The following is a 57,671-nucleotide window of genomic DNA, read 5'->3' as shown; positions in this document are numbered from 1 at the left end:
ACCTTATTCACTAAGGAACCGAGCATCGCGAGGAGTGTCGCATATAAAAGGAACCCTAACAGGAAGAATATGATTGCATAGACGACTGTAGAAATCGGAAGCTGGTCGATCTGGATGAAGGACGTGAAATCCGTCGGAGACTGTGTTGATTCCTCTCCATTGGAAGGTCCATATTTTATCGATAAGAATCCGACAAGAAAGATCAGGAAAAACTGTGTCATCCCTAAAAGCGCAATCCCGAATATCTTTCCAAACATCTGTTTGACAGGTGAAACGCTTGAAATCAGGATTTCCATCACCCTTGATGATTTTTCGGTCGCCACTTCTGTTGCGATCATGCTTCCATAGAAAATAACCGCAAAATAGATGACAAATAAAAGCACATAAACGATTGATCGCGCTTGATTCAGTTCTTCTTCGGTCTTGGCCCCTTCTTCCAGGGACGCTTTTTCAAATGAAACAGGTTCATATAAGCTGGTCAATTCAGCAGGATCCACACCTAACTGCTGTGTCGCAATCATCACTTTCGTCTGCTGAAGGTTAGTTTCGATATTGCTGATCCACCCGGCCTCAGGGACGCTTGCTGTCTTTAGCACCCCTTCTGGCAAACCTTCTTCGTTCTTTTCAAGGTATAAAAGTGCATTGTAATCCCCATCCAGGACACTTTCTTCTGCTTCTTTTTCACTCTGATTGGTTTTTGTCAATTCGATGTCATCAGATGTAGTGTCAACCTGTTGCTTCAATAACTCATAAAAGCTGCCTGACTCATCAAGTACAGCCACTTGCTTCTTGTCTTCGTCATCGCCATTGAACGTATTGACGATTGTCTGCATGTTCGTTAGTCCTAGAATAAGCAAAAGTGAAGCAACCGTTGTCAAAATAAACGCTTTCGATCGAATTCTCGTTTTATACGTATGTAACATCACGATCCAAAGCTTATTCATAAGAAGCACCTACTTTTTCGATAAAGATGTCATTCAACGATGGTTCCTCAAGTTCGAATTTACGGACAAATCCTTTACGATTGATGCTATCGAAGATCTTTTGTGATATATCTTCATTCTCGACTTGAAGATGTACGCCTTCAGGCACCTGCTTATAACGGACAACACCTGGAATGTCCTTAAGATAGCTTAGATCAAAATCAGCATAGACAGTCACATTCTTTTTGCCGAAAGATCGTTTCACTTCTTTCAATGATCCATGTACGACTGGACTCCCTTTATGAAGGATGCATAGATGTTCACAAAGCTCCTCCACATGCTCCATCCGATGGCTCGAAAACACAATCGTCGTCCCTTCCTTTTTCAACTCAAGGACAGCTTCCTTCAACATCTCGACATTCACCGGATCAAGTCCACTAAACGGTTCATCGAGGATCAGGATTTTCGGCTTGTGGAGCACAGCAGCTATGAACTGGATTTTTTGTTGATTACCCTTTGACAGCTCTTCAACTTTTTTATTTTCATATTCTGGCACCTTGAAACGTTCAAGCCACTTTTTCATTTGCGGCACAATCTCTGATTTCTTCATCCCTTTCAGACGGCCCAAATAGAGTAATTGATCGGAAACTTTCAGACTTGGATAAAGTCCGCGTTCTTCCGGCAGATAGCCGATCAGATGCGAATCCTTTTGGGACAATGGTTGATCATTCCATCTGATGTCCCCGGCTGTCGGTGTCAATAATCCGATCACCATTCTGAATGTTGTCGTTTTCCCTGCACCATTCGCCCCTAATAGGCCGAATATTTGATGTTCAGGTATATGGAATGAGACATTATCAACAGCAGTGAAGCCACCAAAATTTTTCGTCACGTTTTCAATATGTAAACTCACGGTTTCATTCCCCCTCACCTATATAACGGTTGCCCGGTAAAAAAGTTTCATCGTTTTTTCGGGTTAGCCAAATAATTAACAAGAAGGAGATTCGGAAAGTATCTAGAATATAAGCTGGAAAAGGAGGTTGAGAAATCCACATGAAAATGTACATCATAACCGTTTTTGATAATAAGGGTGAAAAGATTTACGAAGAATCCTTTGAAGCAGCTGACAACAATGAGGCTAAAAAGATCGGGCAAGATATACTGGCAGACAATGATTATGAGAATCACACAAGCCGAGTCACCTCCCCTTCTGGAGAACTCGTCTTATTCCATCGATGACACATACGAAGGCGGCATCTATTCATGGTGCCGTTTTTCTAATATTTAAAGAAAGTATAAATACTTTCTTCAATATAAGGGCAACTAAGGCTCAGCCTACGCTAGGGCTTGGCTGTGCCAAGTTTTCTTTATCCGATAAAAGAATTAAGGCTGGTTGACGGCCACATGAGCGTGGCGATTTTTGAAGAATAGGGTCGGTTGGCCGATAAACCGCTTGTTTTAACCGTAAGAAGCTGTTTCTTGGCCGTAAAGACGTCAATGTCTTTCGGCTGTATAAAAAGCCAAGTTTGGCCGTAAAAACTGCATAATCGGCCGTATCAGAGGGAGGCAGGATATGAATTTTCGAAAAGCATTGCTTGAACATCGAGATTCTACTGTATTTGAGACAAAATCAGGATCTCTTTTTATTGAAGAATCAGAAGCTGCTTCTGTTGCAGTTGTTGTCTTCCACGAAGGGAACCTTACCCTTGTGAGGCAATTCAGACACCAAATGGATCAACAGACCTTCGAGTTGCCCGGGGGTGGGCTCGAACATGGGGAGCAACCTGAAAATGGGGCAAAACGAGAATTGGATGAAGAAACAGGGATAACCGTCGATCAACTTACATATTTGGGAACCTACCATCCTCAACCGTACTTTACTAACCGGTTTTCACATCTGTTTTTCACAAGTTCAATCAAGAACTTTGGCAGCCAAAAGCTCGATGAAGATGAGGAAATCGAGGTCATCCAGATGCCGCTCAAGGATGTTTTAAAATCCATACGGGACGGAAAGATTCATGACGGTGAACTAGGATATGCGCTTTTTCTCTGTCAATTGAACGGATACATCTAGTACGGACTGATTTGCCAGCCAGCAAGCGAGTATTTTTCCCCAGTCCTTATTATAGGAATAACACCCTTTACCAAAAAACAATGACCTATGCAGGTTGGTTTCTCTCCTACAAGGTCATTGTGGATTTAAGTATGTGGTTATTTCATTGTCGCAAGCCAAGCTGCAACATTTTCAGCTTCTTCCCCTTCAATCAAACCTGCAGGCATTCCACCGCCGCCGTTTTTGATTTTTTGAAGAACTTGTTCCTGACTCATGTCTTTTCCAACTGTTTCAAGAGATGGAGCGTTTCCTCTACCTTCAAGGTTTTGTCCATGACAGGAAGCGCAATTTTGGTTAAACGTTTTCTCAGCAGCTGCAACATCAACAGAATCGCCTCCGCCATCTCCTTCATTCGCTCCGTTCTCATCTCCACCACCACCACAGGCAGCTAGTCCAGCTACAAGCAATAATGAAAAGGCAAGAATTGATAAGAATCGCAACATTTGAACACCCCACTATTATTTTGATGTTCTCATTTTCCCCTAAATCCTATATATAAAACATGATTTTTCCATTGAAGTGAATTTAGCTGACTTGAGGTGTTTTGAGCTCTGCTTGAGCAATTTCATTCCCAAAATTGAGCAAATTCATCCTCAGCTTGAGCAATTTCACCCTTACCTTGAGCAAGTTGTTACTTTAGACCTATAAAAAGAGCTGATAAAAAACGGACTGGTCAATAGACCAGCCCGTACCTTTATGGAGTTGCTTAGCTCATGCCAATCCATACACTCTTCACTTCAGTGTAGTTATCAAGTGCATAGGAGCCCATTTCACGGCCGATACCAGATTGCTTGTATCCTCCGAATGGTGATGCTGCATCAAACGCGTTATAGCAGTTCACCCAAACAGTTCCTGCTTTTAAGCGGTTTGCAACATAGTGTGCACTCTTGACATTTTCAGTCCACAATCCAGCAGCAAGGCCGTAATTAGAGTTATTGGCACGATCGATAACCTCATCCAAATCCTCAAATGGCATAGCAGCAACGACTGGACCGAAGATTTCTTCCTTCGCAATCGTCATCGTGTCATTTACGTCAGCAAAGATTGTCGGAGAAACGAAGTAACCTTGATCATAAGGCTTCGTACCACCAGTCAACAGTTCTGCACCTTCTGACTTACCTCTATCGATATAGCCTAATACACGATTATGTTGTTCTTCGGAAACAAGAGGTCCCATTTCTGTATCAGGATCGAGACCCATACCTTGTTTGATTTTTTCAGAATGAGAGACAAGGTCTGCTACAACATTATCAAATGACTTCTTCTGAATGAAGAGACGGGATCCTGCACAGCATACTTGTCCCTGATTGAACATGATACCGGACAATGCACCTGGAACCGCCTTCGACATGTCCGCATCTGGAAGGATGATGTTCGGTGATTTACCGCCAAGTTCAAGTGTTACGCGCTTAAGATCATTTGCTGCTGTACGCATGATATGCTTTCCGACTTCAGTAGAACCTGTAAAGGCGATCTTGTCGACCATCTCATGCTCAAGGATTGGCCCACCTGTCGTTTCACCGTAACCAGTGACGATGTTCACGACACCTTCAGGGAATCCAGCTTCTTGCATGAGTTCAGCTAAGTAGAGTGCTGAAAGCGGTGTTTGCTCAGCAGGCTTCAATACGATTGTACATCCACTTGCCAATGCTGCCCCCATTTTCCATGCTGCCATCAATAATGGGAAGTTCCAAGGGATGATCTGTCCAACTACCCCTAACGGCTCATGGCGTGTATAGTTGAAAAACTTTCCGGAAACCGGGATCGTCTGTCCGACAATTTTAGTAGCCCATCCAGCATAATAGCGGAAATGCTCAATTGCGAGCGGTACATCCGCATTTGTCGTTTCACGGATTGGTTTTCCGTTATCAAGCGTGTCTAGTTGTGCTAATTCTTCTTTATTTTCTTCCATCAAATCTGCTAGCTTATAAATCAGTCGGCTTCTTGATGCAGCACTCATCTTTGACCAAGGACCTTCGTCAAAAGCTTTCCGTGCAGCACGTACAGCTCGATCGACATCTTCTTTTTCCGCTTCACTTACGACAGCGAGAACTTCACCGTTGGAAGGATTTAATGTTTTGAAAGTTTTACCAGAGGCAGAAGGAACCCATTCCCCATTGATAAACAATTTTTTCGTTCCATTCAGAAATTCAGCGACTTTCGGCTTCAATTGAGCGTCTAATACTTTTTCCATCATAATCCTCCTTCAAAATTTAAGATGCACCTCACTATTTCTTGAAAAAGTGATGAAAACCCTTTCAATATATGATATTTTAACAATTTTAATGTCGAGATATATCGTCAAAATACGCAAAATCAATTTGTGCAAATTAGTTTATGAGATGAAAACCATTGCTATAGAAGGATTATAGACATTTGTTACAGTGTCGAAATATCAGAGAAATGAAGCCGAGAATAAGATCGAGACGAACAAGAATATCTGTTTCGTAATATTTGTAACATTATATTAACAATACTTGTCCAAAAAGGTGGTTTTTGTTCCTTGAAGAGTCCTTCCAGAACAAACTAAAGAAAACTTGGCAAAGCCAAGCCTTTGGCGTAGGCTGTTCCATTAGTTCCTCGAAAAAGCAATTGCTTTTCCTTCGTGCGGTGTATTGCTTCCGAAGCCGCCAGCTTGTTCACTTATACTGAAGAAAGTATTTTATACTTTCTTTAAGTGTAAAAAGAGGCTGATCCCTTCAGCCCCTTCATCACTTTATCAATTTTCGATCGGTTGTTCGATTTGCATCTTCATTTGTCTTCGGAAGACTTCTCGAACCAAATAGCCAACACCGTGCTGCTCATTCGTACGTGTCACCCAATCTGCTGCATTTTTCACGTCCACGGATGATTGCCCCATCGCCACCCCTAGTCCAGCCATCTGGATCATTTCTATATCATTCGTAAAGTCACCGACAGCGACCATTTCATCCATCGAAATCCCAAGATGCTTACCAAGGATCTGTAGACCTACAGCCTTGTTGATCGACTTAGGAATTACTTCAAAATCGCATCTTGTTGAAGCAGTGATCTGGACGCCCTCAATTTCTTCTTTCAATTCTTGATATGCCGCTTCCCTTTCTTCATCATTGAAAAATTGAACATCAATCTTTGGCACTGACATCGGTTTTTCCTCTAAATGATCACTTAATTTTTCAGTGAAGGTTACCGGATAGAATAACGGGTCCCCGATTCCCATCGTCATTTTAGCAACGATATGGGATTTCTGTTGTACTTGGTTCCCTAAAGAATACCGTTCATGAAGCAGGCGGATATGTGCGTCATACTTTTCTAAAATTTGCACGATTTTCCGTACATCATAGGCTGATATCCGTTCTTCATGGAGCGGTTCATCAATTGACGAAGCAATCAAAGCACCATTATGGGTAATGAGGATGCTATCAAGCTTCAATGCCTTGGCGATCTTTTGAGCGGACGGAAAATTCCGTCCTGTTGCCAGGGTGACATACACCCCTTTGTTTTTCACATAATCAATCGCTTCTTTAGTCGAACGATCGATCCTGAAATTACTCCTGAGCAGGGTACCGTCGATGTCTAAAGCAAGTAGTCGATAAACCAGGATAATCCCCTCCAATCTATACTTCTCCTCTTCTCATCTCTATGACAAAATGAAAATGAATAGAACTGATGATAAAGACAGGATTTGAAGGTTCCGTACCGAAATAGTGGGATGGCGAAAATTTTAGGGGGAACACGTCCATGGAACAGAAACAGATACAAATTACAGAACAACCAAGGACTAGACAGAGTCTGAAAAAAGATCTCCATACACTAGGGATAAAAGAAGGTATGACATTGATGGTACACACTTCATTAAAGTCTTTAGGGTGGGTTTGCGGTGGATCGCAAGCCGTCATTCAAGCTTTGATGGACGCGATTACTCCGAAAGGGACCTTGATCATGCAAGCCCATTCGGCAGATCTCTCGGATCCCGCGTACTGGGTAAATCCACCTGTTCCAAAGGATTGGTGGGAAACCATCAGGGAGACAATGCCTGCATTCGATCCAAGAATGACGAAAACAAGAGGGTTAGGGATCATTCCTGAACAATTCAGGACGTATCCAGATGTTTATCGAAGCTACCATCCGAATATGTCTGCTGCAGCATGGGGAAAACAGGCTGAAGTAATCACCAACAACCATACACTTGATAATGGATTGGGAGAGCAGTCGCCCATTGCAAAAGCTTACGAACTTGATGCATATGTGTTGTTTTTAGGAACTGACTTCGATACACATACTTCCTTTCACCTTGCTGAGCATCGATCCGGTGTTCGAAAGACCGTGTCAAGAGGTGCGCCGATCATCGAAAATGGTAAACGCCTATGGAAAAATTATCTGGAGATCGATTACGATGATGATCCATTTGGGGAAATCGGAAAAGCTTTCGAAAACGTAAATGAAAACATTCTGAAGGGCAAGGTCGGTTCTGCACATTGCAAATTATTTAAACAGAGAGAATCCGTTGATTTTGCGGTGAATTGGTTTGAAGAGCAGAGAACGGATCAGGATTGAGGAGAGTTTGGGGTGGGAGTGTAGTAACATCGTACCAAATCACGAAATTAATGATGGTATTTACAAAATTACTCGCACCATTTATAAAGAAAACTTGGCAAAGCCAAGCCTTAGCGCAGGTTGAGCCTTAGTTGCCCTTATATTGAAGAAAGTATCTATACTTTCTTTAAATGCAAAAATAAACGGCTGACACTCTTCGTCAGCCGCTTCATTCTATACTTTCTTCAGTATCAGTTCAACTAAGGATCAGCCTTCGCCATAAGCTTGACTTCACCTAGTTTCCTTTACTGTTCAGGTTGCTCTGGAGTTCCGTACAATTCTTCCAAAGGCTTTGTAACGATTTTATTGATGTCCTGGATAAGCATGCTTACGCGTTGCTCTGCGCTCATCAATTTAGAAATCACTTCGTTTTGCTGTACAAGCTCGAAAGTTTGTTGAGCTTTCTGTGCCTCTTCTTCAGTGATCTGCTGTCCTTGCATTTGCTTTTGTTGAAGCTCTACTTGCAAGTTACGAAAGTTTTCGAACATGTTCTTGACGCTTTCGTCTGCATTCACTTGATCATATAAGCTTTGAAGCTCCTTGAAGTCATCACTTTCACGTATTGCATTTTCTAAATTGTATGCCGCATCATGGACATTTTTACTCATAGTTAGCCTCCTAATAATTAATAAATGCCGTTACTATTAAGCACCGTTACCACTATAACAGGCTTCAGGTCATAAAGTAAACCAAAAGACCCTGTATAAAGCCGATAATCCCCCCAAGCAGTGCACCAAGGTAGGTAATCATCTTCAATTCCCTTCTAGAAATCGATAGCACCATCTCTTCCAAGCGTTGAACAGAAAACGTTTGAACCTGCTGACGGACCAATTCTGACAACTGTAGCTTTTCCATGATTTTTTCCATATTGTCACCTACCCAGCCTAATGAACGATCGACAAGCTCGGGAATGACTTTCTCTTCAATCGTAGGACGATATGGGTGAATCAATTCATGAAGGGGTCTTGAAAAAATCGTTTCCGTATCAATCTGCCCGATAGCCCAATCCACAGCCTTATCCTGAGAATCCCTCAGTTTCAAAAGCTCGATGAAATCAGATACAGGACGTTCCTTGAAAGCATTCCATTCTTTAGCTATAACACGCTCCATCATGTAGGCAACTGTTTCTTTCCTAAGGATTTTGATCAACTCTGTTTGTACTTTATCAATCAAGCTCTCGTTCCCAAGGAACATATTGATCATATTTCCCAGCATACCTCTTCCAGCTAGAAATTCATCAATCAATTGTTTCAGCTGACGTTTCCCTTCAACACTTGTGACAAAATCAATCAGCTTCGTTTGAATGAACCTTGTCGTTTCTGGTATGTAAGCTTCCATCCGTCGGTTCATCGATTCCGTTAGGAGAGATTTGATTGGTTTTTCTCCTAGACGATCGATCGTATCTTCAATTCGATCGTGCAGAAAAGTTTTCAGTTTATCGTCGAACCGTTCATTGAACTGGGCTTGGTTCAGAAATTCTGCTGCAAGCTCATTGATCGTTTTATCGGTTTCCAGCTGCTTTCCGACTTCGTTTTGACCCCAATGCACAAGTTCTTTTTTAAAATGGGATTGAGCTAACTTTTGTTGCAGTCCTTCTTTAGTAATCAAGTGGTTGACGACCATCTGACCTAGTTGGACCGCAAGCTCTTCTCGCCGTTTCGGTATCAGACCGGGAGTAAACGGGAGTTTGAAACGCCCGATGTAGATCGCTTGATAAGGGCGGAAAAGCATTTTGATCGCGAGTGAATTGGTAAAGCCCCCAATTGCTGCTCCAATGGCGACCATCATCAATATTATCCATATGAATTCCATCAAAAACCAACCTTCCGTACTTATGTCACCGTTTATCATTTCTTACCATAGTATACGATATCCACACCCGCCTATAAAGAAAACTTGGTGAAGTCGAGTGAAGCGAAGACTGAACCATAGTCGCACTTATGTCACGAGGTATAAAGAAAACTTAAAAGTCAAGCCGAAGGCGCAGATTGAGTTTTAGTTGCACTTATGCCATAAGGCGTAAAGAAAACTTGGTGAAACCGAACAAATGGTGTTAAAGAGTACTCAAATACATGATAATCCAATTTTGAGGTACTCTAGAAAACTTATGAAGTACTCTAAATCGCTAGCCAGGATAACAAAATGCAGGTTGATCTCTGCGATAACTACTAAATAAATGAGGGAGTACCATGGGCAGGAAAATCAAGATTTATTTTTCGTACACAGAAACAACTTCCTCAAACCCATATAAACTTTGGCTCAGCAACCATCTTTTCACTTATTTGGGCATCCAATTAAACGAAAGACTTTGGCTCCGCTTCGGCAGTGAACGAATATTAGTGACATGTATAACAAAATTGGATGATTCCTATTTTACACTATCCGTGCCGAAAGAAATCCAGAAAGATCATTATCTTCCCGTTCCTGATCAATACTATACACTGACCTACAATCCACTTTTAAAAGAATTACGAATTGGCCCGATCATAGCGGTGTTAGCTGAAAGAACAGGAGAAATAAACAACCCTTTTGGAAATATCACTGCTTTTTCAAAAGAAATCGCAACTCTATGTAAAGATCACCTCGCCACGTTCTACCTGTTTTCACTACAAGATGTCCACTCCAATTGGATACATGGCTTTACGATGAAAGAGGATACACTCACTCAAAACGTCTTTCCATATCCAGATATCATCTATAATCGAATATCCAGCCGTACAACTGAGGGTTCGGAGGCATGCATACGATTTTTCAGACATTGTCAGGATTTTGGAATTCCATATTTTAATGACCATTTCATCTCTAAGTGGGATGTTTTTCACATATTAGTAGAACGTGACGCTTTAGCTGCTAACCTACCTGAAACCCATAAAAAAATCGATGAGGAAACATTGATGAAATTAATGACAAAACACGTTTCATTGTTTTTAAAACCAGACCATGGCTCAGAAGGGAGAGGGATCATCCGAATCACAAAAGAACCTGAAGGAAAATTCAAACTAGAATCATCAAAAGAAATTGATCCTCCACTCCCCTCTTTATCCACAAAGGGTGTATTGAATTTCATCAATCAATTCGTACCAATGGAGAATTATATCATTCAGCAAGGGGTTCCCCTGATGACCCATTCGAATGGGAATGTCGATTTTCGAATCCTGTGTAACCGGAACGAAAAAGGCGATTGGTGCATCACCTCAAGTGTTGCAAGAGTGAGCGATTCGAATCCGATCGTGACGAATATGGCGTATGGTGCCAAATCTTATCCTTTAACTGAACTGTTGTCCGCATCCTTTGAAACAGCAAAAGCCAAGGCGATCAAAGCTCTCCTTTATGAACTGTCCTTGGAAGTAGCAGAAAGTCTTCATCTGTATGCGGATGGTATATTCGGTGAATTTGGCATCGATTTCGGGATTGATAAGAGCGGACACCCGTGGATCTTGGAAGTGAACTCAAAACCATCTAAGCACTATACGACTGCTCTAAAACAAGGAGAAATACGACCATCAGCCCTAGGTGTTTTCTTGTTTGCAAACTATCTATATACACATGACTTGAGTAACGAGTTTCGAAAGGAGTATGATCATGCTTAACCCTCAATCGATTTCCGTTGTCGAGGAAAAGGAAGATGTCATCTACACACCGTTCAGCCTCTTTCAACAATGGGTGATGAACCGGTCCTTCCCTTCAAAAGTCATGTATGGACAACGAGAAGTAACCGTTACCATCCAGCCACATCCAGATCGTAAGGAACAATATATGTTATCAACAACCCTCTGTAATAAATTGAAGCTCCTAAAAGACCAGCAACACCATATTTATGAATCGAATGGCACCTTGCACATTGGTCCAGTAGTCGGAATATTTACTGCTGGATTTACAGGTGGCACTTATAAGCCGATTGGAGAACGTTCCTCCATGTTTGCAAAACTCCTTTCTGAAGCTATGCAACTGGGTGTGACTGCGTATGTTTTCGGTACACATCATATCGATTGGAACGAAAAAAAGATCAATGGTTATATTTTTGACAAATCAGGGTGGAGTCAGCACCCGCTCCCATTTCCAACTCTCGTTTATGATCGTCTTCCAAACCGGCGGATTGAAAGGTTACCTGCCACCACAGAAACAAAAATGAAGTTCGAACAGGAAACGAACATGCTCTGGTTCAATCCTGGATTTTTTGATAAGTGGTCGGTCCATGAACTTCTGTACGATAACAAGCATGTCCGCAATTATTTGCCTGATACCTTGAACTCTCCTGAAGCGTCACAAATCGAAGAAATGCTTCACCGTTACAAAAATGTCTATGTAAAACCTACAAATGGAAGCCTTGGAATCGGCATTCAACAAATCATCAAAAGAAGAAAGGATCCCTTCTACTATTGTAAATTCCGGACCAATGGTCAAAATCGCTTGAGGCGTTACACATCCTTAAAAAGGTTACTGCGACAACAATTTTCGAAAGGACTTGAAGGGTATATGGCCCAACGCGGCATTCACCTGCTTAGTTGTAACGGAAAACCGATCGATTTCAGAGTCCATACGAACCGGAACCGGGATGGGGATTGGGAAGTCAGCGCAATCGCTGCAAAGCTCGCTGGAACAGGAAGTGTAACCACACATGTAACAAGCGGAGGAAAAATCCTTACCCTGCAAGATATTGTGAATGAAATGGGGAAATCCAAATCCATCACACAAGATATTAAAATAGCAGCGTTGAAACTTAGTGATTCACTATCTGAAAAAATGGAAGGAGTCATAGGAGAGATCGGTTTTGATTTGGGAATCGACCATGAAGGTGCAGTCTGGTTATTTGAAGCGAACGCCAAACCAGGACGCGGGATTTTCAGTCACCCGAATTTAAGTGCATCCGATAAAAGAACTTCCAGACTTCTTTTCGAATTCTCGATATATTTATATGAACAACTGATTAAAAGACAGGTTGCGGTGAAAAGATGATTTCGATCAGCTGGGACGTGGAGTCTGAAAAGTGGTGTCATCATGAAAAGGATGAAACACTCATATGGGGAGCGGCAGATGAGCCCCTCCCCTTTTCCGAGTATAGGAACAGCAGTCTCAACCTTACATTGAAAAAGAAAGAAGGTAACAAGACGGGACCTATAATTGGGATTCTTACATCCGCAAATGCCAGCCTCCCGTTTATCGGAAATATCGATACGTTCAACCGTTTGATCAGTTATGTCCATGAAAACGGCGGGCTTGCAGTGGTTTTTTCATCTAAGGACATCTCAACCACCCATATTCATGGCTATACTTATGACCCAATTACGCTGATGTGGAAACGCGTGAGGACCCCTCCTCCTGATTTCGTCTATAACAGGATTCCTTATAAAAAGGACGAGAACAATAACGAATTCCATCGTTTGCTATCCTGGCTGGACGATTTTTCTATCCCGTACTTCAATCTGTGCTTCTTTCCAAAGTGGGAAACCTACTTGATCCTGAATGATAACACGATTTTGCAATCGTTTTTACCTGAAACGAAATTGATACGCTCAAAAAAGCAGCTGAATGACTTTTTGAATGAGCATGGCCAGATCCTTATCAAACCAAGTGCAAGTTCAAAAGGAAAAGGGATCTTTACATTGCATCAAAAATGGAGCGAAAGCCTTCTCTATCGATCGAATAAAAGAAGAATGCGGACAGATGTCGATCAAATATGGAACATCCTACAGCATGAAAAGAGCTTCATCATGCAGCCATTCATCCAGCGAAAAACGTATCAAGGCAGACCATTCGACTATCGCATCCTTGTCCAAAAACTCGAAAACAAGTGGCATGTCACAGGGTATGGTTTACGTTGTGCAGGGGTTAACCGTCTGACGACCCACGTCCCCTCAGGCGGAGCCCTTTTACCTTCAGATTTCGCCCCTCTTCATTTGGACACTATTCGGAACATCGCATCTGAAACAGGTTCCACACTTGACCAATCCTTAGGCCCTGTCGGGGAGTTTTCAATCGATCTAGGTGTAGATACGGGGCAGCGGTATTGGATATTTGAAATCAATTCAAAACCGATGATTTTTGATGAAATTGAAATACAAAAAAAAGCCCTGAGAAACTGGTATCAGCAAATATTAGAAATGTCAGGATTTCCCCGTTCGGACATAAAAGACCCTCCCCTCACTCATACTAGTGAAAAAGGAGGATGAACGATGACCAATAAAGATGAAAAAGGATCCCAACATGAAGGACGAGACCGTTATTTCATGGATATCGATCGTATGATCAACGAAGGAATGGCTGGAGGAACGGTTTTCAGACCAGACGCTCAAGCACAAATCGATGAGAGCAGACCGCTTTATGAAGAAGAGCCGCCAGTTGAATATAAAAACGAAAACAACGATAAATAAAGAAAACGTGGCCTGGAGCGGAAATCTACGACTTTCAAGAGCAACAAAATTTGCGAAAACAGCCTTATGAAAAGAAGGCTCTGTTTTAGCGAAAAAATGACCCCAAAGGAATTATTCTTTTGAGGTCCTTTTTCCATGAATCATGTCACAGTTTCCCACTGTTATGAACGTTCTTGTTATAATAGAGGTATAACTATGCTGAAGGGGTTTTCGTTCATGTCTGAAATCAAGAAATTGCAGAAAATATTCGGCAGAAATGCATTTGTTCATGCAACTGATGCTAATGAAACAAAAAATTACACATGGTACCGCACCCCGGATGGTGAAGAAATCGGTGTGGATCTGGATGTGCTTTCTAGTGATTCAGAAAAATTACTTGGCGTTTTTCTAACTCCCTTATCCAACCGACCTATAAAGGAAGATGAAAACCAGCATGCCTGGTATGAGCTTCTATATAACAACCGGACCCCGGAATCCGCCCTCACATTTGAGCAAGGGCGTTTTTTGCATTTTAGTATCCATAGCCAGGATGTTGAGCATGAGTTATTCATAGAAGCGTTCCAAAACATGTTGTCTGAGGATGTCGTCCCTGTCTGGAAGGATCGTTATACAGGTGTTTTTGTTGAACCGCAAACAGAGCACCCAACTTCAATGGAGCAATTACTTGAATTACTCCATACGATTGAAAGTGATTTCTATATGAAAACATCACTTTTCATCGGTTCGACCTTCTCTTCCATTACTGAAGCAAAACATCAATTTGATAAGGAATCTTCTTTTTATAAAATCACAACGGAACATTTCCAAAGTAAACAACGGATACATACACTTTCTACCGTTCTACCTAAGGTTCTCCTCCATCACTCAAATAAAGAAGATACCCATTATATTTATGAGAAAGTCCTTAGTCATGTGGAACCTGATTTATTAAAAACGGTCAAAACATTACTCGACTGTAATTTGAACCATACACATGCCGCCAAAAAACTTTTCATTCATCGCAACAGTCTCCAATATCGGATAGAAAAGTTCACCGACCTTACTGGGCTTGACCCAAAAGAATTTGATGATGCCGTTACCATTCATTTGCTTCTCACCATAGAGGATTGAGAAGCATTTGTACAAATCGCCTAAAGCTCGCCAGAATTTTTGTGCATCCCTCCAATTTACGTTTGAAATGCTTAAGTCTACACTATAAATAACTAAAGTAAAGAAAACGTTTGCAAACGAGAGGAGATCCACAAAATGGCAGAAATCACAATGAAAAATATCGTAAAAGAATACGATAACAAAGTAACAGCGGTACAAGACTTCAATCTTGATATTAAAGATAAGGAATTTATCGTCTTCGTAGGTCCATCCGGTTGCGGTAAGTCAACAACATTACGTATGATCGCTGGACTTGAAGAAATTTCAGACGGTGACCTTCATATTGGTGAAAAACGCGTAAATGATGTAGCTCCTAAAGACCGCGATATTGCAATGGTGTTCCAGAACTACGCTCTTTATCCACATATGAATGTCTATGACAACATGGCTTTTGGACTTAAGCTCCGTAAGTTCGATAAAAGAGAAATGGACAAGCGTGTTAAAGATGCTGCCCGTATTTTAGGGCTTGAAGAATACCTGGATCGTAAACCGAAAGCACTATCGGGAGGTCAGCGCCAGCGTGTCGCATTAGGACGTGCCATCGTCCGTGACCCACAAGTCTTCTTAATGGACGAGCCGCTTTCGAACCTGGATGCAAAGCTCCGTGTACAAATGCGTGCTGAAATCACAAAGCTCCACCAGCGCTTGCAAACGACAACGATTTATGTAACACATGACCAAACTGAAGCAATGACAATGGCTACCCGGATTGTTGTTATGAAAGACGGTGTTATCCAACAGGTAGGTTCACCAAAAGAAGTGTATGATACACCTGAAAATGTATTTGTCGGTGGTTTCATTGGGTCACCAGCAATGAACTTCCTTCATGGGAAGCTACAGGACGATACGTTTGTAATGGACAACATCAAAATCAAAGTACCAGAAGGAAAGATGAAACTTCTTCGTGAAAATGGACATGCAGGTAAAGAAGTCATTCTTGGAATCCGTCCAGAGGACATCCATGATGAACCTGTGTTCACTGAAGCGTCAGAAGGATCGAAAATTACAGCAGCGATCGATGTTGCCGAACTGATGGGTGCTGAGACCTATCTCTATTCAACGGTTGCAGGTCAAAACTTCACTGCTCGTGTGGATTCACGAACAGATATCCAAAACGGACAGAAGCTTGATCTCGCTCTCGACATGAACAAATGTCATTTCTTTGATCCACAAACTGAAAACCGTATTCGTTAATTCGTTACAATACAACCTCACTGAACTAACCCAAAAGTGTCAGAGTCTCTCCGAACTTAACAACATACAAAATGTTGTGTTGGAGGTTTCTGACACTTTTCTTTTTTGGTTTCGTTAAATTTATGATGGATTTCTGACTATGTTTGATTTTACCGAAATTCACGACACTCCTGCGGGAAAAGCGAGTCAGGCAAGGCTACACACATTTTTAAAAGGCTCTTGGACTAACAACCCCAACGTCCTATGGTGAACGTCGAAGCCAACAGGTCCTGTGTAAGTGAGGAGGCTTGCGTATCGCCCGCGGAAAGCGAGTATATTTCCACGTCCATTACAAAAGGCTCTTTTCTAAAAGATTGTTGCTTTTTAGTTATTTTTAAAAACTCACCTTGTGCAAGTTGATTGGAGAGCAAGGTGCGAGACTCCTGCGGGATCAGCGGGACAGGTGAGACCATTCAATGTCGCAAGGCGACGAGTGGGCTCACCGCACGCCCCACGGAAAGCGAGCATCCTGGAGCGGAAATCAACGACTTTTAAAGAAAACTTGGCGAGACCAAGCCTTTTGTAGGTCGAGCCTTAGCTGCCCTTATACTGAAGAAAGTATTTTATACTTTCTTTAAGTGCAAGAGCAACAAAGTTTGCGAAAACAGCCTTACTAAAAGAGCTTACATTAAACTCTTTCCAAACATGCTTTTTTGAGAAGATGTACATACTACAATATAATTGACTTGATGAATAATTCTTATTAGAATATAATTTGTACTTATCCTATGAAAATAATCAGATTTAAATAACATAAAAGGGAGAAAAAACATGAAAAAGAAATACTTCTTACTTACACTGATTTCCGTACTTATGCTTAGTTTTATTTCAGCCTGTGGAATGAAAGATAATAAGGAAGGTGCCGGTGGAGATGAACGGGAAAAGCTGAAGATTGGAACAGAAGCCACTTATCCTCCATTCAGTTACCGTGACTCAGAATCCAATGAAGTAACTGGCTACGATGTAGATATTGCACGTGAAGTGGCAAAACGTATCGGAATGAAAGCTGAATTCATTCCAACAGAATGGAAAGGTATGTTCGGTTCACTAGACTCCAAACGTTTCGATATGGTAGCGAACCAGGTTACCATAACAGATGAACGGAAAAAAAAGTATGCATTCTCTGAGCCTTATACAAAATCAGGAGGACAAGTCATCGTTCATCAAGATAACAATGAAATAAAAAGCATCGAGGATTTAAAAGGAAAGACTGTCGGAACCACTCAGGGCAGCAACTATGCTGAGGCTGCAAAAGAAGCAGGGGCGAAGATCAAATATTATAAAGGGATCGCTCAGGTCCTTGCAGATTTGAATGTCAATCGAATCGACGCTGCATTGAATGACAGACTTTTCATCCAGCAGGAACTGAAAGACAGTAATTATGAGGTGAAACCTGTCGGGGATCCATTCAATGAAAATCAGATGGCATTTGCCTTCCGTAAAGATCAAAACGAACTGATTGAAAAAGTGAATAAAGCTTTGACCGAGATGAAAGAAGATGGCACAATCGCTGAAATATCAGAGAAGTATTTTGGAGAAGACGTAAGTGAATAAAGAAACATTAGACCTGATGATCAACTCCCTCCCGTTCTTACTGGAGGGAGTTCAAATTACCGTAATGTTAAGTGTTATTGCGATTTTCGCCTCTTTAATCTTAGGTCTTATCATTGTTTTGATGAGGATATCCGACTTTAAAATCCTTTCAGGGGTTGCACGGTTTTATGTATCCTTCTTTCGCGGTACACCTTTGCTCACACAGCTGCTTGTCATCTATTTTGGTTTGACATGGCTTTACACCTTTAGTGGTTGGCAAGCTGCAATTCTTGGATTGACATTACATTTCAGTGCTTATATTTCTGAATCTTATCGTGCATCTATTTTATCGATTTCGAAAGGACAATGGGAGGCAGGTTATTCACTTGGAATGAATACCGCTCAGGTTTTGAGAAGTATCATCCTTCCACAAGCCTGGAGACGATCGATCCCTCCTGTTTGGAATTCACTGATTGATATTGTCAAAGCGTCTTCCCTTGCTTCAGTATTAGCAGTCGAAGAACTTACAGCACGTGCGGAACAAATTGCCGCTTCCAATCTAGTCGTTTTCTGGATCTTCCTTGAAATCTTATTTATGTATTGGGCTTTAACGACAATACTAAGCATCATACAGACTTACCTGGAGCGTAAACTCAAAACTTAAGCTGATGCCGTTAAGAGCAATAGCCATTCGAGCTGTTGCTCTTTTTAGTTACATTCAGCTCTCCATTCATGGATCAACAAGACGTTATCTGCAGCACATTGTGTACAGTGGAAAACATGTGGACATTGTTTTTCCTGTTCATCCTCTGGATAGCCATCTTCCATTTTCAACGAATCGATATCGAAATACGGACTGTAGTCATCGTAATAGTCCATTACTCTTCCATTATCCTGCATCAACCCTAAACATGAAGGACAACGGTATTGTGTATCACTCAGTTGGTTACATACAGGGCACATCGACATGAAACCTACTCCTTTAATGGTTATTTCTTTTATATGAAAATGTGGAAAGAAGGGATGGATTTCTCCACCCCTTCGGAAGCCATAGTTTTAATGTTATCTTCCACCCATTTGTGATTGAGCTTGTTGAACAAGACGCTTAGTGATTTCTCCACCTACAGATCCGTTAGCACGAGAAGTTGTGTCTGGTCCAAGTTGCACACCAAATTCAGAAGCGATTTCAGTCTTCATTTGGTCTAAAGCTGCTTGAGCACCTGGTACTACCAATTGGTTACGGTTGTTGTTTTGAGCCATGTATCTCACCTCCTCCTTGGTACACATAGTTTGCGTTATTGAGAATGCCTTATTCATATATTTCGATTGGAAATTATTACAGCTATAGACATATCAGTATTAAAATAAACCTGATGATTAGGGATGCATCTAAAGAAAACTTGGCAAAGGTAATCCATTGCATAGGTTTTTTTTGTGCAAGGCTCTTTTCTAAAGAATTGTTGCTTTTTCATTTTTAAAAACTTACCTTGTGCAAGTTGATTGGAGAGCAAGGTGCGAGACTCCTCGAAAATGAAAATCGCATTTTCTTCGTGCGATGAAACGCTGCCGAAGCTTTCCTTGTCCTGCGGGATCAGCGTGCCTACTACCTGAATAATCTCCTCGCAAGGCATGCGACGAGGAAGCTCGCTTCGACAGGACTTTCTTGTAGATGCAGGAGCACAAATGCTTCCTTGAAAAGGAGTCTCCTGAGGTTGCAAGGGGGACGAGTGGGCTCACCGCACGCCCCGCGGAAAGCGAGCATCCTGGAGCAAAAATCAACGACTTTTAAAGAAAACTTGGCGAGACCATGTCTTTTGTAGGTCGAGCCTTAGTTGCCCTTATACTGAAGAAAGTATTTTATACTTTCTTTAAGTGCAAGAGCAACAAAATTTGCGAAAACAACCTTGTGCAAAAAAAAAACGACCAGGCTTCGCCTGATCGATTTAACCGATGATAACATGTTCTTTCGGATAATGATAGGTTTCTTTTACAATTTTACCTCGTATAATGAACAAGAAAGAGAGAATTCCTACACGACCAATGAACATCAATAAGATGACAATGATTTTGCCAAATGAGCTCAACTCTGGTGTCAGCCCCATCGATAAGCCGCATGTACCGAAGGCAGATGCAACTTCAAATACAATCGGGATCATTGGTGCAGATTCGCTATACATTAATAAGAGTACTGCAGTAACAAACATCATGACAGCAACACTAAGTACAACGAATGCTTTATGGACATCTTCCATTAACAGTTCACGTCGGAAGACTTTAATTGTCTGATTTCCTTTTGCAAACGATAGGATCGCTAAAATGACAATCACAAATGTCGTGGTTCGGATACCTCCCCCTACAGAACTTGGGGAAGCACCAATGAACATCAATGCCGATAGAAACAACTGAGTCGGCTCTGAAAACAAATTCATGTCCATTGTTGATAAACCGCCGCTTCTCGTCGTAACAGATTGGAATAAGGAATAAAACAGAGCTTGATGCCAGGACTTATCTTCATAAAATAAATCATGTTCTAGTAAAATGATAAATAAAGTCCCTGCCACAACTAAAAACAAAAAAGTGACAGTTGTGAGCTTTGTAAAGAGGGAAAATTGATATCTCCCGTTTTTTGAGATCAGATATTCTTTAACCTCAAGGAGTACCGGGAATCCGATCGCTCCTAATATCATCAGCAAAATGTTGATGAACTGAACAAAGTAGTCATCTGCAAATGGAGTCAAGGATTGTCCAGTGATATCAAACCCTCCATTTGTGGTCGCACTGACCGCAGCAAAGAATCCTTGCATAAATGATTGTTGCCATGTATCAAAATAATTTATGAAATAGACACCTAAAATCAATGTCCCAATTGACTCAATGATAAGAATCAGAAACAGAATCTGCTTCATGATCCTGACAAGACCTTGAAGGGTCGAGAGGTTTTGGTCAGCCATGATCAGTTGGCGTTCCTTCAATGTAATACGCTTACCAACCAAAAGCCAGATGAATGTACCCAGGGTCATGATTCCGATTCCACCGAATTGCAAGACAAAAGCCAAAATGAAATAACCGAATTCATTGAAGGTTTCTGCTGTATTGACAACAGTCAATCCTGTAACACTGATGGCACTAACCGCGGTGAATAGAGCATCTATGAAAGACCATTCCATCCCACCACGATGAGCGAATGGCAGACTAAGCAGCGAGGTTGCCAGAACTACTGCACCTAGATAGAACAATATGATCATTTGTACGGAAGTTAAACGTATTTTACGTAGTCTTGGGTTTCTTTTCATTTTCAACAACCTTTTACTGTGCCATATATAACGCATCTATCGTACCTAATTTATAGGGCTATGAAAACCCTATTTATTAAAATAGTCTTCCCATAATTGTAAATCGATTTGTTTTTTCTTCATTTTTTTATTAACACGCTTGTCATTAGGAAGTATAATATTGGTATTGTTCATAAACCCTTTTCACGCGAATACTAAACCTGTTCTAAATCAATTGGAATTATAAGTATCATTTTTAGGAGAAAAAAATGAAAATTGTTTTGAAATATCTTTTATTTTGTTTACCTCATCATGCCATCACTTACTTTATCGGTTCTTTTATGAAGGCTTCGCTCAGTAGATTTGCAATCAAGGCATATGCGAAAATCTATAAAATCGATATGAGCATGATTGAAAAGCCGCTTCATGAGTATAAAAACCTGAACGAATTTTTCAAAAGAACATTAAAACCACAAGCACGACCGGTGGATGCACACATTGATACATTAGTAAGTCCTGCAGATGGTACAGTCACCCAGGTCGGTGAGATCAAAAACGGCACACTCATCCAGGCAAAAGGTGCATCATATACTGTAGAAAGCCTTTTGAACGATAAAAACAAAGCACGAGCATTCCGTAACGGTTCCTTTATGACCATTTATTTAAGTCCAAAGGATTACCATCGGATTCACGCACCGATTGACGGTTCTATTACAGACTATTCCTACATACCGGGTCGCCTCTATCCAGTAAATAAATTGGGGGTTGATGCGGTTAAGGGAATTTTCACAAAAAATGAACGGATTGCTACGTATCTCCATAGTGCTACAGGTCAATTGGCCATCGTAAAAATTGGCGCCTTGATTGTCGGAAGCGTGCAACTGGCGTTTAAGGATCAGGTTGAAGAACATCACAAAGGGCAACCATTGAAAAATACACTAGAAACATTACTTCCTGTTGATAAAGGCGATGAAATAGGTCATTTTGAGTTTGGATCAACTGTCATCCTTTTATTCGAAGAAAATCTGATTGCGCTCAATCCCTCATTAGAACCTGGCTCTTCTGTAAAAATGGGGCAACCGCTCGGCTATCGAGTGAAACGTCTGGAACGGAAAATCAATTGAATGATCAAATCGGCCTCATACCTCAAATAGGAGCGGGTCGGTGTTTATTTATTAGTCGAAGTGATAATTATTATGACTGATCCAGAGGAAAGCGAGCCTGGCGAGACCCCGCAACGAGGAACTAGTGAGAAGGTTTGCGGATCGCCTGTGGAAAGCGAGTATATTTCCTTAGCCTTGAAAACAAGCGTTTCTTCATTTTACCAATATCGCCTTTTCAGGGTCGGTTCTTGATTGTTTATAATACTGGATGATCGTTTCAGCATATTGATCGAAGGTCGGACAAATGATACCTGAGCCTTGAAGGTCAGTAACCGTATTCGAAGCATCGTAATAGGTTTCGCATAAGAAATAATCCATGGTTTCCCTTTCCACCTGGACCCATCTTCGAAAAGCTGGTATAGAGAGAAATCCACTGACTAGAGAAGTCGGAATAACCCAGGAAGGCTTCTTTCCAAGCAATTGTTGAACGATTTCCTGATACAATTCCCTTGCAGGAAAAGGATGTGGATCGGTCAAATGATAGGTTTTCCCTTCCCCAGCTTCAATGTGTGTCAAGAAAGAGACCGCTCTGACGATAAAATCAACTGGTACCAGGCAGACAGGCACATCGCCCCTTCCGATGTATGGAATTGGGAATTTCGCAAATTTATCGAGGAATCGCATGATGAAATAAGGTCCATCAAATTTGACCGTCTCTCCAGTCTTCGAATCCCCCACAACAATACCAGGTCGGATAATGGTGGTTGGAATCTTCGCCATTCGTTCTTGGACAAGTACTTCTGCCTCAAACTTCGTCGACTCGTAATGATTTTTAAAAGCCTGGCCCTTGATGAGCTCATGCTCGTACACCGTACCGGTGCGGGTCCCTGACACATATGCGGTACTGAAATAGACGAATCTTTTCAAATTACTCAGCGTCGAAAGCCACTCAAGCACATTCCTCGTTCCTGAAACATTCACAAGCTGAGCTACCGATTCAGGAACTGCCAGGTCATAGATGGCAGCTAAATGAAACACATGCGTGATGTCTCCCCTGCTCAGAGAATGATCCAATCCCAATCCTTCATCAGTGATATCTCCGGTCAATATTGAATATCTTTCCTGATTTTCGAACATGTCGATCCTCACCTTAGCTTTTTCCAACTGTGATTCATGAACCAACAGAAGAAAGGAAGCATCCGGATCTTGAATGGATAATTCCTCAATCAGCTTTGTAGCAATAAATCCTGGGAACCCTGTAAAAAAGTAAACATTGGACACATTAATTCCCTCCAACCGTTTTCATAAATTTGGATATCCGATATAATTCAGATAGAACTGATAAAAATAAAGGTGGCGATCGCATGCCGAATGTCTGGACCCACATATACTTTGGGGAAGTTGTATTAAAGCGTACAGGAGTCATCGATTTGAATGAAAAGACAGAACCATACTTCAACTTTGGTACACAAGGACCTGATCCTTTTTTCTATCATAATTTCTGGCCTTGGAAGGCAACCCCTGTCACAGAAGTCGGGGATCGGATCCACCATGAACACTGCGGCGATTTCCTTTTGAAATTGATTGATCATACGAAAGAAAAACTTCAGGACGAGAAATTGACAGCATTTACGACAGGCTTCATTACACACCATATCCTTGACAGAAATACACACCCATACATAAACTATCGATCCGGTACAAAAGGCAATCGTCATCAAAAGCTTGAAATCATTATTGATACACTCATGATGAAAAAGCACAAAAACATCGAAACCTGGAACACACCAGTGTATAAAGAGCTGGCAATCGGAAAAAAGCTTCATGAGCCGATCGAAAAAATGCTTGAAGAAAAGATCAATGACACCTTCCCTGAACTTCATGAAAAAATGCCAGCTGGATATGTACAACAGTCCTATCAACATATGCAGAAAGCATTACGTGTCCTCTACGACCCGCTAGGCTGGAAAAACAAGCTTTTAAAAGAAAAGGTCCATCCCTTCTCCTATCAAAAAAATGTTGATGATGTCGATTATTTGAATGAATCAAAAACGCCATGGAACCATCCTGCCCAATCCGATGAGCATCATGAAGAATCATTCATGGAATTGTTTGAAAGCGCAGTAGATGAAGGAACAGAAATTCTGACTTTGCTAAAAGGGTATTGGTATGATGACAACATGGAGCAATATGAAAAGTTGAAAGAAAAGCTTGGCAATGTCTGCTATGACGTCGGCAAGGACTTATCCTTGCGCCTCGAAAACAAACATTACGAACCGATTCTATAAAGACAGGGCTGTCTCCAAAAGAGGCAGCCCATTCCTTTGTTCACATTGTCAAATCTGATGTATAACCCGCTTCTTTTTTTCCTTTATCGATATCCACACGTGAGAGGATGAAGATTCCTACGAGGAAGAAGATGATCAGCGACACGATACCCAGTCGTGTTGACCCTGTAAGCTGCCCAACGATTCCGAAAACAAATGGTCCGAAGATCGCAGAAAACTTTGCGGATATACCGTAAAATCCGTAGAATTCCGCATGACGATTCTCCGGTACCATGCTTCCGAAGATCGACCTGCTTAACGCCTGTGCGCCTCCTTGTACAAAACCGACCATGACAGCAAGCGCATAGAAGTGTGCTGCAGTCTCCATGAAATATCCTAAGAGAACAATAACCACATACGTCCATAACGCAATATAGAGCGCACGCTTCGCTTGTAGTCTTTTCGCAAGGTACCCGAAAAGGAAAGCGAAAGGAATACCGACAAACTGAGTGATCAATAAGGCGGCGATTAGATCATTTGATCCGATACCGATATCTCTACCATAGATCGTCGCCATTTTGATGATGGTCGATATCCCGTCGTTGAACAGCCAAAATGCGACTAAGAATAACAACAGCTGCTTGAACTGTCTGATTTCCTTGAAGGTCGTCAACACCCGTTTGAAACCTATTTTGACATAGGCTCCCTTTATCTGAGGCTGTTCATGCTTCACTTCTTTTATATTACGGAACATCGGTATCGAAAAGATGAACCACCAAACACCCACACTGGCAAAGGAAATCTGTGTAGCGAGCAGCGTATTCGGAATGAAAAACCAGGATGGATTCATGATCATCATCAGGTTGATGAGGAGAAGGAGTCCTCCGCCAATATAACCGAAAGCGTAACCACGGGCAGAGACCCGATCGATCTCATCCTTAGAAGCAATTTCCGGCAAAAAACCATCATAAAACACGTTGCCACCAGAAAACCCAATCGTCCCGGCAATCAATAGGATTGAAGCCAGAATATAGTCCCCTTCACCTACAAATGCGAGGAGAATACTTGCAAGAATCCCCATATAAGCGAAAAATCGAAGAAACTTCATTTTAGAATTCGAGTGATCTGCAATTGCCCCTAAAATCGGTGCCAATAATGCAACAATCAAGACCGCGATTGATTGTGAATATCCCCAGTAGGCTGTCGCGGTCGTCTTGTCGATATTTTTGGCAGCGACATCATAATAGAAGATTGGCAGCACCGCAGCCATGATGGTCGTGGCAAAAGCTGAGTTCGCCCAATCATACATTGTCCACGAATAAATCTCTTTTTTCTTCATCTTAACCCCCCCTTGTCCTTTCCTCTTCAAATAACCCCTTACTATGAATATATGTACTCTTGTCTGGAGAAATCTCTTTACTTAATTCGCTTCATACAGTTCGTTCCCCTTTTTTGTTTATCCTGTTAGCTTTTTATTGGGACAGGTTTGCGCTGGTTTCTCCTCTTCCTGTCCCAAACAGAGGCTACTATGGCAGGTTTACAGCACCAACTCTCTTGCCCCACAACTAAAAAGACCTCAGCATCTGACTGATACTGAGGTCTTCCGTTGGTTTATTCTTTTCAAACAGCTTGAGATTCTTTTGCCCCTTGCTGCAGTTGATACATTTGATAGTACTTGCCTTTCGCTTCCATCAGTTCATCGTGTGAACCTCTTTCGACGATTCGGCCGCGATCAAGTACGAGGATCTGATCAGCGCTTTTAATCGTAGAAAGTCTGTGAGCAATGATGAATGTTGTACGTCCTTTTTTCAGGACTTCCAATGCTTCCTGGATGATTGCCTCAGTTTCCGTATCGATGTTCGCCGTTGCTTCATCCAAAATCAAAATCGCTGGGTTATACGCAAGCGCCCGCGCAAAGGAAATGAGCTGTCTTTGACCTGCTGACAATGTACTTCCTTTTTCGATAACGGGTTCATCATAGCCTTTCGGAAGCTGTTTGATGAAAGGCTCTGCCCCGACATCACGCAATGCTTTCTCTACCGTCTCTCTCGTAATCGCCGGGTCATCCAAGCTTACATTGGATGCGATCGTCCCTGTAAAAAGGAACGGATCCTGTAATACGATCCCCATATGCTTACGAAGATCTTGTCTTGTCATCGTTTGGATATCTTGGCCATCGATCATGATTTTCCCATGTTCTACATCGTAAAAACGGAACAAGAGATTCATGATTGAACTTTTTCCGGAGCCAGTGTGACCGACAAGAGCGACGGTCTGGCCTTGTTCCGCTTCAAAGGAGATGTTCTTCAACACATTTTCATCCTCTTTATAAGCGAAAGTGACATCGTCAAAAACAACATTCCCTTTATAACGGGAAATCTCCGTATCTGAAACGTCTTCTCCTTCACGATCAAGTAGTCGGAAGACCCGCTCTCCTGAAACAAGTGCCTGTTCCAGGTTGGCAAGCTGTGTCACGATTCCTGTGATCGGTTGGAAAAGGCGGTTCAAATAATCGACGAATGCATATAGAACTCCAACGGACACAGCAGTTGTCGCGGTCAGGGAGGCTCCGCCGAAATACCAGATCAATGTAACGAACGCAACGTTACGAAGCAGGTTGACCAGGTTATGAGACATTAATGCATCAAGATTCAGCAGCTTGTTCCGATAAGTGAAGTATTCTTCATTGATCTTTTCGAATTCATCGGTCGTCTGCTTTTGTCTACGGAATGCTTGTATGATCGTCATCCCTTGGATCGATTCGTTGATCATCGCATTCAAGTCACTCAAACGCTGACGGATGAGATGATTATAGTTCGACGCATATTTGCGGTACATGATGATCCAGACAAACATGATCGGGATGATGACAGAGCAGATCATCGCCAATCGTGCATCAAGGAAGAACAATGCCGTCAGAATTCCGAGGATATAGATGATCCCTGTAAAAAACTGAGCTAAAACCGTGACATACAACTCACGGATCGCTTCTGTATCATTCGTGATTCTTGAAACGACCTTACCCGCTGGTAAATTATCAAAATAATTGACCGGTAGCCGCTGGATCTGTCCGAATACATCTGTCCGCATGTTCTGGATGATCCGGTTCGCGGACTTCTGCAGGATATATTTTTGCCAATACGTGAATATAGCTGATACGACCAGTAAGCCCATATAGAATGCACTCAAATAGATGAGCCACTTCACTTCCGGCCGGTAAAACGCCAAAAGTTGATCAGTCGATAATTCTTCTGCTTCGTATACTGCTTTCTCTTCACCTTTTTCAATGGTGATCGAGCTGCCATCAACGGAACGGTTTCCGTCAAACTCAATCGGTTCATTGATAAAGAAGTAGTCCCGCTTGACTTGGAGAATCCGCACTTCTTCATATTGAGAAGCATCACCATCAAAATACTCAGTGCGAATATAATGATTTCCTTTGTATTCGACGGTGTCCTCACCAGCGTTTTCCACATGTATCCACGGCTTTTCAATGCCGAGGATGTGATTATCAATCATCTTTTTTGCGATGAACGGACCTGTCAGTTCGGCACTGACAGCAATCGTCAACATCGCTAATGCTATGATGATCATCTTTTTATATCTTAATGCGTATTGAAATAATCGTTTTCCTACGCTCATTTTTATTACACCACACCTTCTGAGAGGCCATCTTCTAATTGCTGTCGTTCATACTGCTGTTTGTACCAGCCTCCGTTTTTCAATAAATCTTCATGTGTTCCTTCTTCAATGACACGCCCCTCATCCATGACGAGGATCCAATCTGCGTGTTGCACCGCAGACAGTCTATGTGTCGTGATGAACGTCGTCTTACCTGAGCGTTCATTCCGGATGCTTTCAATGATTTTCGCTTCTGTTTTACCGTCAACGGCTGACATCGCGTCATCCAACAAAAGGATATCTGGATTGACGAGCAATGCACGTGCAATCGAAATCCGCTGTTTCTGGCCACCGGAAAGTGCGACTCCTTTTTCACCAACAAGCGTTTTCATACCCTGCGGCAGGTTTTCGATGTCACCGGTTAACGAGGATAGCTCGACGACTTCGTTCAAGCGTTTTTGAGAAGTTTCTGTAACGCCAAACTGGATGTTCTCTTTTACCGATCTGGAAAAGAGAACTTGCTGCTGTGGTACATAACCCATCCAGCTCTGAATCTGTGAAATCGGAACCTCATCAATCGGAACACCGGAAATGGAGATCTCTCCTTCACCTAATGGATATTCCCGTAAAAGCTGCTTAATCAAAGTCGTCTTTCCGCTTCCCGTTTTCCCCACGATCCCAAGTGTTTGCCCCTGCTTCAATGTGAAGGACACATCTTTCAAGTTATCAACCTGGGAACTTGGGTAACGGAAGGTGACGTTCTTGAACTTGATTTCACTAGCTTCAGAGATTGCTGAGATCTTTTCGCCATCTTTTACATCCGGCTCATAATCGAGCGTATTGTTGACCCGGTCCAGGGAAGCGTTACCACGCTGCATGATATTGATCAGTTCCCCGATTGCAAACATCGGCCAGATCAACATCCCCAGATAAACGTTGAATGAAACGAGTTCTCCTAATGTGATTGTTTTATGGAATACGAGGTAAGCTCCGTATCCTAACCCAATCAAATAACTCACACCGACCAACACTTTGATCGTCGGCTCGAATAGTGAATCGACCCGGGCGACAGAAACGTTCTTTTTGTAAACGTCATCCGCCAGATTCTCAAAACGTTTATGGTCTGCTTTTTCTTGGACATAAGCCCTGATGACGCGAACGCCTGAAACGGATTCAAGCACCTGGTCATTCAACTCTCCGAATGAATCCTGGGCTGTCGTAAACCGTTTATGCATCATCTTTCCGTAACGGTTCATGAGAATGGCCATGATCGGAAGCGGCAGCAAGGCTGCGAGCGTCAGCTTCCAACTGATCATGAAGCCCATTACGAAAAGGATCGTGATCAAGAAAAACGTAGAATCAATTAATGTTAATATTCCAAATCCCGCTGTCATCGATATCGCTTTCAGATCGTTTGTAGCTCTTGCCATCAAATCACCTGTGCGATATTTTTCATAAAAGGTCGGCGTCATCTTCAATAAATGGCGCATGAAGCTTGAGCGCATCGTACGCTCGACCAGAAATGCTCCTCCGAATAGCTGATACATCCATATGTAACAAAGGATGTAGTTCACAACCATCAGTGCAAGATAAAAACCGACGAACTGGAATAATCGTTCACCTGTCAAAGACCCAATCGTCATTTCATCGATCGCCATTCCAATCAGTTTTGGAGGTACGACCTCGATCAAGTTGACGATTTGAAGCAATACGATCGCAACCGTATAACGCTTCCAATGTTTTTTAAAAAACCAACCTAGTTTGATTAATACTGAAAACATGCTTTATCCCCTCTCTTGCCTTTGTTCTCTCCGTTTAGTTGTCAGCCGCCTTCAATCCGATCAAGCAGCCTTGATGTGTTTTTGATTTTTACATGCATCTTCATTTCTCCCTTCAAATTTGAACAAATATATAAGAAAGTTTGGTAAGAGCCAAACTGTTCTTCCCATAAAAAGAAAAAAGAAGTATGCCGCACGTTCGCGACATACTTCTTCCTGGGTAATGGAACAGAAATATAAAAGCTCACGCCGAAAAATTGGGCGTAAGCTGATCAGACACTTTATTATTAAAGATAGAAAAGTTCTTTATCGGTTCACGCCACACATTATGAAGTTGTCTGAAGATGTTACGACAATTACTTGTTTCTGAATGATATCGATATATTGTTGCATGACGCTAACCTCCTTTTCTTTTTTATGATTTATCTTTATTAAGTACTTTAAAAGTTTATACCAACCGTTTCCATTTGGCAATAGACTTTTGTCTATTTTTTAAATTTTTTTGCAATTTCATGATTTTTTGGAAATCACTGCGGTGTCGCACCGGTCCGCCTTATTATTTTCAGCTCTTTTCTTAAAGATTGTTGCTTTTGGGTCATTTTTGTAAAGAACCACCTTGTGCAGGTTGATTGGAGAGTAAGGTGCGAGACTCCTCGAAAATGAAAATCACATTTTCTTCGTGCGATGTAACACTACCGAAGCTTTCCTTGTCCTGCGGGATCAGTGGGACAGGTGAGACCATTCAATGTCGCAAGGCCACGAGTGGACTCACCGCACGCCCCGCGGAAAGCGAGCACCTGGAGCGGAAATCAACGACTTTTAAAGAAAACTTGGCGAGACCAAGCCTTTTGTAGGTCGAGCCTTAGTTGCCCTTATACTGAAGAAAGTATTTTATACTTTCTTTAAGTGCAAGAGCAACAAAGTTTGCGAATACAGCCTTATTTTTTCACCCAATATTCACTGCAATCTTTGTTCCGATCAAGGAATCCATATTCGATGAGATACCGCCTGACGGTCACATAGTCATCAATGACCGGCTTCAGCACTTCATTCACTTCCATTTCATTATAGATCCGCTCCGGATCGAACTTCCGGATAATGTGCTGCAAAACAATGATCTTTCGCTTTTCCTTACTTGGAAAATGAGTAATCGGGCCATCTGGACCTTTTTTAAAATAAGTCGATAATACTTTTTCCCTTTCCTTTGTGGTAATTGCATAGCGTTCATCCACTTGCGTCGCCCCCTTATGAATTTGGACAAGGTCATCCTTCTGATCAGCATTTTTCAACATTTCCATGATTGCCAGGAAGACCTTTGCCTGTTTTTCTTTTTCCTTCAGCTTGAACCGATGTGTCCGGATCGTCGATGTACTGCCTATATCAAGTTGTTTCGCGATCTCCTTATCTGATTGGCCGCTCTTGAAGCTCATCAAGATTTTTCGTTGTACATCAGTGAGTCCCGTGTACTTTTTGTTCATGCTTAACAAATAATCAAGCATCGATCCATGTTCATCGATGATATGCTGTTTAATAGCACGTTCTGCCTCCATGTATAGTCCTTCTGTCCAAGGAAAGATCAAGCCTTTCTGGAAGCTTTTTCGACAAATGAGGCAGGTGAATTCCTCTGTTGTTTGGTTGAAGATAAATCCTTTTTTCAGTGCATCTATATCCGCATCCCAAAAAAGATCTCGATCATTCATTTAATGTAAACACTCCTAATAAACGTTTTCTATTTAGTAAACATTTTACATTATTGTTTATTAATATTCAACACATAAATGGAAAGTGAATCCAAATTTCCATCAATATGCGAAAGCCCATGAAAAAACCGCCTACTATGGCGGTTTTAGCAATCATTCTATAAGTTCTTCTTATGCACGGATTTGCCATCGTATGTGAAGACGACTCCTTTGTTTTCAACTTTGGTTTCAAGATGAACGGATCTTCCCCATAGGTAATGGATGTAAGGCAGTACTTTTTCAAGGTATTTCAAGTCGAGTTCCATGTCTTCAAAATGATGAACGAGGTAGAGCTCTCCATTTTTCAAATGATCGCCGTCATTGACCGTGATATATGGGAATCCTCCATTCACCCGGCTGTTGATGAGCTGTTCGCGAACTTCTTCCCACATTTTCGTCGTAATTCTGTAATCCTTTCCTTGCTTTTGGAACAGATACAAGTCCTCACGATCACAGAGATCCTTCGTCAAGTAGTTACGGATGAACGAAATGTCCGACTCGATTTCACGGACCTCGAAGATCTTTTCCCTTCCGTCCCCCTTCTTGACCCCCTGCTTCTGCAATTCTTCTGAAGGATTGTTATAGGTTTCTTCAATATCTTCAAAAATCTTCAAACCGAGGTAATAAGGATTGATCGATGTCCTCGACGGCTGTACGACACCAGCATTCAGCTTGGCAAACTCGATCACTTCATCAGTCGTCAAGTCCATTTCACGTAGGATCCGTGCATGCCAAAAAGATGCCCACCCTTCGTTCATGATTTTCGTCTCTAGCTGCGGCCAGAAGTACAGCATCTCTTCCCGCATCATCGAGAGGATATCCCTTTGCCAATCCTCCAGCTCCCTGCCGTATTCCTCAATGAACATCAGTATATCTTTTTCAGGATGAGGCGGGATTTTCCGTTTCTTGTTCAATTTCTTCTTTTCCCTTTTCTCAGCCTCATCCATTTCCCACAGGTCATCATAAGGAGTCGCTTTCCTCTCCAGCTCCTCTTCTTCCTCATCCATCTTGTAATTGAGCTTCGGTCTCATGATAGAAGGATCAATATGTTCCTGGATACTCAACACGGCGTCCAAGAAACTTTCGACTTCTTTTTTTCCATAGAGATGCTCATAGTTGGCGATCCGTTCTGCGGTCGAAGTCATGCTTTCGACCATGTCCCGTCGTGTATTTGTAAATCGTATGTTGTTTTTGAAGAAATCACAGTGTGCGAGTACATGCGCGATGATCAATTTGTTCTGGATTAATGAATTACTGTCTAATAGAAACGCATAACAAGGGTCAGAGTTGATGACAAGTTCATAAATCTTACTCAATCCAAGGTCATATTGAAGTTTCATTTTATGGAATTGCTTACCGAAGCTCCAATGGGAAAAACGAGTCGGCATTCCGTAAGCACCAAATGTATAGATGATATCAGACGGACAAATTTCATAACGCATTTGATAAAAATCAAGTCCGAATCCCTCGGCGATTTCTGTAATTTCGTGAATGGCGTTTATTAACTCCTTGTGTTCATCAATGCTCATGCCAGTCCCTCCTAAAAAGGATTCTATAAGACAATGTATGTCAGAAATCCTTTTTCATGAACAGGAGAGTGAATTCATCATCCTTCTATTTGGGCTGATTGCAATAGTTGAGCAGTCGCCATGATCTCAGCGAATTCCTCATTCAGATTTACGATTGTCATCTGGTGGATATCTTCTGCAAGATAGATCTTTCCATCAGGTCCTCTCCGGTCGAAAGTGGCGCAAGCATCCTCAACGAGAATCGGATTCATCCCGAAATTTCCAGCCATTCTCGTCGTCGTTTCCACACAATGATTGGTTGTCAATCCAACTATGACGACATTTTTACAGTGAAGTTCGGTAACCCGCTGTTGTAGGTCTGTTCCGATGAAAGCACTGTTCACTGTTTTCCGGATGATCACCTCACCGTTCACTGGCCTGCAATCTTCTTTAAAATCAACCCCTTCTCCCTCCTCATAAAACAGTGACTCAGGATTGTCAGAAATATGTTGCACAAAGAAAACCGGCCGGGAATTCATTCTCCAATCATCGATCAGTGCTGCGATGTTCTTTTCAGCTTCGGGATTATTGCGGTTCCCCCAGTTCGGATGTTGGAATGCTTGTTGGACATCGATCACAATCAGTGGTGTATTTTGCTCTATCTCCATACGATTACCCTCCTCTGAATTACTCTCTATTCTTATTTCTTCATTATTATATGGGACACCTTTTTTACTGATTTAAAGTAAACGGAATTTTCTAAATAAACAGTCTAATAAGGGTGTGTGGAATTTCCAGCTTCCAAATACTATCCTCAGCCGAGATTATTTGTCCTTAGAACGGATTTGAATCATATAAAAGTCGATGTAAACGTTTACCTGGACTTTTTCGCCAATATGCAACCTATTTGGTTATAGCTGTTGAATTAATTTCCGTGAGTGTTACGATAAAAAACGTTGAATTGAACGGACAGAAAAGGAGTGGTTACTTTGTTGAAACAACGCGTTGTCTTTTTAGGCGCTGGGAATATGGCTGAAGCAATGATTTCAGGAATCGTCGAATCAGGAAAATTTGCACCGGAACAAATCATTGCAACCAACCGTAGTAACCAAGAACGTTTAAATACAATCAAAACGAAATATGGAATTGAAGCTGTAATGAAAGATCAATTGGATTTCAGTAAGATAGATGTATTTATTCTTGCGATGAAACCGAAAGATATCGAGACGGTCTTAGCAGATTTAAAAGATCGCTTGCGACCAGATCAATTGCTGATTTCAGTATTAGCCGGAATTTCTACTACTTATATGGAAGAAAACTTGAATGATCGTCAGCAGGTCATTCGGGTAATGCCGAACACCTCCAGCATGTTAGGTGAATCAGCAACGGCAATCAGCCCAGGTAAGCATGTATCTATGGATCAGGTTTTACTTACAAAAGAATTGATGAGATGCATCGGAGAAGCTTACATCATTGAAGAAGATCAAATGGATATCTTCACTGGCATTGCAGGAAGTGGTCCGGCTTACTTCTATAACCTGATGGAACACATGGAGCAGGCAGGCTATGAAGGTGGTCTGGATCGTGAGTTGGCGAGACAAATCGGAGCACAAACCATCAGAGGTGCGGCTCAGATGATGCTAGAACGTGAAGAGACACCGACTCAGTTGAGAAAAAACGTCACCTCCCCGAACGGAACGACAGCAGCTGGATTGGAAGCATTAGCTGAACATGGCGGAGGAAAAGCGATAGCGGAGGCAGTAAAAGGAGCGGCATCCCGTTCAAAAGAACTACGCGAAGAACTCGAAAAAGTTTTTGCAGAACAAAAGTAAAGGCTCTTTTCTTAAAGATTGTTGTTTTTGGGTCATTTTGGTAATAACCCCCCCTTGTTCAAGTTGATTGGAGAGCAAGGTGCGAGACTCCTGCGGGCTCACCGCACGCCCGCGGAAAGCGAGCACCTGAAGCGGAAATCAACTACTTTCAAGAGCAACAACGTTTGCGAAAACAGCCAAAATTGATAGTTAAAACAAACATTTTAATGATAGATATTTAGGAGTGATGGAGTAACCAGTTATGGATAAAAAACGAATTGTAATCAAAATAGGAAGTAGTTCACTAACAAGTTTACATGGAGAGCTTAGCCGTAGAAAAATAGAAAAAATAGTAGATGAGGTTGTTCGATTGAAAGATGACGGACATGAGGTCCTGCTCGTTTCATCTGGAGCAGTAGCTGCAGGCTATCGTAAGCTCGGGTTCATCTCCCGTCCAGAGTCATTGCCGGAAAAACAAGCGGCAGCGTCGATCGGCCAGGGACTTTTAATTGAAACCTACTCTGACCTTTTCATCTCACACGGATATGTAGGTTCTCAAATCTTGATTACACGTGACGATTTCAAATATGAAACACGATACAACAATGCAAGAAGCACATTGACTGTCTTATTAGAAAGAGGAATCATCCCGATCGTCAACGAAAACGACACGATCACGATGGACTTCTTGAAATTTGGAGACAACGACACATTGTCTGCAAAAGTAGCAGGACTCGTTGATGCAGATCAACTCATTATTTTATCTGATATCGATGGTCTATTTGATGATGATCCTCGTAAAAATGAAAATGCTCAGTTGCTCGATCAGGTCCATGCAATCACACCTGAAATCGAAGCTGCAGCAGGGGACCCTGGAAGTGCAGTCGGTACAGGCGGAATGAAGTCGAAAATCGACGCTTTCAAAATTTCTTTAGCATCAGGAATCCCTGCATTCTTAGGGAAAGCCAACACGAGCAACATCATTTACGATGCGGTCAATCGTGAAGCAAAAGGAACGTATTTCGAACCGAAAGAAGACAACGAGAACTTGAACCAGAAGAAACAATGGATTGCCTTTAATTCAGGTCCTGAAGGTGAAGTCACAATAGGTGATGAAGTGAAGGTTTCCATTCAAGAGGGGAACACAAGCCTTGCACCGACTGACTTGCACAGCGTCAAAGGTCGTTTTGATAAAGGCGCTGTCGTCCGCATCATGGACCTCGATGGCGAAAAGATCGGTCTAGGTGTCATGAAGTATTCATCGAAAGAATTGAAAAAAGTCATTGATAATAAAAAAGAAGATCAGCTGAAGGACTATTCAGTTGCTGCAGTTGAAAGTGAAGATATGGTCTGTCACCTGGATGCTGCTGTACCTGTAGGTGTTTAATTAGTTTGTTATTGTTTCGGGGGTGCCGGCTGTAACTTCGGTCCCCTCCCCGCTCTTGCGGAATAGGATTGAAAATTGCACAAGAAACAATTTGATGAAAAAACATTCGAAAGGAATTGATACCCATTACACTTACGATTGAAAAACCAAGTGTTGAAGAACAAGCGATTACAGCTAAGAAAGCTGCAAAAACATTATCTCTATTGACGACTGAGGAAAAGAACCAGGCACTGCATACCGTTGCAAACATCCTCGAAGTTGAATACGAAACGATTTTAAAAGCGAACGAAGAAGATCTTGCTCAAGGTCGTGAAAAAGGCTTTGACGCTGCGTTCATGGACCGTTTATCCCTAAATAAAGAACGAATTTTCGAATTTGCGCAAGGTCTTCGTGAGGTATCAGAGCTTGAAGATCCGACAGGTGTCGTGAAATCAGACTGGACACTTGAAAATGGATTGAATGTACAACAAGTGAGCGTACCGCTAGGCGTCATCGGAATGATCTACGAAGCACGCCCGAACGTAACAGTCGATGCAACTGGTCTTGCTTTGAAATCAGGTAACGCAATCGTTCTGAAAGGCGGATCTTCTGCCCTTTCTTCAAACAAAGCGATTGTCGAAGTGATGCATCGTGGTTTAGAACAGACTAAAATTCCAAAAGAGGCAGTACAGTTCATCGCTAGCACAGACCGCTCAGCGACTCAAGAATTGTTTACGATGAAAGAACACATCGACGTGTTGATCCCACGTGGAGGAGGTTCCTTGATTCAAGCAGTCGTCAATAATGCAACTGTACCTGTACTTGAGACAGGAGTCGGAAACTGCCACATCTACATCGATAAAGCTGCTGATGTAGAAAAAGCAATCAACATCCTTGTAAACGCAAAGACAGATCGCCCTGCAGTTTGTAATGCTGCAGAAACTGTCATTGTTCATAAAGAATGGTTGGACACAAATAAAGATGCACTTATCAAGGCGTTTGAAGAGAACTCGATCACAGCACATGGTGATGATTATGCTCAAGCTATCTTTCCTGGAGCTATTCCAGCTGGTGAAGAAGACTGGGCGAACGAATATCTTTCAACAGATATCGCTGTAAAAACCGTGAATGATGTGACTGAAGCGGTTGACCATATTGAAGAGTATGGCACGAAACACTCTGAAGCGATCATAACAGAAGATGATCAAGCTGCGAAAACTTTCTTAGGTCTAGTAGATGCAGCAGCAGTCTATCATAACGCATCTACACGATTTACAGATGGCGGAGCACTTGGATTTGGAGCGGAAATCGGAATTTCAACTCAAAAGCTCCATGCTCGTGGTCCAATGGGACTCCCTGCTCTTACCACCGTCAAATATGTTATGAGCGGAACTGGACAAATCCGATAATCTACTGAAAAAAGCTGCCTGTGAGGGCAGCTTTTGTTGTATTGTGTTAGGAATCTGCGATAATCTGTTCACTTTTCAAGTTAATTTGTTCACTTTCCTGATATTCTGTGCACTTTTTAAGATATTCTGTTCACTTCTAGAATTATTCTGTTCACTTCCCAAAAAGCATACCCCCTTCGACAACTTCGCTCCCCCCTCATATCATCCAGAACTTGTACATATCTTGTTAGTAAAGGTTCTTTTCGGGGAGAGGTTGAGGATGAAAAAATGGTTTGCGATCTTCATAGGCAGTTTGTTTATCGGGGTCGGTATCAATGGTCTTCTTGCCCCTCACCATTTGCTCGATGGGGGCATCATCGGAATCAGTTTGATAGCCAACTATACATGGGGGTTCCAGCCCGGCCCTGTCATCATCCTTTTAAGTTTGCCTCTTTATGGACTAGCCTGGTTCTACCATCGTTCTTATTTTTATAATAGTTTACACGGCATGCTGATCTCTTCTTTTTTCATTGATGCATTTGCGCCAATTCGGCATTGGAGTCATCCCCCTCTTCTTCTTTGCGCTTTGATCGGCGGTTTTTTGGTCGGAACAGGCATCGGAATTATGCTCCAACAGGAAACAACCACTGGAGGAACGGATTTACTTGCACAAATGCTGTCTCGGATGACAAAAGTGAATGTCGGAATCCTCATTTTCCTGATCGATGCAATCGTCATTGTATGCGGAGGTTTGATCCTCGGCACACAATCCTTCCTTTATTCCGTGATAACAATCATCGCAGTCGGAGTGACGACGACATTCATTACACTGACAAAAAGGTCCCCTCCTCTTACTAATTGACTCGCTGTGCCCAAATGATGATCGAAACACCGATAAGACAGACTATGCGATAACATCATAGTGATCAGGTGTCTTTTTATCAATCAACCATCCCCATAAGAGAGCCAAAACGATGAACACACCACAATAAGCGGCGAACACACGACCGAATGTGGGGAAAGCTTGAAAGGTGGGGACGATTCCATAAATGATCAAAACAAGTGCCCCCACTATTCCATACTAATAAGGGGAGCCCTCACGTAACAAGAGCCAAAATAAATAACCCCCTCCAATTTCAGTGTGTCCTGCAATGATAAATAATAAGATTGCTTGAATTATGATTTTTACTTCTCTAGTTCTTTATCAAGCAGGCGAGAAGATCCCAATCTCATGATTTTGCCTAGACAATGTTTAGCATCGCCGTATCTTACATAGAATGATAATAGAAGTTTAACCTTGAATAACTGAATTCACGCAATCTTCAGGTTAGGTGATGATAACTCATGGCGATTTTCGTTATTTGTCCAAAATGCAAAGGCACTGGCAAAAAGGCTTCCCTGTTCTCTTTTATGAAGAAAAAGAAATGCTCATCGTGCAAAGGAATTGGAAAAATCAAAGCAACTAGAGACTTGATAAACACCCCACAATAAAAGAGGCTTCCCTCTTACACGTGTTTCCATGAACGGAGTGATCACGTAAGGGAAAGCCTCTTTTCTATTTTCAAAGGTTTCGATTTACTTTATCAATGACGTCCTTCTTGATGTTGGCAAGCTGTTCTTTGCTAGCTTCGAGAGTAGAGGATTGAACCCCAAAATAGAATTTGATTTTCGGTTCTGTCCCCGACGGACGTAAACATACCCATGATCCGTCCTCAAGTGTATATTTGATTACATTGGACGGAGGCAAAACGATTTCTTCCGTTTCAGTAGATTTTACTAATAACCTTTCACGGTTTTGGTAATCTTCAATGACAGAAATCGGGATACCGCCAAATTCTGAAGGTGGTTGTTTACGGAAAGTCGAAAGGATCTCCTGAATTTGTTCAGCACCTTTCTTCCCTTTCAGTGTCAACGATTCCAATCCTTCTTGATAGTATCCATACTCTTCGAATACTTCTATCAAACCTTCATAAAGGGTCATCCCTTTGGATTTATAATAAGCGGCCACTTCAGCTGCTATGAGGCAAGCTTGTACGGCATCTTTATCCCGGACGAAATCGCCGATCAGATATCCGTAGCTTTCTTCGTATCCGAATAGGAATTCATATTCACCCGAACGCTCATACTCACCCATTTTTTCACCGATGAACTTGAACCCTGTCAACGTATCGACAGTAGCAAGGCCGTATTTCTTGGCAATCGTCCGACCGATTTCAGACGTAACGACCGTCTTCAATACAACACCGTTTTCAGGTAATGTACCCTGCTTCTTCTTTTGTTTCAGCAAATAATTGAGTATCAAAGCACCGGTCTGGTTTCCGGTCAGCACGACATACTTTCCTTGATCATCCTTTACAGCGACACCGACGCGATCTGCATCCGGGTCTGTAGCGATCAATACGTCTGCACCTTCACGCTCTCCATATTGGATGGCAAGTTCAAATGCTGCGTGCTCTTCGGGATTTGGAGATTTGACCGTTGAGAACTCAGGGTCTGGCTTCTCTTGCTCACTGACGACCGTGACATTCTTGAATCCTAAAGACTCCAGGCCTCGACGGACCGGAATGTTCGCTGTTCCATGTAAGGGCGTGAAAACGATTTTTAAATCTTCCTGTTCCTTGATCAATGCAGGATCAACGGAAATTCCGATTAACTTTTCATTATAAGGACGATCGATTTCTTCACCGACAATCTTCAGCAGCCCGTTCTTTTTCAATTCATTCTCTTCAACAACTTCAATGTCCAATTCATTTTCCACATCATTCACGAAATTAATGACGTCATTCGCTGCTACGGGAGGAAGTTGACCTCCATCTTCTCCATACACTTTAAAACCGTTGTATTCTGGTGGGTTATGACTTGCTGTCACAACAATTCCTGAGAATGCGTTCAAATAACGGACTGCAAAAGATAACTCCGGTGTCGGACGGAGATCTTCAAATACATACGTCTGTATGCCATGGCGACCTAAAGTTTTGGCTGCTTCCATTGCAAATTCTGGTGATTTATGACGTGAATCATAGGCGATTACGACACCTCTGAACTTTGCGTTCTCACCAAATGATTCTATGTACCGTGCCAGCCCTTCAGAGGCCTTCCTGATCGTATATTTGTTCATTCGGTTCGTTCCAGGACCGATTTCCCCACGCATGCCCCCAGTTCCGAACTCTAATGTTTTATAAAAACAATCTTCAAGCTTCTCATCAGAATCCTTCATTAAAAGAAGCTGCTCATGTAATTCTTCATCAAGTTGTTGAAAATTGCTCCAGCGTTCATAATCTTTTTTCCAGCTCATGACTTCCTCCTAAACTCTTTTATAAAACAGGTATATCACCATTGTATAAGAATTTCACTAATTCAACCACTTCTCTGGTGAAGATTCACCAGATTTCTGACAGGATAATTACACCACCCTATATAAAATTCGTCAAACAAGGATGGTTCAGAAGGGTTCTTGCCATACTGAGACCTAATGTGCTGTCGAAAACAGTTTGCGGCAAATATCGCAGGGAGAATGTGTCAATATTCCCCGGAAAATAAAGAAAGACAGGTCGAAAGCCTGTCTTTTGATTCTATATCACTTCCCTGCATTAACCCACCTCAGCAAGCCTCCACCATTGAATCATTGTTCATCTTGTTTTTTCATGATCACTTCGTATAAGTCGCGTCGGCGGTCTCTCAGTTGCATGACACTTCCTGACCGTCTATGTCTCCGTAAGATTTCTAGATCGACATCACCTACCACAACTGTTTCGATATTCGGATTACATTCTCCGACAATCCCATCTCGAGGGAAGGTGAAGTCAGATGGCGTAAAGATCCCCGATTGCGCATATTGGATATCCATGTTTTCTGTTTGCGGCAGATTCCCGACCGTTCCAGATAAAACGGTATACACCTGATTTTCGATTGCGCGAGCTTGCGCACAATAGCGGACCCGCAGATACCCTTGACGATCATCTGTACAGAACGGAGTGAAGATGATCCGCGCTCCTTTATCCGTCACATATCTCGAAAGCTCTGGAAACTCGATGTCATAGCAGATCAAGATCGCGATTTTTCCACAATCGGTATCAAAGACGTTGACCTTATCTCCGGGACTGACTCCCCACCATTTCCGCTCATTTGGTGTGATATGCAGCTTGTACTGTTTTTCAATGGTTCCGTCTCTGCGGAATAGGTACGCGATGTTGTAGATCTTGCCATCTTCTTCGACAAAATGAGATCCGCCAATGATATTTACGTTGTAGCGCACAGCCAGTTCAGTAAAAAGTTCAATATAATCTTCCGTGTACTCCGTCAATCTTCGCACGGCCTGGCTCGGACTTTTTTCATCCAAATACGACATCAGCTGTGTCGTAAAGATTTCAGGGAAAACGGCAAAATCCGAACCGTAATCCGAAGCGACATCGGTATAATATTCAACCTGGTTTGCAAATTCATCGAACGTATAGATCTGCTTCATCATATATTGGATCGTCGTAATCCGCACAGGGAATGACGTTTTGAAATGGCGTTTTGAAGTTGCCCGGTAATCGATATTATTCCATTCCATCAATGTAGCATGTGCGTTTGATGCATCATCATCCGGCAAATAGGATGGGTTGACCCTCATCAGCGTGAATCCATTCATCAACTGAAAGGTTAGAACAGGATCGAAAATATTATGATTGACGACTTCTTTCACATATTCCCTTGGTGACATTTTATCAGCATACTTGTGGTAGTACGGAATCCGACCGCCGATGATGATGCTCTTCAAATTCAGTTTATCAGCCAGCTCTTTACGTGCTTCATAAAGCCTGCGTCCAATTTTCATACGCCGGAATTCAGGGTGGACCATAACCTCGATGCCATAAAGGTTGTACCCTTCAGGATCATGATTCGTGATATATCCTTCATCCGTAATCTCATCCCACGTATGTTTTTCATCATACTCATCGAAATTCACAATCAGGCTCGAACACGTACCGACCACTTTACCATCATATTCGACGCAAAACTGTCCCTCAGGAAAGATGTTGAGATGACTCTCGAGATGCTCTCTTTTCCATGGGTCCATGTTGGGAAAACAAATCTCTTGTAATCCAAGGATTTGTTCGATATCGCCTTCTTCAATATTCCGAAGTATGATTTTCTTTTCGTATTTCGACTCATCAACCGATGACATGACGTACCATCCTTCCTATCGCCAATCCTTCATTCTTGTTTTTAAATCTGCGGTGTTCAGTTCTAGTTCGATTCCATTCGGGTCGAGGAAGTTCACGACCAGTCCTCCACCCCGTTCAATAGGTCCGCGGACAATCGGAACCTGGAATTCGTTCAACCGCTGTACGAAATAATCGAAATCATCCCCAGCGACTGAAAATGCAAAATGATCTACACCTGTAGCTTCATTTTCAGCGGTCTCCAGGTTCTTTTTTTCTAAAAGACAGATCCAGGCAGAACCACTTTCAAGATATGCATCTGTATGGCCGAGATGTACTCTTTTCATACCAAGTATGCCTTCATAGAAATGTAATGATTCATCAAGGGCATTCACATTGAGTGTAATGTGATTAAAGCCTTTTATAGCCATATTCCCTCTCATCCTTTATTCGAAAACTGATCAATCATCTCGTTTAGTTTTAATTCAGCGAGTGATTCAAGTCGAAGATCATATTCCTCGAAAGTCAGGTGACTTGTAACCATGTTCGGTATGATGACTGTATGTAATCCTGCTTTTTTTGCAGCCTTCGCACCGTTCGCTGAGTCTTCGAAAGCAACAGCTTCTTCCGGTTTTACATCCAGGCACTTCACTGCTTCTGAAAACAGCGCAGGGTCTGGTTTTACTTTTTCCACGTCATCTGAGGTCTTGATGCACTCAAAATAATCAAAAATCCCAAGGTTTTTCAGATGGTTCGAAACCCAATTGTATGAAGAACTGGAGGCTAGACCGATCTTTAGGCCGAGATGTTGTGCCGCTTCCAGATACTCGACTACGCCTGGCATTGGGCCTTTGTCTTTGATGAGCTCCTGGAAAATATCCACGCGCTGCTGTTTGATTATGTCTCGGTCCAGTTTTTTCCCAATCTGCTTCTCGAGGTATTCATGAGCATCGAAAAAGTCGGAATGTGTGCCGATGCACTCTCCCCAAACTTCCAGAGGCAACTCTGCCCCATGCTCCTTGTATATCTTTTGTAAAACGTTATATTCACACGATTCCGTATCTAAAATGATGCCATCAAAATCGAACACGATCGCTTTGATCATTCCGCCACTCCCTTTCCATCATCTAACACCAATATATAGGGTAATCAGGCTGATTGACAAGCAGAATGCGCAGGCTGAAACCTAGTTGCCCTTATACTTGAACATTCACTTTTCCTATTGCAAACTCTGTAGAATTAGAGTTTAAAGAGCACTACAGCTCAATGCCATATTGGTTTTTTGTGTTCTTATGAGTGCTTGATCTTAGTTTTTCCCCCTTCATCACACCCTCAGAAACCACTTCTGAGTACTTGATCTTTCTTTTTCCCGCTCCATCACACCCTCAGGAACCACTCCTGAGTGCTTGATCTATCTTTTTCCCGCTCCATCACACCCTCAGGAACCACTCCTGAGTGCTTGATCTTTCTTTTTCCCGCTCCATCACACCCTCAGGAACCACTCCTGAGTGCTTGATCTTTCTTTTTCCCGCTCCATCACACCCTCAGAAACCACTTCTGAGTACTTGATCTTTCTTTTTCCCGCTTCATCACACCCTCAGGAACCACTCCTGAGTGCTTGATCTTTCTTTTTCCCGCTCCATCCACACCCTCAAGAACCATTCCTGAGTGCTTGATCTTTCTTTTCCCGCTCCATCACACCCTCAGAACAATTGCCCAACCCACCTGCTGAAAAGTGATCATAACAAGTGAAAAGATATCTTGTCGAATGGGAAGTGATAACGGATGTCAGAGATTTAGATGCACTTATACTTGAACCTCAAATTTTCTACTACGAAAATGCGTGGAAACAAAACAAGCACCCGTAGTTGGATGCTTGTTTCTCGTTATTGAGGTGCGTTTGGGTTTGAAGGAGTAGAAATGCTTGATAGAGCTTGCCCGGCATCATTAGGATCCTGGTCTTTCGTAGCAAGGTCACCAAGTGAAACCATACCTACGACCTGGTTGTTTTCAACCACAGGAAGACGACGGATCTGGTTCGTGGACATCAATTGAGCAGCCTCTTGGGGAGTCATATTCGGATTCCCCGAAACGATGTTGTTGGACATACATTGAGATACTTGTGTATTTCCATCCAAGCCTTGAGCAGTTGAACGTAATGTGATGTCACGGTCTGTGATGATCCCTCGGAGTTGACCATTCTCGACGACCGGCAATGCACCTACATTATACTGACTCATTAAAGCTGCTGCCTCTTTAAGCGATTGCTGTGGAGTGACAGAAGCGATGTTATTGGACATAAGTGAACGAAGTTGATTGTTATTCATTGTAAGCATATCCTCCTTTCATCCTTAGTTTAGCCGACGAAAAAGAAGATTATTTTGCCTTTATTTACAACGAATTGGGCATTTCATTTTGTTGGTAATTCATCTACACTAATAAAGGATCCATATTTTACATCATGAGGTGGAACAATGGCAAAAGAATATTACAATGTTTTAGAAGAAATCGTCCCGACCGTCGTCACAGTATTATTGAACAGTCCTGATTATCAAACCATTTGCCGGTGTAATAAATGTACTATAGACATCATTGCCTTGAGTCTGAACAGTATCCCGCCAAGGTATGTGACTTCACCAGATAACCGTGAAATCATCTATCAGCTTTTCAATAAACCTTTCATGCGTACGATGCTCAATAAACATATCATCAGCGCGATCCACGTAGTACGAAAGAATCCGAATCATGATTGATGAAATTCGGTAAAGAACCGTACGGACTTTCCATCGCTTTTCATAATGATCGTTCCCAGCTTGTCAGTTCTGAACACCTGTACATTGTGGGTGTTCAATCGCTTCAAAACTTCCTTTGAAGGATACCCATACTTATTTTTACGTCCGACCGAGATAACAGCATATTCTGGGTCTGTTTTTTTCAACAGCCCATTACTTGTCCCCGTGTTTGCCCCGTGGTGTGAGACCTTCAACACGTCGATCTTTTCATCATCCAGTTTTTTTAACAATTCGTTTTCCGAAGCCATACCTGCATCAGCCATAAGTAAAATTGATTTTTTGCCATGGTCGATTTTCAACACTGCAGAATGATCATTAAGTGATTTATACTTTTTCTTTGACGGAGCTACAAACTCCATCTTGATATTTCGCGCTAGTTTCTTCTTAACCCCCGCTTTTGCTTCGATCGGTTCGATTCCAGATTCCTCGATCAATCTCTTCAACCGTTTATAATATGTCGTATGGTATTTCACTGATGGCATATAGATCGACTCAATTTCGAAGGATTCAAAGATGGCATCCATACTTCCGATATGATCATGGTGCGGATGGCTTGCGATCAAATAATCAATTTCTTCAACGCCACGTTTCTGAAGATAAGAAACCACCTTAGGACCATCATGTTCATCACCAGAATCGATCAAGATATTCTTCCCATTGGACAATTCGATATAAATGCTGTCAGCTTGTCCCACATCAATCACATGCATTTCGAGACTCGTCTTCCACAAAGCTTCGGCCGGTTGGGGAAAGATGAATATAAGCATCACAATTACAATAATTAGTCTCATTCGATTTTTGAAGAACCTCCCCTTAGATTTTGGTCTTAGTTTATGTAGGAAAGGGGAGATTATTTTACCATAAGGCTGTTTCCGAAAAAGTTTATTGCTGACTCACTATTGATATGAGATTGCCCGCAGAAAGTATGTAAACTTCCATAAAAATCCCTTCATCGATTATCGTTGATGAAGGGTCAGCTGGCTTAAGCCAAATTCTGTTCGCCTTTATTGAAAAAGCTTTTCATCGAATGATATACATCTCGTTTTTCTTTTAAAATGTAGTAATTGAATTTAGGGTCTTTGATATTTTTATAAACACTCATCAAAGTCGAATGACGGTTGTAAGGATTCACTTCACCATATCCGAACATATTCGATACTTCCATGATCTGTTGAACCAGTTTTATACAGCGCGCGTTATCACTTGTAAGGTTGTCACCATCTGAGAAGTGGAAAGGATAGATGTTATAACGGCTCGGAGAATACTTGCCATCGATCAGTTCAAGCGCTTTTCTATAAGCAGATGAACAAATCGTACCGCCGCTTTCACCTTTAGAGAAGAAGTCTTCTTCAGTCACAACTTTCGCTTCAGTATGATGTGCGATGAATTCAATTTCAACTGATTCATATTTAGAGCGGAGAAAACGTGTCATCCAGAAGAAAAAGCTTCTTGCCATATATTTTTCCCAAATTCCCATGGAACCTGACGTATCCATCATCGCAAGTACGACTGCTTTCGATTCTGGTTTTTCTTTTTCATTCCAAGTTTTGAAACGAAGGTCTTCTGGAAAAATAGGAATGATCGACGGGTCGCCTTTTAACGCGTTACGTTTATAAGCTGTAAGGATCGTTTTCTTCTTGTCGATATTCCCCATCAATCCTGTCTTTCGGATATCATTGAATTCGATCTTCTCAAGTACGATATTTTCCTGTTCCTTCTGCTGCAGATTTGGAAGTTCAAGTTCTTTGAACAACAGCTCTTCAAGTTCTAAAAGGGATACTTCTGCTTCATAATAATCTTTACCTGCCTGGTCACCAGCACCTTTTCCTTTGCCTGCACCTTTATTACCACTGGGCTTTCCATCACGAGCAATGACATCACCGACCTGGCTTTCTCCGTCTCCCTGCCCGACATGCTTTGATTTATCATAATTGTAACGGATTTTATATTCATCCAGGGAACGGATCGGAATTTTAATGACATCGTGACCATTGGATAAAATGATGCTTTCCTCACTGATCAAGTCCGGTAGATTGTTCTTTAATGCATCTTGAACTTTTTCCATGTGACGTTGTTGGTCTTGATAACCTTTTCGGTGGAGGGACCAGTTCTCCTGTGACACGACGAAATTGCCTTTTTTATTGACGGTCATTTATTCCCCTCCTTATTTGATTTCCCCTTAAAGAAAACTTGGGCTTTGCCAAGCCTTAGCGCCTGGCTGAGCCTTAGTTGCCCTTATATTGAAGAAAGTATTTATACTTTCTTTAAATGTAAAATAAAAGCACGTTTATACTTTCGGGGATTACTCTATCCTATGCAGTAAATGTTCAGAATTGCTAATAAATTCAAACAAAAAGATGCTTGTCTATGAAGTTCCGCACCTTATGCCAGGAAAGGAAATCAAATCGGGACAAAACTCCTATTACATAAAGGGACGGTTATTGCTTTTTGCGAAATTAACTCCTTTTCCGAAGACGAACCTCAAGCCTTGATCGAGTGTTATGAATTTCGTTAAAAAGCGAACCTTATCTTGAAACGAATGCCCCAACCTAAAGAAAACTAGGCACAGCAAAGTTTTAGCGTAGGCTAGCCTTAGTTGCCCTTATATTGAAGAAAGTATTTATATTTTCTTTAAATGTAAAAAACGACCGGACAAAGGCGATTGTCATTCTACTTCAATAATGATGTCTTGCATGCTTTTCTTTCCAGTTTTTACTTTCATTTTCCATATACCATCCTTAGGAAAAATTCATTTTGAGTGGATAACTGAACGGTACAGTATCACTAGTGTCTCTGGTCAATTTCAGTACTATCGGGTCAACTCCACCCCATTTTTTCGTTATTTCGATCATCAGCTCGTTGTATGATTTCCAGGTGATGATTTCACTTTCAAAAGCTACACCCTCTTTTGGTTTTTCCTCTAAAACCAGACCGACCACAGATTTTGACCCAGCATATATAACAGGTGTTTCATTTATTGTTGCTTTGTGAAGCCAACTGATACGCCATTCCCCTTCATGAAGACCATTGAAATGAGCACCAACAAAATATAGACAAACTGCCAACATAACAAGCATAGTTATAACAAAACTGCGTGTCGTTTTAAAAGAATGCATCATTTCAGAATGCGGAGCAAATAAGCAAAGCAAAATGAATATGACGATTAACAGTAACATGACGCCTCCGAGAAATAAAAACACAGCCTGACACCACTTCCATTATATCCCTTTTCTGTACTTACGGATTAGGCTGTATTTTGTTTCAGGGAACTAAGATGCCATACAAAAAGGATCAACCCTTATAGGGCTAATCCTTTATTGAAACTAATTATTTATCGTCTTCTTCAGTCTTATGCTGCTCTGGATCAGGTACCTTACCGCTTTTCTTCACATCTTCATTGGAAGAAAGATGTTCCATGACCTTGCTATGTTCTTTCAGTTCTTTTTCATTGCTTACCATTTCACTGTTGCGAGTCTTTTCTTCTTTATTCTTTTTAGTCATCGGTAACCACCTCTTGAACTAACGGTACCCAGATTCTTCATATTATAAACATTCAATGGATGACCTGGAATTCTGACATAGGCCAATATCTTAGATTGACTTCCCCGACAACATTTTCAAGCGGGACGAATCCGATATGACGGCTGTCGATACTATGAAGGCGGTTGTCACCTAGCACGAAGACAGTTCCCTCTGGCACCCGCTCCTTACCAGTGATGTCTTTCAAGGTGAAGTCTCCTGTCAACTGGGAGCCCTCCTGAAGATCTTTCCTGAAACGTTCTAAGTACTTTTCTTCCACAGGTTGATCGTTAATGTACAGTTTATCGTCACGGTATTCGATCTTATCACCTGGAAGACCAATGATCCGTTTAATATAATCCTCTTGTTCATTCGCTTTGAATACAATCAAGTCAAACCGCTGGGGCTTTTTGATGTCATAGTTGATTTTATTAACGATTAAACGATTACCTTCCTGAATGGTAGGCATCATAGATTCACCATATACGACATAGTTCGTAAAGAGAAAATGACGAACTACAAACGCAATCAGAAGTGCAATTCCAATCGCCTTGATCCATTCCCAAAAACTGTTCTTGGTTTTGGTCATGTATGCTTACACACCCTTTTTTCTTATTATATTCAATTTACCATTTTATACAATTTAATAGCAAGTACACAACGTGTTAAATTTTTGTAAACAGTATAACAACATCATTCAACAAATACAAAGGAAGTGTGCCAAAGAAGTGTGCCTGGCACCGTTTCAGACCCCTTCTCCCACAAGGAGTTTCATTCGGTGCCTGGCACCATTTCAGATCCCTTCTCCCACAAGGAGTTTCATTCGGTGCCTGGCACCATTTCAGATCCTTTCTCCCTCAAGGGTTTTCATTCGGTGCCAGGCACCTCAATAATAGGCAATTGAAAAAGGCGTGCCGCTGGGGTACGCCTTTCGTCATTTTTTGAATCTTTCTTTGTTTATCTGTTAAGGAGGCTACCGACATATCGTAGAAGATCGTTTGCAGAGATCGAATTATAGCCATATTCATCGATTAAACGCGCGATGACTTCGTTGACTTTCTTCAGCTGTGATTCATCCGGTGTTTTCGTCGATGTGGTGATCTTCACAACATCTTTAAGATCAGCGAACAGTTTCTTCTGAATCGCTTCGCGGAGACGCTCATGTGAGTTGTAATCGAATTTCTTCCCTTTACGTGCATATGCCGAAATACGGATTAAGATTTCTTCACGGAACGCTTTCTTCGCATTCTCAGAAATACCAATCTGTTCTTCAATCGAACGCATCAGTTTTTCATCTGGATTCATTTCATCACCAGTCAATGGATCACGCAGCTTGTTCTTATTACAATAGGCTTCAACATTATCAAGATAATTGTCCATAAGTGTTTTCGCTGATTCTTCATAGGAATACACAAATGCTTTTTGTACTTCTTTCTTTGCGATATCATCATACTCTTTACGCGCGACAGAAATAAAGTTGATATACTTTTCACGATCTTCTTTGGAAATGGATGCGTGCTGATTCAGTCCATCCTTGAGCGAGCGGAGTACATCAAGCGGACTGATAGCAGGTACATCTTTACGTATGATTGCAGAAGAAATCCGGTTGATGACATACCGCGGATCGATCCCGCTCATCCCTTCATCTGGGAACTCTTTTTTCAGTTCTTCAACATCAGCATGGTTGAACCCTTCTACATTTTCACCATCATAAAGCCGCATCTTTTTCACAAAATCGACGCCTTGTTTAGTGGATTCTTTCATACGAGTCAAAACAGAGAAAATTGCTGCAACTCTTAAAGCGTGCGGCGCAATATGGAAGTCGGCAATATCGCTGTCATTGATCATTTTTTCATAAATCTTCTCTTCTTCTGTCACTTTCAAATTGTACGGAATCGGCATGACGATGATACGTGAATGCAACGCCTCATTTTTCTTATTTGATATGAACGACTTGTATTCAGCTTCGTTCGTATGAGCCACGATAAGTTCATCAGCAGAAATGAGCGCGAACCTTCCAGCCTTGAAATTCCCTTCCTGTGTCAACGATAACAAATGCCAAAGGAATTTTTCATCACACTTCAACATTTCCTGGAACTCCATCATTCCACGATTTGCTTTGTTCAGCTCTCCATCAAACCTGTAAGCCCGAGGATCTGACTCTGAACCAAACTCTGCAATCGTGGAAAAGTCGATGCTTCCAGTCAAATCTGCGATATCCTGGGATTTCGGATCGGAAGGGCTGAATGTACCGATACCTGTCCGCTTATCCTCGCTAAAGAAAATCCGCTCGATTATGACGTCTTCAATGCGTCCGTCATATTCCTGCTCAAGCCGCATCATATTCAACGGCGACAGCGACCCTTCTACCCGAATTCCATACTGTTTGAAAAAGTCCTCGCGCATTGATTGCGGGATCAGATGCAGCGGGTCTTCATGCATCGGGCACCCCTTAATGGCATAAACAGCGCCTTCATCCGTTCTCGAATAATCTTCCAAACCTCTTTTCAACATCGTCACAATCGTAGACTTACCACCACTTACGGGTCCCATCAAGAGTAGAATACGTTTACGGACATCCAATCGTTTTGCTGATGGGTGAAAGTACTCCTCAACTAATCGCTCAACCGCATCCTCCAGCCCGAAAATCTGGTTGGAAAAGAAATTAAATCGTTTCTTCCCATTCACCTCTTCAATTCCGTGGCTCTTAATCATATTATAAACACGAGAATGGGCAGATTGAGCAACTTCAGGACGCTCTCGTAAGATTTCCAAATATTCAGCGAAGGTACCTTCCCAAACCAATCTTTTTTCCTCTTCCCGGTATTGCCGTAGTCTCCCTAAAATATCCATGAGTACCCCCTCCAAGGAATAATCGTACATGTAATACATCGTATGCCCCGTCTTGCTTTATCATTCGATGTTCTTTTTAAACCAATTACTTTCAAACATGGTAAAATGAAGGAAAGACATGCTTATAGAAGGACAGGATGTAACATTGAAACTTTTCGTTGGATATATTGTGATCATCAGCCTGCTGCTCAGTTCCTTTTTGTTGACCGAAAAAGTTTGGGGAGAAATCGAGAGCATCAAGCCGCCCTCTGAAATAATCGAAAATGAATTACCGATCGATTCGATGCACTTGTCACGAAGCTCGACGATTCTTGCAGACGACGGCTCTGTCATTGACACGATTCATGGAACCGAGCATCGGATATACATACCATATGAACAGCTGCCCAGTTCAGTGATTCATGCCTTTGTTGCAGCTGAAGATAATCATTTTTTCAAACACCCGGGAGTCGATGGGACCGCGGTTGCTCGTGCCATCGTTGTCAATGCGAAATCCGGAGGGATAGACCAGGGCGGAAGTACCATCACACAGCAGCTCGCTAGAAATTTGTTTTTATCCCATACGAAAACATACAAACGAAAGCTGCACGAAGCCTTTTATTCCTACCGTTTGGAACAGGAATTGACGAAGGAGAAAATACTGGAGCTATATAGCAATGCAATCTATTTTGGAAATGGCATCTACGGAATCGCAACGGCCAGCCAGTTTTATTTCGGAAAATCAGTTGATCAGCTTTCCCTTGCTGAAACCGCTCTGCTTTGCGGGATACCGAACAGCCCGAACAAATATGACCCGACTAAAAATATGGATCAAACGTTGAAACGTCAGCATCATGTTTTGAAAAAAATGTTTGAAAACAAGTACATAAAAGAAGAGGAATACAACAAGGCTTTGAACGAGGAAATTACCCTGAATGTCACACGCCCAATCCACGCCTTTCCAGATTATACAACCTACACGCTACATGAATTGAAGGAACTTGTTTCACAATCAGAGGGCTATGAAGACAGGATTGAAAAAGCGGAAACGGCAGAGGAGAGAAAGGGAATCAAATCGGAATTGGACCGCTTCGTCCATCAATTGATTTATGAAAAAGGGATTCGCATGGCAACGCACCTTGATCAAACCATTCAAACAAATGCTCAAAAACAACTGCAGCAATTACCGAAAGATGTCGAGGGTGCATTTGTAGTGATCGATCACGCCACACACAGATTGAAGGCGATCGTCGGCGGTAAAAGCATGAATGCAAATGAATTCAACCGGGCCTACCAAGCGTTTCGGCAGCCAGGTTCGGCGATAAAACCGCTGCTGGCATTTGTCCCCTATATCGAAAAAAAGGCACTGCCTCTTAATGTTCCTGTTAATGCGGCGCCATTTTGTAAACGAGGGTATTGCCCTGACAACTATGGTAACGCAACTTACAACAACGTATCTCTGAAAAACGCTCTCGGTAAATCGATCAACACAGCAGCGGTACGAATGACCGACTCAGTCGAAATCGAGTATGCTTTTCAATTTCTAGAGCCTTTTTCTTTTCAAAAAGTCTCAACGGAAGACTACAGAATCACAGCCGTACTAGGAGGCTTTGACCACGGAGTTTCCCCATTGGAGCTAAGCGATGCCTACACGACTTTCAGTAACAACGGGCACTATCAACCAACACGTGCAATCAAAAGTGTGCACACAAGTGACGGCAAGCTTCTCTATCAATGGAAGGAGAAACCGGAACAAGTATGGTCTGCTGATACGAATCGAAAAATGCGCACACTGCTAAACGATGTCATGACAAACGGTACTGGGCAGAAAGCCAGAATCCAATCCAGCTATATCGGTGGGAAAACAGGTACGACCAATAACAACAAAGATTTATGGTTCGTAGGGATGACGGATCGCTATACAGCAGGAATATGGGTTGGAAAAGATCGCCCGGCTCCAATCAATTCTGTACAAAGCCGAGCACTGCATCTGAAAATCTGGAAAGACATCATGATCCAGACTGAAAAGTGAAGTGGAGCCTAAGTTTAAGAGGATTATTTCTTAATTTGAGGTACTTATCTCCTAAAACCGTGGCTCTATTTCCTGAATTTCATCCATAATTCCCTAAATTCAGATGTTAATCTTTTAATAAAGTAAAAAGACCTATCTATAAAGAAAACTTGGCAAAGCCAAGCCATAAGCGTAGGCTAAGCCATTAGTTGCACTTATACTGAAGAAAGTATTTTATACTTTCTTTAAGTACTAAAAAAGCTGCCTCCCTGGCAGCCTTTTTCATTATGCTGACATGATTCCAGACATCAGCGCTTTATAAACTTTTATCACTGAATAAGTGACACCTGTCGAAAAGCTCACCCAAAAAAGCAAGTGCATGAAGACAAGCCCGAACATCCCGGCAATCGATAGCGTATTACTCGCTTTATAAACGAAGTAAAAGAAATAAATGAAACAGGAAAGCAAAAAGATGATTGGCAGCAAGAAAGAAGACTGAACGACAACAATGGAACAAAGACTCCCTATCAGAAAAATCGAACTGCCTCCACGAATCCTATTCAATGTATCCCCTTCACTTTCTTTTGAAAAGAAAAAAAGCGAGAGCTCGACCAGTGTATCAGAAATCAACTTGAGTGCGGCAAACAACATAAAGAACAACAATGCACAAACGAACCAGAGAGCCACCTGCACCTGACCGATTGAAAACAACTCTGTCATCCCTCGGTATATGCCAAGCCGCTCCAGCTGCTCGATCAATAGAACCTTTGAGTAGAACCCGAAAGATGCGCTGAACAGGATGATCGCAAATAACGGAAAATACCCAGTCAAATATGTATTTTTCCCCAACATGACATTCCCCTAATTTTTTCTAGTAGCTCTCTCTATTATTACATTTTCGTCACAGTTTTTCATACACATTTGTGTGAAATTTGCTATAATGGGATGTATGAATGGATATACTATGCTCTAAAGGAGGATGTCATATGAGCTTTATCCTCATTTTAGCTGTAATTTTAGCCTTTTTGGTATCTATTTTTACTGCTGGATATAATGATCGTCCAGGTACAAAAAAATAAGGTGGTATCTACATACCACGAAAAAAACGACTGATCGATTCAGTCGTTTTTTTTATTCTCTTAGTTTTATTGTTGATTTCTACCAAATCCTATAACAGACCCATTACCTCAAATGCAGATATTCCTGCTGCCTCAACGCTTCATATACGAGAATCGCGGCTGTGTTTGAAAGGTTCAAAGAACGGACATTTTCGTTCATCGGAATTCGCAAACACCGCTCTTTATTTTTCTCGATGATCTCATCCGGAAGCCCATCCGTCTCCCGTCCGAACACAAAATAGTAGTTCACTTCCGGTTTACTGTAATCAAAGGACGTGTGTGGTTTTTCCCCATATTTCGTCAGGAAAAAACACTCCCCTTCTGTTTGCTCGAAAAATTCATCTATCGAATCATAATAAACGATATTCACATACTGCCAGTAATCCAATCCTGCTCTCTTCAGCATTTTATCATCTGTTGAAAACCCAAGAGGACGGATCAAATGAAGTGTCGTATCGGTTGCAGCACAGGTTCTTGCAATATTTCCTGTGTTAGCTGGAATTTCGGGTTGGAAAAGCACGATATGTACAGCCAAATCAATTCACCTCTATATGCATTAAAACTAAAAACCCTATCTATTATAGCATGTCCCAACCGCTTCGAAAATCGACAACCACATTGAGTACCTGTTAGCGGACATCAGAGGCGCTATTTGTGGCCATAATACGGATTTCAGCATTTTAACGGACATCAGAGACGCTATTTGTGAAAAAATCAGTCGTTTTACTATGATTTATCCTAAATAAGAGCTCTGGTGTCCGTTAGTTTTCAAAACATGTAAAAATTGGACCAAATAAGATCTCCTATGTCCGCTAACAAACAAAAAGACAGAGGCTTTATCCGTCTATGATCCGAAAGAATTTATATTTGATTTCCGGAGTGTATGCAGTAGAGTCGGTATAGTCCCAATAGCGCATCCGACTATTATGTGTATGAGCATTCACCAACGGCATGCCCTGCTCATCCTTTGCGACGACAATCGTATTGTGCTGCCATCTTCCGTCACCATTGAAGTCATAACAGATGACATCACCTGGAACCAAATATTCAGGTGAAGGCACCTCCTGACCTCGCAACCCCTGCTTTGAACCGCTCAAATGCCACCTCAACGTATTGGCCACTGTCCAGCTGTAGCTCCAATTGTTGCTTCTGAACCACCAGCCTTTGGAACGATTCGGATACCCTCTCATAGGTGCCCCGCCTGCATGTAAGCATTGTGATATGAAATTCGTACAATCATTCTCGAACAGTTTATAAGCTGGGTTATGTGAATTCCACCATCGTTCAGCATATTTCACCGCTTCAAGCCGATTATATTTATAACGGGGCATCGATATCACTTCTTCATCACGCTCGACCGCAGGCAACTTGGAGTCATGAAGTCCCTCTTGTTCTAATGAATGATCAAGTTCAATTTCGTTATTTTTTATCAACGCTTTCCGTCTTTCAATGGCTTCTTCCACATAAAAGTTGGAAGTCTGTTTGATCAGATATGATCGTTTTATCAAGTACTTAACCTCTTCAGTCTTTGCGTCGACAGAATTCCGGTCAAGAATTTTCGCTTTTACTTGAGCATTGACGATTACTGCATTCCTTGACTTGAGACTTTTTGCACGCCGCACTAAAGCTTCACGCTCCAGGGTGCTGATGCGGCTATCCCTTATCCGGTCTGTGGTGAAGGAGGCATTCTGTTCTTCGATAAATTCTTGTAAAGAAACGAGCCAATCCATTAATACAACCCCCTCAGTCATTCTCCTTTCATGTCTATGTTCGATCAATAAAAAAAGAACCTTAGAAAAGGAGTTGCTACTGTGTGTGTAATTCAATCAAAAAATAAGGCTGTTTTCGCAAACTTTGTTGCTCTTGCACTTAAAGAAAGTATAAAATACTTTCTTCAGTATAAGGGCAGCTAAGGCTCGACCTACAATAGGCTTGGTCCCGCCAAGTTTTCTTTAAAAGTCTTTGATTTCCGCTCCAGGATGCTCGCTTTCCACGGGGCTTGCGGTGAGCCCACTCGTCGCCTTGCGACCTCAGGAATCTCCTTTTCAAGGAAGCATTTGTGCTCCAGCGTCTACAAGAAAGTCCTGTCGAAGCGAGCTTCCTCGTCGCATGCCTTACGAGGAGATTATTCAGGTAGTAGACACGCTGATCCCGCAGGACAAGGAAAGCTTCGGCAGCGTTTCATCGCACGAAGAAAATGCGATTTCATTTTCGAGGAGTCTCGCACCTTGCTCTCCAATCAACTTGCACAAGGTGGTTCATTACAAAAATGACCCCAAATCAACAATCTTTAAAAAAGGTTCTACGTCAAATGTTGGGGTAGGAGTTCTTGCTCCTATCCCTTAACCTACTTGAAAATCCAATTCTTTATTTTTATGATGTAATAAGATCCGTAAGCGTAACCTATCATAACGGTGGAAACCAAATGCATTACGCTTGATCACTTTCGTTAAATTGTTTAGTCCTTCCACAAAGCCATTGTTGTAAGGAAATGCAAAACTG

55 protein-coding genes and 1 pseudogene (1 of these 56 running past the window's edge) are annotated in these 57,671 nt (G+C 41.9%); 20 read left to right on the top strand and 36 right to left on the bottom strand.

Annotated elements, in window-relative coordinates; genetic code table 11:
• Both ACTWQL_RS21115 and ACTWQL_RS21110 read right to left on the bottom strand, forming a co-directional pair.
• Positions 1-944 carry the 5' portion of an ABC transporter permease gene (locus tag ACTWQL_RS21115; protein ID WP_443144380.1) on the bottom strand. The gene continues 328 nt to the left of window position 1, outside the view, so the window shows 944 of its 1,272 coding nt (coding positions 1-944); the start codon lies at positions 942-944; the stop codon falls past the left edge of the window.
• On the bottom strand, positions 937-1,836 hold the full coding sequence (locus tag ACTWQL_RS21110; RefSeq protein ID WP_443144379.1) for an ABC transporter ATP-binding protein: 900 nt from the start codon (positions 1,834-1,836) through the stop codon (positions 937-939). The genes ACTWQL_RS21115 and ACTWQL_RS21110 overlap by 8 nt, the downstream gene beginning before the upstream one ends.
• Before the next feature lie 140 nt (positions 1,837-1,976).
• Here ACTWQL_RS21110 and ACTWQL_RS21105 point away from each other — a divergent pair, with 140 nt between their 5' ends.
• The gene (locus ACTWQL_RS21105; RefSeq protein ID WP_221568831.1) at positions 1,977-2,162 is read left to right on the top strand and encodes a YhzD family protein; all 186 of its coding nucleotides are present in this window, start codon (positions 1,977-1,979) and stop codon (positions 2,160-2,162) included.
• 334 nt (positions 2,163-2,496) lie between these two features.
• Positions 2,497-2,997, top strand: a complete 501-nt coding sequence (locus tag ACTWQL_RS21100; RefSeq protein ID WP_443144378.1) for an NUDIX hydrolase — start codon at positions 2,497-2,499, stop codon at positions 2,995-2,997.
• A 137-nt stretch (positions 2,998-3,134) separates the two neighbouring features.
• Here the strand turns inward: ACTWQL_RS21100 and ACTWQL_RS21095 are convergent, their stop codons facing one another.
• From ACTWQL_RS21095 to ACTWQL_RS21085, 3 genes are all read right to left on the bottom strand, one after another.
• Positions 3,135-3,479 carry a c-type cytochrome gene (locus tag ACTWQL_RS21095; protein WP_443144377.1) on the bottom strand — a complete coding sequence of 115 codons (345 nt, stop codon included), beginning with the start codon at positions 3,477-3,479 and terminating at the stop codon, positions 3,135-3,137.
• A gap of 263 nt (positions 3,480-3,742) precedes the next feature.
• Complete coding sequence (locus tag ACTWQL_RS21090; protein WP_443144376.1) at positions 3,743-5,230, bottom strand: aldehyde dehydrogenase family protein; 1,488 nt, start codon at positions 5,228-5,230, stop codon at positions 3,743-3,745.
• Positions 5,231-5,755: 525 nt separating this feature from the next.
• Complete coding sequence (locus tag ACTWQL_RS21085) at positions 5,756-6,631, bottom strand: Cof-type HAD-IIB family hydrolase (RefSeq protein ID WP_443144375.1); 876 nt, start codon at positions 6,629-6,631, stop codon at positions 5,756-5,758.
• A gap of 125 nt (positions 6,632-6,756) precedes the next feature.
• Here ACTWQL_RS21085 and ACTWQL_RS21080 point away from each other — a divergent pair, with 125 nt between their 5' ends.
• The gene (locus ACTWQL_RS21080; RefSeq protein ID WP_443144374.1) at positions 6,757-7,572 is read left to right on the top strand and encodes an aminoglycoside N(3)-acetyltransferase; all 816 of its coding nucleotides are present in this window, start codon (positions 6,757-6,759) and stop codon (positions 7,570-7,572) included.
• A 284-nt stretch (positions 7,573-7,856) separates the two neighbouring features.
• Here ACTWQL_RS21080 and ACTWQL_RS21075 read toward each other — a convergent pair whose 3' ends face one another.
• Positions 7,857-8,219, bottom strand: coding sequence for a YlbF family regulator (locus tag ACTWQL_RS21075; RefSeq protein WP_443144373.1), 363 nt, complete (start codon positions 8,217-8,219; stop codon positions 7,857-7,859).
• Between the two features lie 64 nt (positions 8,220-8,283).
• The gene (locus tag ACTWQL_RS21070) at positions 8,284-9,423 is read right to left on the bottom strand and encodes a DUF445 domain-containing protein (protein ID WP_443144372.1); all 1,140 of its coding nucleotides are present in this window, start codon (positions 9,421-9,423) and stop codon (positions 8,284-8,286) included.
• A 377-nt stretch (positions 9,424-9,800) separates the two neighbouring features.
• Here ACTWQL_RS21070 and ACTWQL_RS21065 point away from each other — a divergent pair, with 377 nt between their 5' ends.
• The 6 genes from ACTWQL_RS21065 (at position 9,801) to ACTWQL_RS21040 (ending at position 16,325) form a co-directional block, all read left to right on the top strand.
• Positions 9,801-11,201 carry a YheC/YheD family endospore coat-associated protein gene (locus tag ACTWQL_RS21065; protein WP_443144371.1) on the top strand — a complete coding sequence of 467 codons (1,401 nt, stop codon included), beginning with the start codon at positions 9,801-9,803 and terminating at the stop codon, positions 11,199-11,201.
• Positions 11,194-12,567, top strand: a complete 1,374-nt coding sequence (locus tag ACTWQL_RS21060) for a YheC/YheD family endospore coat-associated protein (protein ID WP_443144370.1) — start codon at positions 11,194-11,196, stop codon at positions 12,565-12,567. Before ACTWQL_RS21065 ends, ACTWQL_RS21060 begins: the two co-directional genes overlap by 8 nt.
• On the top strand, positions 12,564-13,781 hold the full coding sequence (locus ACTWQL_RS21055) for a YheC/YheD family endospore coat-associated protein (protein ID WP_443144369.1): 1,218 nt from the start codon (positions 12,564-12,566) through the stop codon (positions 13,779-13,781). The genes ACTWQL_RS21060 and ACTWQL_RS21055 overlap by 4 nt, the downstream gene beginning before the upstream one ends.
• Before the next feature lie 3 nt (positions 13,782-13,784).
• Complete coding sequence (locus ACTWQL_RS21050) at positions 13,785-13,982, top strand: hypothetical protein (RefSeq protein ID WP_443144368.1); 198 nt, start codon at positions 13,785-13,787, stop codon at positions 13,980-13,982.
• Positions 13,983-14,198: 216 nt separating this feature from the next.
• A complete protein-coding gene (locus ACTWQL_RS21045) occupies positions 14,199-15,092 on the top strand; it encodes a PucR family transcriptional regulator (protein ID WP_443144367.1) in 894 nt (297 codons plus the stop codon).
• A 135-nt stretch (positions 15,093-15,227) separates the two neighbouring features.
• On the top strand, positions 15,228-16,325 hold the full coding sequence (locus ACTWQL_RS21040) for an ABC transporter ATP-binding protein (RefSeq protein ID WP_443144366.1): 1,098 nt from the start codon (positions 15,228-15,230) through the stop codon (positions 16,323-16,325).
• Positions 16,326-16,549: 224 nt separating this feature from the next.
• Here ACTWQL_RS21040 and ACTWQL_RS21035 read toward each other — a convergent pair whose 3' ends face one another.
• Complete coding sequence (locus ACTWQL_RS21035) at positions 16,550-16,777, bottom strand: hypothetical protein (protein ID WP_443144365.1); 228 nt, start codon at positions 16,775-16,777, stop codon at positions 16,550-16,552.
• Positions 16,778-17,135: 358 nt separating this feature from the next.
• On the opposite strand from ACTWQL_RS21035, the gene ACTWQL_RS21030 reads away from it, so the two are divergent.
• Together ACTWQL_RS21030 and ACTWQL_RS21025 are read left to right on the top strand one after the other, a co-directional pair.
• Positions 17,136-17,918: a transporter substrate-binding domain-containing protein gene (locus ACTWQL_RS21030; protein WP_443144364.1), complete on the top strand. Its 783-nt coding sequence runs from the start codon at positions 17,136-17,138 to the stop codon at positions 17,916-17,918.
• Complete coding sequence (locus tag ACTWQL_RS21025; RefSeq protein WP_443144363.1) at positions 17,911-18,561, top strand: amino acid ABC transporter permease; 651 nt, start codon at positions 17,911-17,913, stop codon at positions 18,559-18,561. The genes ACTWQL_RS21030 and ACTWQL_RS21025 overlap by 8 nt, the downstream gene beginning before the upstream one ends.
• Before the next feature lie 44 nt (positions 18,562-18,605).
• Here ACTWQL_RS21025 and ACTWQL_RS21020 read toward each other — a convergent pair whose 3' ends face one another.
• The 4 genes from ACTWQL_RS21020 to ACTWQL_RS21005 all read right to left on the bottom strand — a co-directional run bounded on the left by ACTWQL_RS21020 (position 18,606) and on the right by ACTWQL_RS21005 (position 21,190).
• Positions 18,606-18,866 carry a hypothetical protein gene (locus tag ACTWQL_RS21020; protein ID WP_443144362.1) on the bottom strand — a complete coding sequence of 87 codons (261 nt, stop codon included), beginning with the start codon at positions 18,864-18,866 and terminating at the stop codon, positions 18,606-18,608.
• A gap of 93 nt (positions 18,867-18,959) precedes the next feature.
• Positions 18,960-19,157, bottom strand: coding sequence for an alpha/beta-type small acid-soluble spore protein (locus ACTWQL_RS21015; RefSeq protein WP_221568817.1), 198 nt, complete (start codon positions 19,155-19,157; stop codon positions 18,960-18,962).
• A gap of 53 nt (positions 19,158-19,210) precedes the next feature.
• On the bottom strand, positions 19,211-19,528 hold the full coding sequence (locus ACTWQL_RS21010) for a hypothetical protein (protein ID WP_443144361.1): 318 nt from the start codon (positions 19,526-19,528) through the stop codon (positions 19,211-19,213).
• Between the two features lie 312 nt (positions 19,529-19,840).
• Entirely contained in the window at positions 19,841-21,190 is a 1,350-nt protein-coding gene (locus tag ACTWQL_RS21005; RefSeq protein WP_443144360.1) for a TrkH family potassium uptake protein, read from the bottom strand.
• A 248-nt stretch (positions 21,191-21,438) separates the two neighbouring features.
• Here ACTWQL_RS21005 and asd point away from each other — a divergent pair, with 248 nt between their 5' ends.
• Positions 21,439-22,293, top strand: a complete 855-nt coding sequence (gene asd / locus ACTWQL_RS21000; protein WP_443144359.1) for an archaetidylserine decarboxylase — start codon at positions 21,439-21,441, stop codon at positions 22,291-22,293.
• A gap of 192 nt (positions 22,294-22,485) precedes the next feature.
• Here the strand turns inward: asd and ACTWQL_RS20995 are convergent, their stop codons facing one another.
• Positions 22,486-23,553 carry an SDR family oxidoreductase gene (locus ACTWQL_RS20995; protein ID WP_443144358.1) on the bottom strand — a complete coding sequence of 356 codons (1,068 nt, stop codon included), beginning with the start codon at positions 23,551-23,553 and terminating at the stop codon, positions 22,486-22,488.
• A gap of 83 nt (positions 23,554-23,636) precedes the next feature.
• Between ACTWQL_RS20995 and ACTWQL_RS20990 the strand changes: the two genes are divergently transcribed.
• Positions 23,637-24,560 (top strand): zinc dependent phospholipase C family protein, encoded by a 924-nt coding sequence (locus ACTWQL_RS20990; RefSeq protein WP_443144357.1) that lies wholly within the window; start codon positions 23,637-23,639, stop codon positions 24,558-24,560.
• A gap of 40 nt (positions 24,561-24,600) precedes the next feature.
• Here the strand turns inward: ACTWQL_RS20990 and ACTWQL_RS20985 are convergent, their stop codons facing one another.
• From ACTWQL_RS20985 to ACTWQL_RS20955, 7 genes are all read right to left on the bottom strand, one after another.
• Complete coding sequence (locus ACTWQL_RS20985; RefSeq protein ID WP_443144356.1) at positions 24,601-25,878, bottom strand: MFS transporter; 1,278 nt, start codon at positions 25,876-25,878, stop codon at positions 24,601-24,603.
• A 281-nt stretch (positions 25,879-26,159) separates the two neighbouring features.
• Positions 26,160-28,181: an ABC transporter ATP-binding protein gene (locus ACTWQL_RS20980; protein ID WP_443144355.1), complete on the bottom strand. Its 2,022-nt coding sequence runs from the start codon at positions 28,179-28,181 to the stop codon at positions 26,160-26,162.
• A 5-nt stretch (positions 28,182-28,186) separates the two neighbouring features.
• Positions 28,187-29,941 carry an ABC transporter ATP-binding protein gene (locus ACTWQL_RS20975; protein WP_443144354.1) on the bottom strand — a complete coding sequence of 585 codons (1,755 nt, stop codon included), beginning with the start codon at positions 29,939-29,941 and terminating at the stop codon, positions 28,187-28,189.
• 592 nt (positions 29,942-30,533) lie between these two features.
• Positions 30,534-30,680: a hypothetical protein gene (locus ACTWQL_RS20970; RefSeq protein WP_443144353.1), complete on the bottom strand. Its 147-nt coding sequence runs from the start codon at positions 30,678-30,680 to the stop codon at positions 30,534-30,536.
• 196 nt (positions 30,681-30,876) lie between these two features.
• Positions 30,877-31,638 (bottom strand): DUF2087 domain-containing protein, encoded by a 762-nt coding sequence (locus ACTWQL_RS20965; RefSeq protein WP_443144352.1) that lies wholly within the window; start codon positions 31,636-31,638, stop codon positions 30,877-30,879.
• Positions 31,639-31,796: 158 nt separating this feature from the next.
• The gene (locus ACTWQL_RS20960; protein WP_443144351.1) at positions 31,797-33,206 is read right to left on the bottom strand and encodes a SpoVR family protein; all 1,410 of its coding nucleotides are present in this window, start codon (positions 33,204-33,206) and stop codon (positions 31,797-31,799) included.
• Positions 33,207-33,283: 77 nt separating this feature from the next.
• On the bottom strand, positions 33,284-33,853 hold the full coding sequence (locus ACTWQL_RS20955) for a cysteine hydrolase family protein (protein WP_443144350.1): 570 nt from the start codon (positions 33,851-33,853) through the stop codon (positions 33,284-33,286).
• Between the two features lie 321 nt (positions 33,854-34,174).
• Between ACTWQL_RS20955 and proC the strand changes: the two genes are divergently transcribed.
• The 4 genes from proC (at position 34,175) to ACTWQL_RS20935 (ending at position 38,612) form a co-directional block, all read left to right on the top strand.
• Entirely contained in the window at positions 34,175-35,017 is an 843-nt protein-coding gene (gene proC, locus ACTWQL_RS20950) for a pyrroline-5-carboxylate reductase (RefSeq protein ID WP_443144349.1), read from the top strand.
• A 241-nt stretch (positions 35,018-35,258) separates the two neighbouring features.
• Positions 35,259-36,383, top strand: a complete 1,125-nt coding sequence (gene proB / locus ACTWQL_RS20945) for a glutamate 5-kinase (protein ID WP_443144348.1) — start codon at positions 35,259-35,261, stop codon at positions 36,381-36,383.
• A gap of 125 nt (positions 36,384-36,508) precedes the next feature.
• Positions 36,509-37,771, top strand: a complete 1,263-nt coding sequence (locus tag ACTWQL_RS20940) for a glutamate-5-semialdehyde dehydrogenase (protein WP_443144391.1) — start codon at positions 36,509-36,511, stop codon at positions 37,769-37,771.
• A gap of 259 nt (positions 37,772-38,030) precedes the next feature.
• Positions 38,031-38,612: a YitT family protein gene (locus tag ACTWQL_RS20935; RefSeq protein ID WP_443144347.1), complete on the top strand. Its 582-nt coding sequence runs from the start codon at positions 38,031-38,033 to the stop codon at positions 38,610-38,612.
• Here the strand turns inward: ACTWQL_RS20935 and ACTWQL_RS20930 are convergent.
• The 6 genes and pseudogenes from ACTWQL_RS20930 to ACTWQL_RS20905 all read right to left on the bottom strand — a co-directional run bounded on the left by ACTWQL_RS20930 (position 38,605) and on the right by ACTWQL_RS20905 (position 45,233).
• Positions 38,605-38,930: pseudogene (locus ACTWQL_RS20930) on the bottom strand (YnfA family protein). The gene ACTWQL_RS20935 and the pseudogene ACTWQL_RS20930 sit on opposite strands and share 8 nt — an antisense overlap.
• A gap of 381 nt (positions 38,931-39,311) precedes the next feature.
• Positions 39,312-41,045: a phospho-sugar mutase gene (locus tag ACTWQL_RS20925; protein ID WP_443144346.1), complete on the bottom strand. Its 1,734-nt coding sequence runs from the start codon at positions 41,043-41,045 to the stop codon at positions 39,312-39,314.
• Between the two features lie 327 nt (positions 41,046-41,372).
• The gene (locus ACTWQL_RS20920; protein WP_443144345.1) at positions 41,373-42,920 is read right to left on the bottom strand and encodes a GNAT family N-acetyltransferase; all 1,548 of its coding nucleotides are present in this window, start codon (positions 42,918-42,920) and stop codon (positions 41,373-41,375) included.
• A gap of 15 nt (positions 42,921-42,935) precedes the next feature.
• Entirely contained in the window at positions 42,936-43,328 is a 393-nt protein-coding gene (locus tag ACTWQL_RS20915; protein WP_443144344.1) for a VOC family protein, read from the bottom strand.
• Positions 43,329-43,336: 8 nt separating this feature from the next.
• On the bottom strand, positions 43,337-44,002 hold the full coding sequence (locus tag ACTWQL_RS20910; RefSeq protein ID WP_443144343.1) for an HAD family hydrolase: 666 nt from the start codon (positions 44,000-44,002) through the stop codon (positions 43,337-43,339).
• Between the two features lie 781 nt (positions 44,003-44,783).
• Entirely contained in the window at positions 44,784-45,233 is a 450-nt protein-coding gene (locus ACTWQL_RS20905; protein ID WP_443144342.1) for a CBS domain-containing protein, read from the bottom strand.
• A 138-nt stretch (positions 45,234-45,371) separates the two neighbouring features.
• Between ACTWQL_RS20905 and ACTWQL_RS20900 the strand changes: the two genes are divergently transcribed.
• Positions 45,372-45,650 carry a late competence development ComFB family protein gene (locus ACTWQL_RS20900; RefSeq protein ID WP_443144341.1) on the top strand — a complete coding sequence of 93 codons (279 nt, stop codon included), beginning with the start codon at positions 45,372-45,374 and terminating at the stop codon, positions 45,648-45,650.
• On the opposite strand, the gene ACTWQL_RS20895 is transcribed toward ACTWQL_RS20900, so the two are convergent.
• The 6 genes from ACTWQL_RS20895 to ACTWQL_RS20870 all read right to left on the bottom strand — a co-directional run bounded on the left by ACTWQL_RS20895 (position 45,641) and on the right by ACTWQL_RS20870 (position 52,061).
• Entirely contained in the window at positions 45,641-46,399 is a 759-nt protein-coding gene (locus ACTWQL_RS20895; RefSeq protein ID WP_443144340.1) for a ComEC/Rec2 family competence protein, read from the bottom strand. The genes ACTWQL_RS20900 and ACTWQL_RS20895 overlap by 10 nt on opposite strands.
• Positions 46,400-46,671: 272 nt before the next feature.
• A complete protein-coding gene (gene yhbH / locus ACTWQL_RS20890; protein WP_443144339.1) occupies positions 46,672-47,841 on the bottom strand; it encodes a sporulation protein YhbH in 1,170 nt (389 codons plus the stop codon).
• Between the two features lie 586 nt (positions 47,842-48,427).
• Positions 48,428-48,865: a hypothetical protein gene (locus ACTWQL_RS20885; RefSeq protein WP_443144338.1), complete on the bottom strand. Its 438-nt coding sequence runs from the start codon at positions 48,863-48,865 to the stop codon at positions 48,428-48,430.
• A 151-nt stretch (positions 48,866-49,016) separates the two neighbouring features.
• On the bottom strand, positions 49,017-49,190 hold the full coding sequence (locus ACTWQL_RS20880) for a hypothetical protein (RefSeq protein WP_221568796.1): 174 nt from the start codon (positions 49,188-49,190) through the stop codon (positions 49,017-49,019).
• 52 nt (positions 49,191-49,242) lie between these two features.
• Positions 49,243-49,797, bottom strand: coding sequence for a signal peptidase I (gene lepB, locus ACTWQL_RS20875; RefSeq protein WP_443144337.1), 555 nt, complete (start codon positions 49,795-49,797; stop codon positions 49,243-49,245).
• A gap of 368 nt (positions 49,798-50,165) precedes the next feature.
• Complete coding sequence (locus ACTWQL_RS20870; RefSeq protein WP_443144336.1) at positions 50,166-52,061, bottom strand: PrkA family serine protein kinase; 1,896 nt, start codon at positions 52,059-52,061, stop codon at positions 50,166-50,168.
• A gap of 118 nt (positions 52,062-52,179) precedes the next feature.
• Between ACTWQL_RS20870 and ACTWQL_RS20865 the strand changes: the two genes are divergently transcribed.
• Positions 52,180-54,072 (top strand): transglycosylase domain-containing protein, encoded by a 1,893-nt coding sequence (locus tag ACTWQL_RS20865; RefSeq protein ID WP_443144335.1) that lies wholly within the window; start codon positions 52,180-52,182, stop codon positions 54,070-54,072.
• 264 nt (positions 54,073-54,336) lie between these two features.
• Here ACTWQL_RS20865 and ACTWQL_RS20860 read toward each other — a convergent pair whose 3' ends face one another.
• The 3 genes from ACTWQL_RS20860 to ACTWQL_RS20850 form a co-directional block, all read right to left on the bottom strand.
• On the bottom strand, positions 54,337-54,900 hold the full coding sequence (locus tag ACTWQL_RS20860) for a DUF5366 family protein (RefSeq protein WP_443144334.1): 564 nt from the start codon (positions 54,898-54,900) through the stop codon (positions 54,337-54,339).
• Positions 54,901-55,233: 333 nt separating this feature from the next.
• On the bottom strand, positions 55,234-55,704 hold the full coding sequence (gene trmL / locus ACTWQL_RS20855) for a tRNA (uridine(34)/cytosine(34)/5-carboxymethylaminomethyluridine(34)-2'-O)-methyltransferase TrmL (RefSeq protein WP_443144333.1): 471 nt from the start codon (positions 55,702-55,704) through the stop codon (positions 55,234-55,236).
• Positions 55,705-56,005: 301 nt separating this feature from the next.
• Complete coding sequence (locus ACTWQL_RS20850; RefSeq protein ID WP_443144332.1) at positions 56,006-56,899, bottom strand: amidase domain-containing protein; 894 nt, start codon at positions 56,897-56,899, stop codon at positions 56,006-56,008.
• Positions 56,900-57,278: 379 nt separating this feature from the next.
• Here ACTWQL_RS20850 and ACTWQL_RS20845 point away from each other — a divergent pair, with 379 nt between their 5' ends.
• Positions 57,279-57,515 carry a hypothetical protein gene (locus ACTWQL_RS20845; RefSeq protein WP_443144331.1) on the top strand — a complete coding sequence of 79 codons (237 nt, stop codon included), beginning with the start codon at positions 57,279-57,281 and terminating at the stop codon, positions 57,513-57,515.
• Here the strand turns inward: ACTWQL_RS20845 and ACTWQL_RS20840 are convergent.
• Positions 57,512-57,671, bottom strand: a 160-nt coding sequence (locus ACTWQL_RS20840; RefSeq protein WP_443144390.1) for a transposase, incomplete at its 5' end; no start/stop codon positions are given. The two genes, ACTWQL_RS20845 and ACTWQL_RS20840, sit on opposite strands and share 4 nt — an antisense overlap.

The organism is Pseudalkalibacillus sp. R45 (genome assembly GCF_052246725.1).
Lineage (GTDB): Bacteria > Bacillota > Bacilli > Bacillales > Fictibacillaceae > Pseudalkalibacillus.
This window is presented reverse-complemented; position numbering and strand designations above follow the sequence as displayed.

Coding starts and splice junctions, on each gene's coding strand:
- ACTWQL_RS21060 (WP_443144370.1), top strand. CDS start 11,194: ATGCTTAACCCTCAATCGATTTCCGTTGTCGAGGAAAAGGAAGATGTC.
- ACTWQL_RS20925 (WP_443144346.1), bottom strand. CDS start 41,045: ATGAGCTGGAAAAAAGATTATGAACGCTGGAGCAATTTTCAACAACTT.
- ACTWQL_RS21070 (WP_443144372.1), bottom strand. CDS start 9,423: ATGGAATTCATATGGATAATATTGATGATGGTCGCCATTGGAGCAGCA.
- ACTWQL_RS21045 (WP_443144367.1), top strand. CDS start 14,199: ATGTCTGAAATCAAGAAATTGCAGAAAATATTCGGCAGAAATGCATTT.
- ACTWQL_RS21080 (WP_443144374.1), top strand. CDS start 6,757: ATGGAACAGAAACAGATACAAATTACAGAACAACCAAGGACTAGACAG.
- ACTWQL_RS20935 (WP_443144347.1), top strand. CDS start 38,031: ATGAAAAAATGGTTTGCGATCTTCATAGGCAGTTTGTTTATCGGGGTC.
- yhbH (WP_443144339.1), bottom strand. CDS start 47,841: ATGACCGTCAATAAAAAAGGCAATTTCGTCGTGTCACAGGAGAACTGG.
- proB (WP_443144348.1), top strand. CDS start 35,259: ATGGATAAAAAACGAATTGTAATCAAAATAGGAAGTAGTTCACTAACA.
- ACTWQL_RS20980 (WP_443144355.1), bottom strand. CDS start 28,181: ATGAGCGTAGGAAAACGATTATTTCAATACGCATTAAGATATAAAAAG.
- ACTWQL_RS21005 (WP_443144360.1), bottom strand. CDS start 21,190: ATGAAAAGAAACCCAAGACTACGTAAAATACGTTTAACTTCCGTACAA.
- ACTWQL_RS21100 (WP_443144378.1), top strand. CDS start 2,497: ATGAATTTTCGAAAAGCATTGCTTGAACATCGAGATTCTACTGTATTT.
- ACTWQL_RS21040 (WP_443144366.1), top strand. CDS start 15,228: ATGGCAGAAATCACAATGAAAAATATCGTAAAAGAATACGATAACAAA.
- ACTWQL_RS20960 (WP_443144351.1), bottom strand. CDS start 33,206: ATGAGCATTGATGAACACAAGGAGTTAATAAACGCCATTCACGAAATT.
- ACTWQL_RS21095 (WP_443144377.1), bottom strand. CDS start 3,479: ATGTTGCGATTCTTATCAATTCTTGCCTTTTCATTATTGCTTGTAGCT.
- ACTWQL_RS20880 (WP_221568796.1), bottom strand. CDS start 49,190: ATGACTAAAAAGAATAAAGAAGAAAAGACTCGCAACAGTGAAATGGTA.
- ACTWQL_RS20970 (WP_443144353.1), bottom strand. CDS start 30,680: ATGGTCTCACCTGTCCCACTGATCCCGCAGGACAAGGAAAGCTTCGGT.
- ACTWQL_RS20870 (WP_443144336.1), bottom strand. CDS start 52,061: ATGGATATTTTAGGGAGACTACGGCAATACCGGGAAGAGGAAAAAAGA.
- ACTWQL_RS21105 (WP_221568831.1), top strand. CDS start 1,977: ATGAAAATGTACATCATAACCGTTTTTGATAATAAGGGTGAAAAGATT.
- ACTWQL_RS21010 (WP_443144361.1), bottom strand. CDS start 19,528: ATGCCTTGCGAGGAGATTATTCAGGTAGTAGGCACGCTGATCCCGCAG.
- ACTWQL_RS20985 (WP_443144356.1), bottom strand. CDS start 25,878: ATGAAGAAAAAAGAGATTTATTCGTGGACAATGTATGATTGGGCGAAC.
- ACTWQL_RS20990 (WP_443144357.1), top strand. CDS start 23,637: ATGCCGAATGTCTGGACCCACATATACTTTGGGGAAGTTGTATTAAAG.
- ACTWQL_RS20865 (WP_443144335.1), top strand. CDS start 52,180: ATGCTTATAGAAGGACAGGATGTAACATTGAAACTTTTCGTTGGATAT.
- ACTWQL_RS21030 (WP_443144364.1), top strand. CDS start 17,136: ATGAAAAAGAAATACTTCTTACTTACACTGATTTCCGTACTTATGCTT.
- ACTWQL_RS21020 (WP_443144362.1), bottom strand. CDS start 18,866: ATGTCGATGTGCCCTGTATGTAACCAACTGAGTGATACACAATACCGT.
- ACTWQL_RS20965 (WP_443144352.1), bottom strand. CDS start 31,638: ATGAATGATCGAGATCTTTTTTGGGATGCGGATATAGATGCACTGAAA.
- ACTWQL_RS20905 (WP_443144342.1), bottom strand. CDS start 45,233: ATGCTTACAATGAATAACAATCAACTTCGTTCACTTATGTCCAATAAC.
- lepB (WP_443144337.1), bottom strand. CDS start 49,797: ATGACCAAAACCAAGAACAGTTTTTGGGAATGGATCAAGGCGATTGGA.
- ACTWQL_RS21075 (WP_443144373.1), bottom strand. CDS start 8,219: ATGAGTAAAAATGTCCATGATGCGGCATACAATTTAGAAAATGCAATA.
- ACTWQL_RS21055 (WP_443144369.1), top strand. CDS start 12,564: ATGATTTCGATCAGCTGGGACGTGGAGTCTGAAAAGTGGTGTCATCAT.
- ACTWQL_RS21035 (WP_443144365.1), bottom strand. CDS start 16,777: ATGGTCTCACCTGTCCCGCTGATCCCGCAGGAGTCTCGCACCTTGCTC.
- ACTWQL_RS21065 (WP_443144371.1), top strand. CDS start 9,801: ATGGGCAGGAAAATCAAGATTTATTTTTCGTACACAGAAACAACTTCC.
- asd (WP_443144359.1), top strand. CDS start 21,439: ATGAAAATTGTTTTGAAATATCTTTTATTTTGTTTACCTCATCATGCC.
- ACTWQL_RS20885 (WP_443144338.1), bottom strand. CDS start 48,865: ATGTTACTGTTAATCGTCATATTCATTTTGCTTTGCTTATTTGCTCCG.
- ACTWQL_RS21050 (WP_443144368.1), top strand. CDS start 13,785: ATGACCAATAAAGATGAAAAAGGATCCCAACATGAAGGACGAGACCGT.
- ACTWQL_RS20895 (WP_443144340.1), bottom strand. CDS start 46,399: ATGCATGTGATTGATGTGGGACAAGCTGACAGCATTTATATCGAATTG.
- ACTWQL_RS20975 (WP_443144354.1), bottom strand. CDS start 29,941: ATGTTTTCAGTATTAATCAAACTAGGTTGGTTTTTTAAAAAACATTGG.
- ACTWQL_RS20850 (WP_443144332.1), bottom strand. CDS start 56,899: ATGGATTGGCTCGTTTCTTTACAAGAATTTATCGAAGAACAGAATGCC.
- ACTWQL_RS21090 (WP_443144376.1), bottom strand. CDS start 5,230: ATGGAAAAAGTATTAGACGCTCAATTGAAGCCGAAAGTCGCTGAATTT.
- ACTWQL_RS21015 (WP_221568817.1), bottom strand. CDS start 19,157: ATGGCTCAAAACAACAACCGTAACCAATTGGTAGTACCAGGTGCTCAA.
- ACTWQL_RS20915 (WP_443144344.1), bottom strand. CDS start 43,328: ATGGCTATAAAAGGCTTTAATCACATTACACTCAATGTGAATGCCCTT.
- ACTWQL_RS20900 (WP_443144341.1), top strand. CDS start 45,372: ATGGCAAAAGAATATTACAATGTTTTAGAAGAAATCGTCCCGACCGTC.
- ACTWQL_RS20910 (WP_443144343.1), bottom strand. CDS start 44,002: ATGATCAAAGCGATCGTGTTCGATTTTGATGGCATCATTTTAGATACG.
- ACTWQL_RS20845 (WP_443144331.1), top strand. CDS start 57,279: ATGCCTTACGAGGAGATTATTCAGGTAGTAGACACGCTGATCCCGCAG.
- ACTWQL_RS20920 (WP_443144345.1), bottom strand. CDS start 42,920: ATGTCATCGGTTGATGAGTCGAAATACGAAAAGAAAATCATACTTCGG.
- ACTWQL_RS20955 (WP_443144350.1), bottom strand. CDS start 33,853: ATGGAGATAGAGCAAAATACACCACTGATTGTGATCGATGTCCAACAA.